Source organism: Acidovorax sp. SUPP2539 (assembly GCF_030158975.1).
Classification (GTDB): Bacteria; Pseudomonadota; Gammaproteobacteria; order Burkholderiales; family Burkholderiaceae_C; genus Paracidovorax.
Map to the genome: position 1 here is coordinate 1 of NZ_BQXJ01000010.1, position 54,610 is coordinate 54,610.

The 54,610-nt window shown below is 59.3% G+C and carries 65 protein-coding genes (1 of these 65 cut by a window edge); 43 read left to right on the forward strand and 22 right to left on the reverse strand.

What is annotated here, in order from left to right; all coding sequences use genetic code 11:
• The 10 genes from AVTE2539_RS24725 to AVTE2539_RS24770 form a co-directional block, all read left to right on the forward strand.
• Positions 1-587: hypothetical protein (locus AVTE2539_RS24725; protein WP_284414768.1), on the forward strand; the 587-nt coding region annotated here is incomplete at its 5' end.
• A complete protein-coding gene (locus tag AVTE2539_RS24730; protein WP_284414770.1) occupies positions 584-1,210 on the forward strand; it encodes a hypothetical protein in 627 nt (208 codons plus the stop codon). The genes AVTE2539_RS24725 and AVTE2539_RS24730, both read left to right, overlap by 4 nt.
• A 74-nt stretch (positions 1,211-1,284) precedes the next feature.
• Positions 1,285-2,457, forward strand: coding sequence for a PFL_4669 family integrating conjugative element protein (locus tag AVTE2539_RS24735; RefSeq protein WP_284414772.1), 1,173 nt, complete (start codon positions 1,285-1,287; stop codon positions 2,455-2,457).
• A 44-nt stretch (positions 2,458-2,501) separates the two neighbouring features.
• Positions 2,502-3,050, forward strand: coding sequence for a hypothetical protein (locus tag AVTE2539_RS24740; RefSeq protein WP_284414774.1), 549 nt, complete (start codon positions 2,502-2,504; stop codon positions 3,048-3,050).
• 81 nt (positions 3,051-3,131) lie between these two features.
• The gene (locus AVTE2539_RS24745; protein ID WP_284414776.1) at positions 3,132-3,599 is read left to right on the forward strand and encodes a single-stranded DNA-binding protein; all 468 of its coding nucleotides are present in this window, start codon (positions 3,132-3,134) and stop codon (positions 3,597-3,599) included.
• Between the two features lie 83 nt (positions 3,600-3,682).
• Entirely contained in the window at positions 3,683-4,024 is a 342-nt protein-coding gene (locus AVTE2539_RS24750) for a hypothetical protein (RefSeq protein WP_284414777.1), read from the forward strand.
• Between the two features lie 47 nt (positions 4,025-4,071).
• Positions 4,072-4,422: a hypothetical protein gene (locus AVTE2539_RS24755; protein ID WP_284414779.1), complete on the forward strand. Its 351-nt coding sequence runs from the start codon at positions 4,072-4,074 to the stop codon at positions 4,420-4,422.
• A 157-nt stretch (positions 4,423-4,579) separates the two neighbouring features.
• Positions 4,580-6,457 (forward strand): DEAD/DEAH box helicase, encoded by a 1,878-nt coding sequence (locus AVTE2539_RS24760; protein WP_284414781.1) that lies wholly within the window; start codon positions 4,580-4,582, stop codon positions 6,455-6,457.
• 41 nt (positions 6,458-6,498) lie between these two features.
• The gene (locus AVTE2539_RS24765) at positions 6,499-6,816 is read left to right on the forward strand and encodes a hypothetical protein (RefSeq protein WP_284414783.1); all 318 of its coding nucleotides are present in this window, start codon (positions 6,499-6,501) and stop codon (positions 6,814-6,816) included.
• A 148-nt stretch (positions 6,817-6,964) separates the two neighbouring features.
• The gene (locus AVTE2539_RS24770) at positions 6,965-7,306 is read left to right on the forward strand and encodes a hypothetical protein (protein WP_284414785.1); all 342 of its coding nucleotides are present in this window, start codon (positions 6,965-6,967) and stop codon (positions 7,304-7,306) included.
• On the opposite strand, the gene AVTE2539_RS24775 is transcribed toward AVTE2539_RS24770, so the two are convergent.
• Entirely contained in the window at positions 7,252-8,229 is a 978-nt protein-coding gene (locus tag AVTE2539_RS24775) for a hypothetical protein (RefSeq protein ID WP_284414787.1), read from the reverse strand. The genes AVTE2539_RS24770 and AVTE2539_RS24775 overlap by 55 nt on opposite strands.
• Before the next feature lie 484 nt (positions 8,230-8,713).
• On the opposite strand from AVTE2539_RS24775, the gene AVTE2539_RS24780 reads away from it, so the two are divergent.
• Both AVTE2539_RS24780 and AVTE2539_RS24785 read left to right on the forward strand, forming a co-directional pair.
• A complete protein-coding gene (locus AVTE2539_RS24780; protein WP_284414789.1) occupies positions 8,714-9,649 on the forward strand; it encodes a hypothetical protein in 936 nt (311 codons plus the stop codon).
• A 27-nt stretch (positions 9,650-9,676) separates the two neighbouring features.
• Complete coding sequence (locus AVTE2539_RS24785) at positions 9,677-10,189, forward strand: hypothetical protein (RefSeq protein WP_284414791.1); 513 nt, start codon at positions 9,677-9,679, stop codon at positions 10,187-10,189.
• A 45-nt stretch (positions 10,190-10,234) separates the two neighbouring features.
• Here AVTE2539_RS24785 and AVTE2539_RS24790 read toward each other — a convergent pair whose 3' ends face one another.
• Positions 10,235-10,702, reverse strand: a complete 468-nt coding sequence (locus tag AVTE2539_RS24790) for a hypothetical protein (protein WP_284414794.1) — start codon at positions 10,700-10,702, stop codon at positions 10,235-10,237.
• Between the two features lie 84 nt (positions 10,703-10,786).
• Between AVTE2539_RS24790 and AVTE2539_RS24795 the strand changes: the two genes are divergently transcribed.
• The 19 genes from AVTE2539_RS24795 to AVTE2539_RS24885 all read left to right on the forward strand — a co-directional run bounded on the left by AVTE2539_RS24795 (position 10,787) and on the right by AVTE2539_RS24885 (position 23,813).
• Positions 10,787-11,578, forward strand: coding sequence for a DUF3577 domain-containing protein (locus AVTE2539_RS24795; protein ID WP_284414796.1), 792 nt, complete (start codon positions 10,787-10,789; stop codon positions 11,576-11,578).
• A gap of 130 nt (positions 11,579-11,708) precedes the next feature.
• Positions 11,709-11,945 (forward strand): hypothetical protein, encoded by a 237-nt coding sequence (locus AVTE2539_RS24800; RefSeq protein ID WP_284414798.1) that lies wholly within the window; start codon positions 11,709-11,711, stop codon positions 11,943-11,945.
• Positions 11,946-11,962: 17 nt separating this feature from the next.
• Positions 11,963-12,229 carry a hypothetical protein gene (locus AVTE2539_RS24805; protein WP_175537852.1) on the forward strand — a complete coding sequence of 89 codons (267 nt, stop codon included), beginning with the start codon at positions 11,963-11,965 and terminating at the stop codon, positions 12,227-12,229.
• Positions 12,230-12,594: 365 nt separating this feature from the next.
• Entirely contained in the window at positions 12,595-13,209 is a 615-nt protein-coding gene (locus tag AVTE2539_RS24810; RefSeq protein WP_284414802.1) for a DUF3275 family protein, read from the forward strand.
• Between the two features lie 507 nt (positions 13,210-13,716).
• Positions 13,717-14,154, forward strand: a complete 438-nt coding sequence (locus tag AVTE2539_RS24815; RefSeq protein ID WP_284414804.1) for a hypothetical protein — start codon at positions 13,717-13,719, stop codon at positions 14,152-14,154.
• A 114-nt stretch (positions 14,155-14,268) separates the two neighbouring features.
• Positions 14,269-14,580 carry a hypothetical protein gene (locus tag AVTE2539_RS24820; RefSeq protein ID WP_284414806.1) on the forward strand — a complete coding sequence of 104 codons (312 nt, stop codon included), beginning with the start codon at positions 14,269-14,271 and terminating at the stop codon, positions 14,578-14,580.
• 225 nt (positions 14,581-14,805) lie between these two features.
• Complete coding sequence (locus AVTE2539_RS24825) at positions 14,806-15,132, forward strand: hypothetical protein (protein WP_284414808.1); 327 nt, start codon at positions 14,806-14,808, stop codon at positions 15,130-15,132.
• A 78-nt stretch (positions 15,133-15,210) separates the two neighbouring features.
• The gene (locus AVTE2539_RS24830) at positions 15,211-15,495 is read left to right on the forward strand and encodes a hypothetical protein (protein ID WP_284414810.1); all 285 of its coding nucleotides are present in this window, start codon (positions 15,211-15,213) and stop codon (positions 15,493-15,495) included.
• A gap of 15 nt (positions 15,496-15,510) precedes the next feature.
• Positions 15,511-15,999, forward strand: a complete 489-nt coding sequence (locus AVTE2539_RS24835) for a DUF7673 family protein (protein ID WP_272552844.1) — start codon at positions 15,511-15,513, stop codon at positions 15,997-15,999.
• A gap of 128 nt (positions 16,000-16,127) precedes the next feature.
• A complete protein-coding gene (locus AVTE2539_RS24840; RefSeq protein WP_284414812.1) occupies positions 16,128-17,252 on the forward strand; it encodes a DUF6094 domain-containing protein in 1,125 nt (374 codons plus the stop codon).
• A 223-nt stretch (positions 17,253-17,475) separates the two neighbouring features.
• Positions 17,476-17,913 carry a hypothetical protein gene (locus tag AVTE2539_RS24845; protein WP_284414815.1) on the forward strand — a complete coding sequence of 146 codons (438 nt, stop codon included), beginning with the start codon at positions 17,476-17,478 and terminating at the stop codon, positions 17,911-17,913.
• 260 nt (positions 17,914-18,173) lie between these two features.
• Positions 18,174-18,587, forward strand: coding sequence for a hypothetical protein (locus AVTE2539_RS24850; RefSeq protein ID WP_284414817.1), 414 nt, complete (start codon positions 18,174-18,176; stop codon positions 18,585-18,587).
• 124 nt (positions 18,588-18,711) lie between these two features.
• Positions 18,712-19,023 (forward strand): hypothetical protein, encoded by a 312-nt coding sequence (locus tag AVTE2539_RS24855; RefSeq protein ID WP_502868980.1) that lies wholly within the window; start codon positions 18,712-18,714, stop codon positions 19,021-19,023.
• Between the two features lie 13 nt (positions 19,024-19,036).
• Positions 19,037-19,267 (forward strand): hypothetical protein, encoded by a 231-nt coding sequence (locus AVTE2539_RS24860; RefSeq protein ID WP_284402795.1) that lies wholly within the window; start codon positions 19,037-19,039, stop codon positions 19,265-19,267.
• 108 nt (positions 19,268-19,375) lie between these two features.
• Positions 19,376-19,816, forward strand: a complete 441-nt coding sequence (locus AVTE2539_RS24865; RefSeq protein ID WP_284414819.1) for a hypothetical protein — start codon at positions 19,376-19,378, stop codon at positions 19,814-19,816.
• Positions 19,817-19,934: 118 nt separating this feature from the next.
• Positions 19,935-20,225 (forward strand): hypothetical protein, encoded by a 291-nt coding sequence (locus tag AVTE2539_RS24870; RefSeq protein WP_284414820.1) that lies wholly within the window; start codon positions 19,935-19,937, stop codon positions 20,223-20,225.
• Positions 20,218-20,859, forward strand: coding sequence for a hypothetical protein (locus AVTE2539_RS24875; RefSeq protein ID WP_284414823.1), 642 nt, complete (start codon positions 20,218-20,220; stop codon positions 20,857-20,859). Before AVTE2539_RS24870 ends, AVTE2539_RS24875 begins: the two co-directional genes overlap by 8 nt.
• 92 nt (positions 20,860-20,951) lie before the next feature.
• A complete protein-coding gene (locus AVTE2539_RS24880) occupies positions 20,952-23,288 on the forward strand; it encodes a DEAD/DEAH box helicase family protein (protein ID WP_502868981.1) in 2,337 nt (778 codons plus the stop codon).
• 243 nt (positions 23,289-23,531) lie between these two features.
• Positions 23,532-23,813, forward strand: coding sequence for a hypothetical protein (locus AVTE2539_RS24885; protein ID WP_284414825.1), 282 nt, complete (start codon positions 23,532-23,534; stop codon positions 23,811-23,813).
• Positions 23,814-24,404: 591 nt separating this feature from the next.
• On the opposite strand, the gene AVTE2539_RS24890 is transcribed toward AVTE2539_RS24885, so the two are convergent.
• The 7 genes from AVTE2539_RS24890 to imuA form a co-directional block, all read right to left on the reverse strand.
• Positions 24,405-26,000 (reverse strand): AAA family ATPase, encoded by a 1,596-nt coding sequence (locus AVTE2539_RS24890; RefSeq protein ID WP_284414827.1) that lies wholly within the window; start codon positions 25,998-26,000, stop codon positions 24,405-24,407.
• A complete protein-coding gene (locus AVTE2539_RS24895) occupies positions 25,997-26,974 on the reverse strand; it encodes a reverse transcriptase domain-containing protein (RefSeq protein ID WP_284414829.1) in 978 nt (325 codons plus the stop codon). The genes AVTE2539_RS24890 and AVTE2539_RS24895 overlap by 4 nt, the downstream gene beginning before the upstream one ends.
• Positions 26,975-27,664: 690 nt before the next feature.
• Positions 27,665-28,345 (reverse strand): DNA/RNA non-specific endonuclease, encoded by a 681-nt coding sequence (locus AVTE2539_RS24900; RefSeq protein ID WP_284414978.1) that lies wholly within the window; start codon positions 28,343-28,345, stop codon positions 27,665-27,667.
• 357 nt (positions 28,346-28,702) lie between these two features.
• Positions 28,703-29,185, reverse strand: a complete 483-nt coding sequence (locus AVTE2539_RS24905) for an alpha-ketoglutarate-dependent dioxygenase AlkB family protein (protein ID WP_284414831.1) — start codon at positions 29,183-29,185, stop codon at positions 28,703-28,705.
• A gap of 10 nt (positions 29,186-29,195) precedes the next feature.
• A complete protein-coding gene (locus AVTE2539_RS24910) occupies positions 29,196-32,318 on the reverse strand; it encodes an error-prone DNA polymerase (RefSeq protein WP_284414833.1) in 3,123 nt (1,040 codons plus the stop codon).
• A 10-nt stretch (positions 32,319-32,328) separates the two neighbouring features.
• On the reverse strand, positions 32,329-33,675 hold the full coding sequence (locus tag AVTE2539_RS24915) for a Y-family DNA polymerase (RefSeq protein WP_284414835.1): 1,347 nt from the start codon (positions 33,673-33,675) through the stop codon (positions 32,329-32,331).
• Complete coding sequence (gene imuA / locus AVTE2539_RS24920; RefSeq protein WP_284414837.1) at positions 33,614-34,408, reverse strand: translesion DNA synthesis-associated protein ImuA; 795 nt, start codon at positions 34,406-34,408, stop codon at positions 33,614-33,616. Before imuA ends, AVTE2539_RS24915 begins: the two co-directional genes overlap by 62 nt.
• Here imuA and AVTE2539_RS24925 point away from each other — a divergent pair.
• The 5 genes from AVTE2539_RS24925 (at position 34,407) to AVTE2539_RS24945 (ending at position 38,487) form a co-directional block, all read left to right on the forward strand.
• The gene (locus AVTE2539_RS24925; protein WP_284414839.1) at positions 34,407-34,838 is read left to right on the forward strand and encodes a hypothetical protein; all 432 of its coding nucleotides are present in this window, start codon (positions 34,407-34,409) and stop codon (positions 34,836-34,838) included. The genes imuA and AVTE2539_RS24925 overlap by 2 nt on opposite strands.
• An 11-nt stretch (positions 34,839-34,849) precedes the next feature.
• Positions 34,850-35,386 (forward strand): hypothetical protein, encoded by a 537-nt coding sequence (locus AVTE2539_RS24930; RefSeq protein ID WP_284414841.1) that lies wholly within the window; start codon positions 34,850-34,852, stop codon positions 35,384-35,386.
• 295 nt (positions 35,387-35,681) lie between these two features.
• Positions 35,682-36,368, forward strand: coding sequence for a hypothetical protein (locus AVTE2539_RS24935; RefSeq protein ID WP_284414843.1), 687 nt, complete (start codon positions 35,682-35,684; stop codon positions 36,366-36,368).
• Positions 36,369-36,691: 323 nt separating this feature from the next.
• Positions 36,692-37,312, forward strand: coding sequence for a YkgJ family cysteine cluster protein (locus AVTE2539_RS24940; RefSeq protein WP_284414845.1), 621 nt, complete (start codon positions 36,692-36,694; stop codon positions 37,310-37,312).
• A gap of 125 nt (positions 37,313-37,437) precedes the next feature.
• Positions 37,438-38,487: a TRAP transporter substrate-binding protein gene (locus AVTE2539_RS24945; RefSeq protein WP_284414847.1), complete on the forward strand. Its 1,050-nt coding sequence runs from the start codon at positions 37,438-37,440 to the stop codon at positions 38,485-38,487.
• A 21-nt stretch (positions 38,488-38,508) separates the two neighbouring features.
• Here the strand turns inward: AVTE2539_RS24945 and AVTE2539_RS24950 are convergent, their stop codons facing one another.
• Positions 38,509-39,450, reverse strand: a complete 942-nt coding sequence (locus AVTE2539_RS24950) for a LysR family transcriptional regulator (RefSeq protein WP_284414849.1) — start codon at positions 39,448-39,450, stop codon at positions 38,509-38,511.
• 167 nt (positions 39,451-39,617) lie between these two features.
• Here AVTE2539_RS24950 and AVTE2539_RS24955 point away from each other — a divergent pair, with 167 nt between their 5' ends.
• The 4 genes from AVTE2539_RS24955 to AVTE2539_RS24970 are packed head-to-tail and all read left to right on the forward strand — an operon-like array spanning position 39,618 to position 43,082.
• Positions 39,618-40,562, forward strand: coding sequence for a tripartite tricarboxylate transporter substrate binding protein (locus AVTE2539_RS24955; protein ID WP_245711535.1), 945 nt, complete (start codon positions 39,618-39,620; stop codon positions 40,560-40,562).
• A gap of 11 nt (positions 40,563-40,573) precedes the next feature.
• Complete coding sequence (locus tag AVTE2539_RS24960) at positions 40,574-41,755, forward strand: CaiB/BaiF CoA transferase family protein (protein ID WP_284414851.1); 1,182 nt, start codon at positions 40,574-40,576, stop codon at positions 41,753-41,755.
• Positions 41,756-41,763: 8 nt separating this feature from the next.
• On the forward strand, positions 41,764-41,970 hold the full coding sequence (locus AVTE2539_RS24965) for a hypothetical protein (protein ID WP_284414853.1): 207 nt from the start codon (positions 41,764-41,766) through the stop codon (positions 41,968-41,970).
• Between the two features lie 23 nt (positions 41,971-41,993).
• Positions 41,994-43,082 carry a tyrosine-type recombinase/integrase gene (locus AVTE2539_RS24970; protein WP_284414855.1) on the forward strand — a complete coding sequence of 363 codons (1,089 nt, stop codon included), beginning with the start codon at positions 41,994-41,996 and terminating at the stop codon, positions 43,080-43,082.
• A gap of 100 nt (positions 43,083-43,182) precedes the next feature.
• On the opposite strand, the gene AVTE2539_RS24975 is transcribed toward AVTE2539_RS24970, so the two are convergent.
• Genes AVTE2539_RS24975 through AVTE2539_RS24995 form a run of 5 tightly spaced genes read right to left on the reverse strand, consistent with a single transcriptional unit; the run spans position 43,183 to position 46,237 of the window.
• On the reverse strand, positions 43,183-44,109 hold the full coding sequence (locus AVTE2539_RS24975; RefSeq protein ID WP_284414857.1) for a hypothetical protein: 927 nt from the start codon (positions 44,107-44,109) through the stop codon (positions 43,183-43,185).
• A gap of 15 nt (positions 44,110-44,124) precedes the next feature.
• On the reverse strand, positions 44,125-44,784 hold the full coding sequence (locus AVTE2539_RS24980) for a hypothetical protein (protein ID WP_284414859.1): 660 nt from the start codon (positions 44,782-44,784) through the stop codon (positions 44,125-44,127).
• Complete coding sequence (locus tag AVTE2539_RS24985; protein WP_284414861.1) at positions 44,781-45,530, reverse strand: DsbC family protein; 750 nt, start codon at positions 45,528-45,530, stop codon at positions 44,781-44,783. The genes AVTE2539_RS24980 and AVTE2539_RS24985 overlap by 4 nt, the downstream gene beginning before the upstream one ends.
• Positions 45,531-45,541: 11 nt before the next feature.
• Positions 45,542-45,757, reverse strand: coding sequence for a hypothetical protein (locus tag AVTE2539_RS24990; protein WP_284414863.1), 216 nt, complete (start codon positions 45,755-45,757; stop codon positions 45,542-45,544).
• Positions 45,758-45,763: 6 nt separating this feature from the next.
• The gene (locus AVTE2539_RS24995; RefSeq protein ID WP_284414865.1) at positions 45,764-46,237 is read right to left on the reverse strand and encodes a PH domain-containing protein; all 474 of its coding nucleotides are present in this window, start codon (positions 46,235-46,237) and stop codon (positions 45,764-45,766) included.
• Positions 46,238-46,309: 72 nt separating this feature from the next.
• Here AVTE2539_RS24995 and AVTE2539_RS25000 point away from each other — a divergent pair, with 72 nt between their 5' ends.
• On the forward strand, positions 46,310-46,753 hold the full coding sequence (locus AVTE2539_RS25000; protein WP_284414867.1) for a hypothetical protein: 444 nt from the start codon (positions 46,310-46,312) through the stop codon (positions 46,751-46,753).
• 1 nt (position 46,754) lies between these two features.
• Here AVTE2539_RS25000 and AVTE2539_RS25005 read toward each other — a convergent pair whose 3' ends face one another.
• Entirely contained in the window at positions 46,755-47,528 is a 774-nt protein-coding gene (locus AVTE2539_RS25005) for a SprT-like domain-containing protein (RefSeq protein ID WP_284414869.1), read from the reverse strand.
• Positions 47,529-47,615: 87 nt separating this feature from the next.
• Here AVTE2539_RS25005 and AVTE2539_RS25010 point away from each other — a divergent pair, with 87 nt between their 5' ends.
• Positions 47,616-47,873 carry a hypothetical protein gene (locus AVTE2539_RS25010; protein WP_284414871.1) on the forward strand — a complete coding sequence of 86 codons (258 nt, stop codon included), beginning with the start codon at positions 47,616-47,618 and terminating at the stop codon, positions 47,871-47,873.
• Positions 47,874-47,995: 122 nt separating this feature from the next.
• The gene (locus AVTE2539_RS25015) at positions 47,996-48,220 is read left to right on the forward strand and encodes a hypothetical protein (RefSeq protein WP_284414873.1); all 225 of its coding nucleotides are present in this window, start codon (positions 47,996-47,998) and stop codon (positions 48,218-48,220) included.
• Here AVTE2539_RS25015 and AVTE2539_RS25020 read toward each other — a convergent pair whose 3' ends face one another.
• The 6 genes from AVTE2539_RS25020 to AVTE2539_RS25045 form a co-directional block, all read right to left on the reverse strand.
• A complete protein-coding gene (locus AVTE2539_RS25020; RefSeq protein ID WP_284414875.1) occupies positions 48,221-49,852 on the reverse strand; it encodes a conjugal transfer protein TraG N-terminal domain-containing protein in 1,632 nt (543 codons plus the stop codon).
• A 352-nt stretch (positions 49,853-50,204) separates the two neighbouring features.
• Complete coding sequence (locus tag AVTE2539_RS25025; protein ID WP_284414877.1) at positions 50,205-50,636, reverse strand: hypothetical protein; 432 nt, start codon at positions 50,634-50,636, stop codon at positions 50,205-50,207.
• Positions 50,633-52,027 (reverse strand): integrating conjugative element protein, encoded by a 1,395-nt coding sequence (locus tag AVTE2539_RS25030; RefSeq protein WP_284414879.1) that lies wholly within the window; start codon positions 52,025-52,027, stop codon positions 50,633-50,635. The genes AVTE2539_RS25025 and AVTE2539_RS25030 overlap by 4 nt, the downstream gene beginning before the upstream one ends.
• Positions 52,028-52,067: 40 nt before the next feature.
• Positions 52,068-53,450 carry a TraU family protein gene (locus tag AVTE2539_RS25035; protein WP_284414881.1) on the reverse strand — a complete coding sequence of 461 codons (1,383 nt, stop codon included), beginning with the start codon at positions 53,448-53,450 and terminating at the stop codon, positions 52,068-52,070.
• Complete coding sequence (locus AVTE2539_RS25040; protein ID WP_284414883.1) at positions 53,450-53,944, reverse strand: TIGR03757 family integrating conjugative element protein; 495 nt, start codon at positions 53,942-53,944, stop codon at positions 53,450-53,452. The genes AVTE2539_RS25035 and AVTE2539_RS25040 overlap by 1 nt, the downstream gene beginning before the upstream one ends.
• A protein-coding gene (locus AVTE2539_RS25045) for a conjugative transfer ATPase (RefSeq protein WP_284414886.1) crosses the window boundary here: on the reverse strand, positions 53,941-54,610 show its 3' end. It continues 2,219 nt past the right edge of the window; only the last 670 of its 2,889 coding nucleotides appear in the window; its start codon lies off the right edge, out of view — the gene reads right to left on this strand; it ends in the stop codon at positions 53,941-53,943. The genes AVTE2539_RS25040 and AVTE2539_RS25045 overlap by 4 nt, the downstream gene beginning before the upstream one ends.

Sequence of the window (54,610 nt, forward strand, 5' to 3'; positions counted from 1 at the left end):
CGTGGAGCGTTTTGCACCAAACGGCACGCCGTGCCACGTGGAGCGTTTTGCACCAAACGGCACGCCGTGCCACGTGGAGCGTTTTGCACCAAACGGCACGCCGTGCCACGTGGAGCGTTTTGCACCAGATTGCCTCAGTCAAATCCAAGATCGATCATTTCAACAGAAGGGAAGAAAAAACCATGGCAAAAAAGATGACCAGCGAGCGCCTGTTCGTGGAATTACTGCACCGTCTGGGCAAGTACAGCGATGCACTGATGCTTCATACCGCGCTGCGGGAACAAGCGGATGTCGCAGAGTGGAAGACTGCGATCACCCAGGTTTCGCAGTTCGCGCTGGACGGTCAGATCAACAAGTGGCAAGCGCAGCGCGCACTGGACCGCCTTACCCAGTTGGGCCTGATAGAAGTGCGTATCCACACCAAGACCGCAACCCATATCAAGGTGGACCGAGATGCCGTCATGGAACTGCTTCAGCAGCCCGTTTCCAACCTGCTACCCGGCATGCGCGGCAAAGACTTCGCGTTCCTGCAAGCCTGGAATGAGTCTGCCGCCGCGGCTGCGTCCGCCGTCGAGGATGCCGCGTGATGCTGCATATCGGTGTTTTTCGCCCCTGCCTGCGGTGGGCCGGCGCCATCCTCGCCTCGGCCGGCGCGGCATCCGCCATGGCCGCCACCGCCAGCCAAGCCGAGTTCAAGCTCTCGTCCTTCTTCTTCGAGGCCTCGTGCTCTGCCGATGGGCAGTTCCAAGCCCAAGACGCCTGGTTGATGTACTTCATGCCGCAACTGATCCTGGTTCTTGTCGCAGGCATGGTGATCCTTGAACTCGCGTACCACATCATCCAGCGCGCTCGCGAAGGCTGGCCCGCCAACGATTGCAAGCTCTCGTTCTGGCCCTGGCTACGACTGAACTTGCCGCCCGCCGTCGCCAGCGGTGCGCTGGCAAGCGCACCCGCATTTTCGATGCTGGCCTACTTTGCGCTCACCGGCCGCATCGATCCGGTCGATCCTGTCCTGGTCATCCTCGGCCAATGCACTTCCGCCACCTCGTTCACCCTCACTCCGGGCTGGAGCGCGTTCTTCATCGCGATGGTCGGGCTGTCTTTCCTGCTCGCATGGCTCATGACGTTTCGGGTATTCCCAGTCATGCAGAAAGCCATTCGGCGCCGCATTCGCAGGAGGATGGCTCCCGGCACACCGGCCCACCACTGAGCTACCGGCCAACCGTCCCGGTCCCGCTTTCTTCATCGACAACCCCTCTCACCCCTCAAATCAAGGAGGATCCCATGGCCAAAGCCACAAAGAAAAACGCTTCGTCGAACGCCATCGCCTCGGCCACCGTGCCCGCACCCGTCCAGAACAGCACGATCCTGGCGCCACCCCGGTCACGCCTGACTTTCTCCACCGAGCCCAATTCACCCTTCCAGGACGGCTACTCCATCTCGGGCGAGGAGTCCGTGCTGGCCGAATTCCTCGCGGGCGACATGCCTGAATCCGACCCGCTGTATGACCGCTACGTCGAACTGGAAGACCGCAAGGATCGCTTCGAGCGCATGCAAGCGGACTTCAAGACCCGCCGCGGTGCCGACCCGCTCGTCATGCCCAAGGAGTTCTTTTCCATGCTGGAGGTGGGCAATCTGGTCGATACCGATGTCGACCAGATGTCGGTCCACACCAAGGAAGCCATCCGCATGTTCATGGGGCGCACTCGCGAGCCCGGCAAGGAAGCGGCTCCCATCATCGGCGGCAAGCGGATCGCGGCAGCGCTGCGCAACCTGTGGATGCTCACGGCCAATGACAACCCCTACGCAGACTGGGCGCTCCTGCGCCACGAAGACTCCATGCAGCAGGTACAGCGGCGTCTGGCCCGCGAATCCAAGGAAGCCTTGGGCGTGCTGGAGGAGCAAAAGCGCAAAGGCCTGACCTATTCGCTGCTGCAATCCTCCCAGCCGCAAGTGCTTAACCTGGGCTTTCGCTCGCCTTATGGCTACGCAGTGTCCAGTCTCATCGTGGACTTCGACCATTACGTCCGTGTGCAAAAGACGCTCGCTCGCAAGAACCTGCGCTCCGACGATCAGACGCGCCAAGCCATCTCGGAGATCACTCGATTCATCCGCCGCGTTTTCAACGAAACCGCGCGGTTTGATCGCTGGCTCACGCGCGAGGAAGTCCGAGGTCTGTGCCGGGCGGACTTCGTACCGGAGGCGGGTGGCGATGCCAGCGTGCAAGCGGCCAAACGCCTGGAGTTCGCCACCGAGGTGTTCGGCGCGGTGCCGGCTGACGTCTTCACCACCAAGCTGCAGCCACGCCACTCGCGCCGCCGCATCCAGATCACCGCCGTGGAGCGCCAGTTGCTGCAGACGGTCGGCGCCAGATTGGCTCAGGCCGAGCAGGCCGATGGTTCTACCGTGACCGAGGGCGCTTCCGATGCTGCACAGACAGCGGAAGTGGCTCGCTGATGCCGTGGGCCGGACGCTGGGGCACGCCCGTGAATCGCGTTGCCGTGACCGCCGTCGATGATGAAAGGGCTGCGGTGATGAAAGGGCGTGTGGATGAAAGGGCTGAATGCTCCACGATGCAAGTGGAACGTGTTGTCAATTCAGTCGAGTGGGCACGCGAATCGCTGAAGGACGAGACGTGTCAGGAACGAGCTGACACAAAGGCCTTTACGGGTAAGGGCACCCGCCAGGAGCTGCGCCAACTGATTGCCGAGATCGACCGGCTGGAGCAAGCCATGCGTGAACTGGCGAGCGTTGTCCGCCAAGTCCCTGGCGCATCCATCTACCTGATGCTGCACCACAAGCGTTCCAACGGCTACACGTTCCTGCGCTGGCGCGAGCTGGGGGCCGGCAAGCGGCACCTGTCCTGGACCGATGTCCAAGCCTTGCTGCAATCGCGGGAGGCAAGTGTTCGTGCCTGGTACGGCCAAGCCTCCGAGCAGGCCCTGTCGCTCAATGCGCAGCATCTGACCGCGCGCAAGCGCATCCGTGCCCTGCGGTACATCCTCACCCGGGCGCAGCAGCCGGTGTACGCCCGCCGCATTCCCGGGTGACTTGATTCCTGGATGAATTCCAACCGCCCCAGGTCTGGTGCAGCCAGGGATCGGTCATTGAAACGCACTGTGGAGAAATTGATGCAGAACCTTTTTATCGGCAAGGGCAACTTGGCCAAGCCGCCCACGCTGGAGCGCAACATTTCGCGCAAGACCGGCGAGGAGTTCATCGTGGCCAAGATGCGGGTCATGTTCAGCCGCTATGGGCAAAACAACCATGGCGACTTCGAGCAGGTTGGCGGTTTTTGGCGCGAGGTGGAGATCTACGGCAACAAGGCCGAGGCCTGCGCGAAGTTCCTCAAGACGGGCGCGCGTGTCTTGGTGGTCGGCGAGGAGCGCGATTTCATGGCCAAAAACGAGGCCGGCGACGAGGTACAGGTCATCAAGATCGTGGCCGAGGACGTCGCGCTGCAGCTGTCGCGCATCGAGTCGATCCAGTTCACCCCATCCCGTGGGCAGCAGCAAACGCAAAACCAAGGTGGCGATCAAGGCGGTTACCAGGGCGATTACCAGAGCCAGCCGCAGGAATTCGACGACATCCCCATGTGACCCTCAGCACTCATTAACTCACCTTTCCGGGTAAACGTCGCCAATATTAGAAATTAATTCAACCGGAAATATAGGAGTCGAGTATGAGTGAAACGGTGGATGGAATTCAGAGTGTGGATTCCCTGGGTGTATTCAATGAAAAGTCCTGGCGCGAAGTATGCGAAAAAATGGCAGACCAGGCCTTCAGGGGATGTGGGCTCTCGCATCATTATTACGTCAAGCGATTCAGTGCGGAAATCGACAATGCACTGAAAACTATTCCTGCGGAGTTTCATGCACAGGCAAAAGAAACAGCGCAATATTTCGACTATGCGTCGATCGATGAAATACAGGAAACCGAGCAATCGAATGCCGATAACGGATTTTGTGCCCATGGCATAGATGACGACTGCTGTCCTTTCGGTTGTGGAGATCGCGGTGGCTGAGTTCAACAGCCAGACCATTGGCCTTGCACAACCGACCGGAGTCGACCATGAATACTGAATCAGCACGAGAACTTCAAGCCATCGATGCGCAGGGGCGTTTCGACGAGGGCGCATGGCGCAATATCTGCGCGCGCATCGCCATTGCTGCCTCCAAGGACTGCCGTCAATTCTTCGATCAATACGTCAAGGTTTTCAGCGCCGGGGTCGATGCGCTGCTTAAGACCATTCCTTCCGAGTTTCACCCAGCGGCCTTGAAAATCGCCGCACAGTGGGACTATGCCCAAACGCCCAGTGATATAGCCAGGGGTATTCGCGAACACAATCGAGCGGTTCTGGAGCGGATTCGGGCCCATGGTCTATCAGACTCATCTGATTCGAATCAGAATGCTGAGCGTTGATTAAATGATTACCGACCCAAGAACCGGGAATGGACTGACGCCCGAGGTCGAAAGCGCTCTGGCATTAGCGCCAATTTCCCTGCGCGCTCCAGACTTGCTGATCCAGGCCATCTCGGATGGCAGGCGCATTGGCCTGCAGTTGCATTACATGGCTGGAATGGGGCGCACCCTGCAGCAAGCCGGCGCCTGGTGGGTCGCAAGCCGGCGCATGTGGGCGCTGGAGCAGGCCGATCCCGAGCAGCTGGTGCATTGGCTGCGCGCGGTGTATCGCGGCCAGCATGTGGACCTAGACGATGCGTTGCCGCTCCTACGCGCTGCCGTGGCCTCTCCTGAGCCGGACTACTTCGCGCAGTTGCTCGATGTGCAGATCTTTCCGCTTGCCAAGGGCGATATGGCCCGTGGCCGGCACGCGGTGAGCTTCGCCTATGACGCGCCCTGCGTGCGGGTCGTCAAGGCGCTGCAGGGGCATTTCCATCGCCATGCAGCGGCTTGGCAGGTGCAGGGCACTGCCTTGGAGATCCTGGATGCGCTGAGCCAGTTCGCAGGTGTTGCGTCCGAGTTTGTCTTCGTCCATGAGCAGCCGGTCGTCCTGGAGGACCTGGTGGGCTCCACCTCGCAGGCCTCGCCCATCCAGGTGCCCGCTGCCCGTCCGGAATTCGGTGACAGTGGCCCGGGCGAAGCCAAGGGCGTGGCGTTCATGTCGGCCGAGCTGGATGACGGCGTGGACGTGGATATCGACGAGACCGAGCTGGCTCGCATGGCTGTGCATGCCGGGCTACGCGACTACCAGGTCGCCGGTGTCCGGCACCTGGCCTCGCAGACGGGCGCATGCCTGGGCGATGACATGGGCCTGGGCAAGAGCCGCCAGGCCGTCGTGGCCACGCGCATGGCTGCGGGGGAGGGCAGGGTGCTCATCCTGTGTCCTGCGTCGCTGCGCATCAACTGGGAGCGGGAGATCCGGGCGGTGTACCCGGATGCGATCGTGGGCATGGTCGGCGAGGACCGCATGGCCACCTTGCACGGTTGCGAGTGGATCATCGCCAACTATGAGCGCCTGGGAGGCCTGGTGCGCGAGACGGATCTGTCGTTCGCGGTGATGGCGGTGGACGAGGCCCACTACCTGAAAGAGCATCACGCTGGCCGCACGCGCAATGCCTTCATCATGGCCACGCGCATCCCGCGCCGGTATGTCATCTCGGGCACGCCGCTCTTGAACCGCGAGATCGAACTGCACACACTGCTGCGGCTCACGGGCCATCGGCTGGGGCAGATGCCGCTGAAGGACTTCCGTGGTCAGTTCACGGGCTCGCGCGAGAAGAGGGCGCTGCTCGCAGGGGCCCTCAAAGGGTGGATGCTGCGCCGGCGCAAGGACGTTCTCAAGGACCTGGGAACCAAGAGCCGCCAGGTGCGGTACATCTCGCCAGCCGAAGGTCTGAGAGCCTACAAGGCGATCCACGACGACATGACCCTGCAGGCCATGCCCAAGATCACCAAGCTGCGGCAAGCCCTGGAGGCGCTCAAGACGCCCTTCCTGATCGAGACGGTGGAAGGGCTGTCCGAGGGCGACAAGATCATCGTGTTCTGCGAGTACATGGCGACGGTGGAGGCCATGAAGGGCGCCTTCGCCGCGGCCGGCATCCAGTGCGTGACGCTGGTGGGCAGCGACTCGGCAACCAAGCGCCAAAAGGCTATCGATGCCTTCCAGAACGATCCAGCGGTCACCGTGTTCATCGGCACCACGTCCGCGGCCGGCGTGGGCATCACGCTGACAGCGGCGAACTACGTGGCTTTCGCATCGCCTCCCTGGACGCCGGCGCTCATGCGCCAGGCCGAAGACCGGGCCTACCGCCTGGGGCAGCGCCGCAACGTCATGGTCGTCGTGCCGCTGATCGCAGGCACCCTGGACGAAGGTGTCTGGAAACTGCTCGATCGCAAGCAGGAAACCGAGCGTGACGTGGTGGAGCCGGAGATGGCTGGACCAGGTGGTGCGACGGCTATGGCCGCCGGGTCACCCTGGCTGGCCGCTGCCGCGTAGGACCGCAAATACCACTTCAACGCTGAAACAGGAAAGTTCTCATGTGGTCACCGGATCACCGATGCGAGGAGTTCGAACTGGCGGCAGAAGCCTGGGAATGGCTGCATACCGAAGGGTTCGTGGCGACCTGGGACCACCTTGCATTCGAGCATCCGGATGGCCGCAAAGCCCGCCTGTTCCTGCCGCGGGGAGAGAGGGCGGATGAGACGGCATCGATCACGATTTTTGCAAGCCGGGCCAAGCGATTTGGCTTCGGTGCGGGGATTACCGCCTCAACCCGTTTGAACTACGGAGCAATCAATGAATATGAAAAATCCCTCAAAAACTTCGCCCATCAAAAATGTGGGCATGGTCAATGAAATTATTATGGGTGTCGTGCAAAGCGCGAGGATTGTCACGCCTGGATTTGTGCATTTCATCAGGTGTCTCTTCCTGATCGCGGTGGTCGCTTATACAGCTTGGCTGATCTCCAGATTTATATTCAAGTAAATTGAAAGAGATTCTGGAATGAATAATGCCGATGCAGAGGAAATCATCTACAGCAAGGTCTATCACGTCAAAGGATGCCCGCACTGTGGCGCCCAGCCAGTATTGACTGCGATCGACAACGGCTTCGCGCTCGATTGCCTGCAGCACCGCGATTTCACGGTGCGCTCAACCGAATACATCGTCCGTTGGGTTGGTTCTGACGTTCCTGATACCCCAGTGCGAGAGAGCCGAACCCCAAAAAATACCCTTGATGAATTGATCGAAAGGTGGAACGATAATGAACACTATGTCGGGCTTGGAGAGGATCAAATCATGCTGGGGTCGAGAATCTCCTTCGAAATTACCCTAAGCACCAAGTGATTGAGATCATCGACAACCAAGTTCCAGCTGTCATGCTGCGAGGAGAATTCAAAACGGCCGAGACAAAAAACTTTTAAGTATTTTCTCCCTTCGGATTTCAGCACCTCATCAACAGAGGACTTGAGAAATCTATGATGTTTGTATGCTCGCAAGAGTTTCGAAGGCACATACAGATGTACTGGCCTGCGTTGATATTTATCAAAAAAAATTAGATCAAAACCGTAACCATAGGACTCTGGCTTGGAAATTCCACCGTATGTAACCCCGCTTCCATCCGAACGACCGACCCAGTGAAAGTAATCGCGATAGGAAACATTGCCACGCCCAATAATTTTTAGTCTCAACGCCTCAAATTCAGCATGGGTAAGGGTTTGCGTCGCCTCAAGGTAGCTGTCGACAAGGCGGTCGAGATCACTGGTGCGGTTCTCGCCGGCGATATCACCATTTTTCGTATTTCCCCTTATGCTGCCCTCACCGGCAGCGCTTTCGCCATGACCTGCAATAGTCCCTGGCTGTGTCGTTATCACCGCTGCTGTGGCTCTGCTGCGCGGATCGAAGACAGTGATTAGATCGTTCACCTTCCTGCGAGCCATGCGCTGCAGTGCTTCCTCTGGCTTCTCGTCCGAGGTCGGCTTCTTCTCGTCCAATTGCACCAGCCACTGGCAATCAGGGTGATGCTCGTCCTTGCTACGGAAATATGGTGCGACGTATTTCTTATTCTCTTGGGCTGGAAATCTGTAGTTTGCGCCCACAATGGACACCAGTTCTGGCAGCTTACGGCAGGCCGGGTCGTTGCAGTAGAAGGTGAATCTCTCCGGGGGCGATTCGAGGCTGAGATATTCGCGCCTCGCTTGCGTGATGGTGATTTCCTCTCCAACCTCGACGCACCAAGCCTTAAGAATTTTCGTGATTTTCGTCGTCAATGGGAGGGTGCTCCTAAGTTGTGGTTTATGGGTGATGCGGGTTAGCTCGTGCAAGAGCCATGATCCCGCATCAATCTACCATGGGGCACTCTCCCACCCTTTGAGGTCTCCACCACACAGGTATTCCTGTTTGATCCAATGGGTAATCACGAATGACCTACCTGCGTGCTTAAAAGCCGCTTGAAAGCTGCGGATGAACGATGACATAGCGCGCACACCATCGTCGTGATGACGACTGAGTTGCGTGACCTGCGAGGCCACAGCGACAGCTGACCAATTCCCGGCGTGATCAGCTATAAGAGCAGCTGCGCTTGGTGGGGATGACGGCCGCGTTCTTCGGCGGCTACGGCGCCATTCCGCACAAAACATGTAGGCCATCCAGGTCGATGAGCGATCAAACACCTTGTTGCATCCTGGCGTCCATGCAGATTCTGGAAGCGGTTAGCATCCGCCCCCAACAAAAATGAAATCCTGGGGGGATTGAATGAGCGCAGAACTTGCGGCCACGTTCTTCAACGTCGGCTACGGACAAACCTTGGCCCAGTCCATGGACAAGAACCAGGTGGACGTCCTGGTTCTGACACAGGGGCAGTACATGAGCATCCTGCAGGACAGGGCCAGGGGCAATGCCGCCCTGGAATTCAGTCTGCGCAAGATGCTGTCCCAATCGACCTTCGGTCAGTACTGGCAGAAAGAGTTCAGTCCTAATGCCAGCGAACCTTGGGTGGGGCCGGTGGCGCAGGGCGCCAACGATGCGCTTGCCATTGCAAAAACACTGAACGCTATTGGCATGGCCGGAATCGGCACCTTCATCAAGACCACGGCGACGGGCACCTACATCATCATCAAGGGCTACTCGGCCAAGCGCAGCAGCGCCCTGCAGGGCACGCGGTATCTGGCGACAAATCCTAAGATGCTGCAACTGGGACTTGGCATGAAAAGCCTGCAGGGGATTGCCAAGGGTGGCTTCATGCTCGGTGTGGTGGTGTCCACAGGGATCGAGTTGATGGACTTCATGTTCAATGATGAGAAGACCATGTACGACTTGGTGGGCGGTATTGGTGTGGAGGCGGTCAAAGGAGGCTTGGGGGGACTGATTGCCTACTCGGCCGCTGCTGGCGTCTCTATGGTCACAACGGTGGCTGTGGCTCCATTGTTTGCGATGGCAATCACGGCTGTCTTCGCCGGCTATGTGCTCAACTCGTTGGACAACCACTACGGCATCAAAGGCAAGGTGATCGCCGCCCTAAAGATGCTTCCGGAGCATACCGCGCAAGGCATCTACTACATCGACACCAAGACCCAGTCTTGGCAGGACGATCTGCTCAATGCCGTGGCGCAGAAGAAAGTCGAACTAGGCAGGGCCATCGATCAGAGCGTGAAGGACTGGCTCTGCCGCATTGCCTGCGTGCGATATTAGACGCCACCACTTGAATACCATCAGAGCATGCACGACGCCAAAACAGTACGGAAAGCCATGTGGTGGATTACGCCGCTTTTTCTTGGAATTGCGACAAGCGGCATTCTGGCGACTCAATATGGCCTGATACCAACCTTCCGGGAAATTGCGTCGTTGGCCCCGGTCGTTCGAATTGCACCGGTTTCCCAGATGGCACCATTCATGGCATTGACATTTCTTGTGGCGCTCGTGTTGGGAGCGATGCGCGCCATACCTTGTAGCGACAAGAGCATCAAGAAGTTCGAGCGTTTTTTCATCTTCGCCCTCTTGCTGAATGTGTTTGTCATGTTGTTGATTCCGGTCACGTCTGTGGCCCAGCGCTTCTATATGCCGTTCATCGGCTACTCGATCTGCACGGACTTGAAGGACAACCCTGCAATGTGGTTCACAGACTGGGTGCGTAATCCTGATTGGTGCGTCAAGGGCAAAAGCCGGGATTGGGTAAACGAGCAGGCGAGCAAGACCACCCAGCGCATCGCTCCTCAGCCGTTGACTCACTGACCATTGCGATGCCCGCAGATCTCATGGCAGCTTTGCTACCGATGCTTACGTCTTTGAACGGGGATGCGATGCCAGGGCTTCAAGGCGGCCGCGCAGCGTAGCGGCCTCTTCCCGTGCTTGGTCGCGCTCCCCCTGCGTCGCCGTCAGTCGTTCGGCCTGGCGCAACGCCTCTGCAGCGATGGTCTTGCGCTGCTCTTGGTGGGCCTGCTCCGCGGCTTCGGCAACGGCTTGTACCTTGACCAGTTCGGTCCGCACCTGATCCCGTTCGGCCGCGGCCGCGCGAGCGGTATTCTGAGCCTCGGCCAGCGAGGTTCTGGCTTGATCGGCCACAAGGTTGGCCCGCTCCAGATCCGCACGCAGTTCATCGGCACGGCGCTCGATCTCCGTCGCCCGGCTCGTCACTCCAGCCATCTTGACAAACGAGGTCGGTTTGAATAACGTTCGCCCCGTGAACTGCCGAAAGGCAACACAGAAGCGCCTCAACTCCTGAGAGGCGCTCGAATCGACTCCCAAGGTCGATTCCGGAGTACCTTCATCCTCGTAACCCGGACAGGGAAATCATGTTTCCCTGTCCTCAGCCGCAAGGCTGTGGGTTGGGTGCGTGATTTCCTCAAGTTCATCTTTTTGGAAATCACCATGACTGCAACCACCCAAGGCAACGACTATTTCAATCTGCATACCAACGGCATCGGTTACCTCAACCGCGTCCGCTGGGTTGAAACCAAGAATGGCGGCCGCCGTGCCGACACCTTTCTGGCATGCAGCATTTCCGCCTTGCGTGGAAATGCAGACAAACCTGACTACACCTACTTCGATCTTCGGGTCAGTGGGGACGAAGCCATCGACATGGTCGAAAGACTGGGGGTCGATGTTCGGGAACAGCGCAAGGTCGTCGTGTCCTTTCGGATCGGCGACATCTACCCTCACCTGTACGAACGCGATGTGCTGGATCAGAACCGTCGCAAGACGGGTCAAAAGGAGATGGCTACCCTCATCAAGGGGCGCCTGCTTCTGATCAACAGCATCACCATCGACGGCGAGAACGTGTACCGCCGTGAGGCGGATGCACCTCAAGACGACCTGCAACCCGGTTACGACGAACCGTCGCAAGGGGAGGGGGTCGATCAAGAATGGCACGAGCCAGAGCAAGAGCAAAGGCTGGAGCAACCGGCGCCAGCGCCGGCGGCACGGCCTGCAGAGCGCTCCGCGCAGCACGCTGCCCAGCAGCCACGCCAACAACGTGGCCCAGTGAACCGCCCACCGGCTCCACCACGGCACCCACAGGTTGCCCGCCCACCCGCTGCACCTCCTCAAGGAAATGCAGCGTACAACGCGGGCTATGCAACGGGAAGGGCTGTCCGCAGGACCGTCGATTCCGCCCCTGCCTGATTCGCCATAAGCCCTCAAACCCCTGAACCTGCGTTGCAGGCAAGGGGGTTTTCTTTTTTCTTCCATCCCCTGGGGACCACCGATCCCCAGTGGGGGCAGGTGTCCCTTTTTTTCACGAAAGGCATACACCATGAATCAAACTACTACGCTCTCCAACACTGCACCCACTCGCCATGGACATTTGGCCAAAGAGTGGTGCGGCAAACGCCTGCCCCTGCAGGTTCTGCAATCACAGCGTGGCTACTACGTCGGCACCGCCGATGACGAAGGCCCTGTCTCACGTGAGTCCGAGGAATACTTTCGGACCGACGAACTCGCCCGGCAGGCCCTGCAGGACGGCAACTGGACCCAAAAGCAGGAACCCTGATGATGCAAATGCTTGACATGAACTTCACCCCCGACGAGTTGCGAGAGATCAATGACGCATTGAGCACCGCTGTACAGCGCATGCTCGACGAAGGTCAGACGCCTCAAGAGATCGAGTACCAGGCTTTGGCCATCGCGTGGTTCGCACAGCGAAAGTGCGTCGAAAAACTGCTGCCTGGTGCCGAGCCAGATTGGCTGATCGAACGCGATGAACAGGTGAAAGCTGCCGTTGCGTCTCCCAAATGTCGGAGCGAGCCTCAAACCGACGAAACGTCTATGCACTGATGCACGGAAAGTGCGAGGGCGAGTTTGACTCGCCTTCAAAAGCGCGTATGCTTTGCACCGTTTTGCGAGTGTTTACCGGTACCACTGGAATAACCGGAGCTGGTTCGCCAGCACATGAGGCACGTCAACCCCTGAAGCGTGCACGCTCTTCGGAGCTGGGGTTCCTGTCGGCATGGACCGCTGAATCGCACACCTCAAAAGTCCGCTAGTGCCCAGCCTGCCAGGTCGCAAGCCTGTCAGACATTCAAAGCCCACTGCATCCCACCTGCCTCGGCAGGTGCGGTGCTTTCTTTTCTATACCCGCCGGGACCCGTCTCCCCGCGGGTGGACGGTGGCCCGCGCACATCGCGAAAGACCACCAGCAAATGATCAGAGTTGACGACGCGACTTTGCGGATCAAGAAAATCCGCCAGAGCCGCAACGGCGCCTTTTGCATCGCGGACCTCACCACGAATTTTGGCGAATTCAAGGTAAAAGACCCGCTCCTCGACCAGTTCGAGGAAGGGGAATACAGAGCCACCGTGTGGGTCAGCGAGATCTACCTGTCGCAGTACATCTCTTTCGGCAAGGGAGTCACGGAAATCCGTGCCCGTTTGCATGACCTGCAAGTCGTCTCCCAGGACCGACTTCCCGCCGACCGCACACCCACTGAACTTGATCCACTGGACGAGCCGAAACCCGTCCAGGTCCAGGCCAAGCCCTCCGAGCCACCCAAGGAACAGGGCAGGGGAGCCGCTAAGAACGTCGACAAGCGTTGGGACGATTTCATGAAACCCCGACCTGCGCCGGCTCCAGAGTCAGTCGAAGCCGTGGACGAAGGATTGTTCGATGCGGACCTTCTCGAAGCCATTGAGCGCGCAGATCCGCTGAAGCTCGATCCCACGGTGGACCGGGCTTTGCTGCGGTCCCAGGCCGCATGGCTGCGCAAGCAAGGGTACGACTTCGATCCCAAGCTGCAGACCTGGTTCGCCAAGCGCTGATCTCCGCGACGTTTCAACAGCCCGCCCTTCAGGAGGGCTGTCCCGTGGCCGCTCTAGGAGCCCAAGGGACAGCCCTTCGCTGCTTGCAGCACGGGCTCTGCTCTCAACTGGGTGGCGGCAACCTGATGTGCCGCGGCTTTGCGGAAGAACCCATGCGTTCACCGCGCCATTACTCGGCCACCTGGACCTTCACTCGCGGTGGCCCGCCTGCGCAACACGATAGGCCCTAACGGGCCCGTCCATACCGCAGCGAGGAGGTATCCGTTCAAGACTCATTCCAAGCCAGTGGAATCCGAAAGAGGGGTTCCCCCAGCAGCCGGTACATGGCTGATGAGGGAAACCATTTCCATCCAACCGAAACGATGGTTTCAAGCAGGCGCGTTCAACTCTGAAAACGTGCCAGGGCGCGCAAGCAGTCCGAGTGCAGTCCTTTCTATCAACCCACTGCGGGCGCCAATGCCCTGCGAGGGGGTTCGCGCTCTCGGTCTTTTTACAAGGAGCAAAAGAATGGCTACCCAGTCACCTTTCATGACCCATCGTGCCAAAGTGCTTGGGCATTACAGCACCGCCTATTGGCTGCGTGATGTTGTCATGGCGTTACACAGCGGTGGCACCCATCCCGTTGGCTTATCGCGGTTGACGACCACGGATGAGGCGCACTTCACGGCGTTCAAACAAATGGTGGATCACTACCGCCGCGTCGGCGAAAACGATCCTGCATTGCATGCGCTCGTTAGCGATATCGAGGCTCGATTTGAAGAAGAACGATCGGCACAGGAGCGCAGCGACCGTCTCTATGCATGGAACGCGGAAGCACGCGGGCATCTGCGCACTTTGGGGCGTCCTTCCGATGTTGTGGATGACCGCTACGACTGGTTCGAAGAGCGTTTTGACTTGGGGCGAACACCCGTCGAAGCGGTGACGGAGTTCGCGGCACTCGAATGATCCAGTAGTCGCCCGGGCCGCGAAAGCGGGACGAGTGCAGTTCTCTTTATCAACCCATCGGGGACATCGATCCCTGCAGGGTTTCGGTCGTCCCCATCTTTTATCGGAGACGACATGTACGACACGAATCGTGGCGGAATTAACGAGCTGGCACGCCTTCACAGGGAAGCGCCTCAGTTCCCTGTTCCATTGACCAAACAAGCGCGCACGCAAGTGGCGGCGCTCCTGATGCGCCACGGCGAAGCGGTGGTGGGAAGCACACTATTGGCTGTCGCCAAAGACCGATGTTTCTCCACACCGCAGAACTGCACCGGCGTTTACATACTCGGCCTGTCGGACGATGTGTGCGCAGCGGCCAGCACAGCGGATCAGGCAGGCATTGAGGAAGCGATTCGATGGGCTGAAGCCGAACCTGTCTGGTCGTGATCGATCCCTACGGAACCCAGATGGGTTCCCCCAACAGCCGCAGTTCGGCTGATGAGGGAAACCATTTGAGTCAAACCAAAAATGGTTTCGAGCAGGCACGTTCAACTCTGAAAACGTGCCAGGGCCGCGTGAGCGATCCGAGTTCATTTCTTCATCCATCCACCCCTGCGGGACCACGGCCCGCAAGGGAACGTGCTCGCAGTTTTCTTGCAAAGGAGTAAACTTTTGAGCATGCCATCCACCATCGAACTGGGCTTGTACGAAGCGCTCACCGGCGCCGGGATTCCCCCGGACACGGCGCGCAAGGTCGAGCGGCAGTTCGAGTCAGCCATTCACGCCGGCACGGATGAGATTCGCGCAGAGATGCGCGACAAGCTCTTCACCAAAGCAGATGGTTCCGAGCTGGAAACACGTCTGCTGCGCGCCAGTGCCGAAATGGAGGTCCGCCTCCAGAGAAGCGTGGTCGATCAAACCCGCTGGATCATCACCAGCTTCTTCGGCTTTTCCGGCCTCACCATCGTGATCACGACGGCAGTCATCAAACTGCTGTAGGTCACTTCTTCTTTAAACCCGCTGGGGACTACCGTCCCCGCAGGGTTTCGGTCGTCCCCATTTTTCTTGGAGACGATCATGATTTCCCATTTTTCCCCCGTGCTTCCCCGATTGGCACAAGAGCAGCGCCAGCTATTTCACGCTGTACTGCGACAGTGGCTGACTGCAGCACCTGCACCGGAGTGCGACAAGCTGATCCTGGCGCGTGAACGCCATGCGCCAGGCCAGAGATGCTCCATGCTCACGCTGGTGCGCAGCTGCTTCATGCAACCGGCCTTGCGGGCCGACTTGCCAGAGTCACTGGTCCACCTGCTCGTGCAACGTCAATGGCTGGCTCCTGCGCAACAGCGCAGAGCCGCCTGAGCGGGAGGGCGTGCCATGTCGAACAAGCACACCGTCGTGATGGTGCATGTACCCACGGGTTCGGAAGAGGCCTTCTTCAAGGTCTATGAAGAATTCGTGAATGCGCTGCGCATCAAGAGCGAGAAACCGCCACGCAAGCTCATGGAGATGTACTTTTCCCCGCCTTCGGACGAGGACAGGTATCAGCTGGAGCAGCGTGGAGTCGAGTCCTTAAAGGTCCTGCTGCGGATCGCGCAAGGTGAGGCCAGGCACGCCCGGTACATCGCCTGCTTTCTCGCGGGTCTGTACAACGGCGACCTGTTTGCCTTCAACCTCAACGATCTGCGGTGGCTCGATGAGTCGCTATACGCGCACGTGATCGCGGTACTCCATATGGACTGCCGACTGCGCAAGCAGGATGTCCCGCACTACTTCGACAACGGCGAAGTTCTGTGGGCCACCATGATCGCTCGTTGGGGCATCAAGGACGTGCTCACGCATCGTTCACCACCTCGTAAAGGCTGAAACCCGTGGCGCCCCGGCTTGCATTCGTGCGAGCTTGGGCCCATGGCCCTTGTGCCATTTATCAACCACCCGGACGGGGCCATGCCCCACCGGGGCATCTCCGTCCCTCATTTGAAGGAGATGTGCCCATGGCATTGATGTTCTCGCGCCTGGCGCGCAATTTCGTGAAGAACGGGTACTTCCCGACCGACGATGAAACCCTCGCTCGCATTCAGCGTTTCATCACCCCTTGCGATCGGCCCATGCGACTGCTCGACCCGTGTTGCGGTGAAGGCGCCGCGCTAGCAGACCTACGCCACGGCATGCAGTTTGACAGTGGCACAGGTCCGACCATTGAGACCTTGGGTGTGGAGTTCGACCGCGAGCGTGCGTGGCACGCAAAGACCATCTTGGACCGCGTGCTGCACGCTGACATCCACGATGCGGTGATCAAACCCAGGTCCATCGGACTGCTGTACTTGAACCCACCTTATGGGTATGGCGTCAAGGACTCTGCCAACCGCAGCGATGCGGATAGCGATCGTGAAAAGGCTGAGCGCTTGGAGCGCACGTTTCTCAAGAAGACTGCCCCGTTGCTCATGCTCGGCGGCATCCTCGTGTACATCGTTCCGTTCTACGCACTCGACAACGAGATTCGCACCTACCTGGCACGCAACTTCCAGGATCTGCGGTTCTTCATGGCGCCGGAGCAAGAGTTCAAACAGTGTGTGATCTTCGGCACGAAATGCCGGCCGGGCCATCCCCGCAAGGATGTGCTGGACATGCTCGCGCAAGCCCAGGCCGGGGAACTGGCCCATCAAACATTGCCAGAGGAATGGCTCGACACGCCATACCAGGTGCCGCCGATCCAGGAGGGCAGTGAGATGGTCTTCCATGCAGTGCGCATGGATGCCGAGCAACTGGCTGACGAACTGCAAAAGCATCGCAACGGCCTGCTGTGGCCGAACTTCGAGGCTTGCTTCAATCAAGCGCGTGGCTCCCACCGCAGACCGCTGCGCGACATGACCCAATGGCATCTGGCGCTTGCGCTGGCAGCTGGCCAGGTCACGGGCTGCATCCGCTCCGCTACCGGGCGCACGTTCCTCATCAAGGGCGACACCTTCAAGAAGAAGGAGCGCATGGTCACGACCGAAGTGGACGACAAGGGCAAGGTCAGCGAGACGATCGTCATGCTGGACAAGTTCGTTCCGATCATCAACGCCATCGAGTTCACGCCGGACCACCGGCTGGGACAGGTCGTGCGGATCAGCTGACGCACGCATCTCAAAGAACCCACCAGATGGGTTCCCGCAGCGGCCGCAAAGACGGCCGTTGCGGGAAACCATTTGCACCATTCATCAATGGTTTCAGGCACGTTCAACTCTGAAAACGTGCCCGTCTGCGATCAGCAGATGGAGTTCTTGTCAAAACCAATTCATCAACCCTGTGGGGCCTACCCACAGGGGATGGCTTCATGTTTCTCCGCAAAGGAAAGAAATGTTCATCAACACCGAGTACCGCCGCATGAACGGCCACTGCGTGGCTACCAGCGAAGGACTGACCGACCAACGGGTCGCGTTGTGGCTGGAGACGCGGCTGGACTATGACGGTCGCCTCATCACCTGGCTTTGCCGGGACGATGCGGCCTACGAGCAAAGCACCTGGACCTGCCTGGCCAACACCAGGATACCGCCGTCGATGACGGAAAGCATTGCGGTCGCCTGGCAGCACGAGCGTGCCATGGCCGAGTTGCAGCGCATGGAAAACCTCCAGCCAGTGCATCCCGCACTGGCCATTGCCCGAAACGTGTATCGACAGATCGGGCTCGGGATCTATGTGCTGGTCAACCCGACCGTGCGTATGTTTTTGCGGCGTATGCGGCGCGTGCTTTTCCGGCGCGTGAGGCAAATGCACCGCGAGGCCTACAGGCCCTGATACCCGGCGCGCAGCGCCTCTTTCCTTGTCCTGGACAAGGCCAGAACCCATGCAAATGGGTTCCCACAGCGGCCGGACCCATGGCCTTTGTGGGAAACCATTTGAACCAATCACCAATGGTTTCAGGCACGTTCAACTCTGAAAACGTGCCCGCTTGGGCGATCAGCCAAGTGGAGTTCTTGTCAAAACCTTTTCATCAACCCTGTGGGGCCTCGCCCTGCAGGGGGTGGCTTCACGCCTTTTTGCAGGAGAGAACCACCATGGAAACGAAGATCTACAAGGACCGCGATGGCTGGAATGCCAAGACGGTCGTCCCCCTGGATGAACGGCGCGAGCTGATCATCCGCACATCCCGTCGCCAGATCGGTGGCGGGCTGCTGACCAGCGCTTCGTGCTGGAGCGTCAATGCTGCCGGCTACCAGACCCATGCCATGGGTTTGGGCACTGGGTGCGGAGATTTCTCCACCCGCATCGTGACCACGCAGCCGCCGCGCATCACCGAAAAAGTGGTGGCGCAGCAGCACGAGATGGCCCTGCGCCAGATCGATGCCATCCGCCAGGCAGCGCAGTTGCACTACGCGGCCCAGGTGCAAGCCGAGACGGAGGCTCCGCAGCTTGACGTCGCAGAGCCCACGCAGCCGGTTGTTCACGCACCGAGCGCCATCGCTCGCTGAACGGCCTTGTGCTGACCGGCTTCGGCCGGCGCATTCAAACCGCGGCTGCTGCCGCAGCCCTTTCATCAACCCTTGGGGAACACCGCTTCCTCAAGGGGCGGTTTCCCCATTTTTGGAGAAGTCCATGAACGCTGTGTACGAAGCGCCTCAAGCGGCGCAATGCTTGCCCCGATTCCCATTGGGATCGACCGTGATGACGCAAGGTGTGAACGCCCTGGTCGCCGGCGGTCGGCTGAACCCCTATGTGCTTTTGCGCCGGCATCTGCTGGGCGACTGGGGTGATCTCTGTGAAGACGATCGCCGACTGAACGACCAGGCTGTGCGCCTTGGCAACCGCATCCTTTCGGCCTACCAGCTCGAAGGGAACACCACCGTCTGGATCATCACCGAGTGCGACCGCAGCGTAACCACGCTGCTGTTGCCTTCGGAGTATTGAGGGCGGCGTTGCCATGCCAGAAAAGCCGCTGACCAACGTGGAACTGGTCGTCGAGATGATGGAGTACAGCCGTTACGGCGCGGTGGTGCAACTGCTCATCGTGGAGGCGATCAGAAAGTATGCCGAAGCGGTCAGCCAAGCCGATCCCGCAACCTTCGACAGCCCATTCATCAATGGAGAGGTATGGGTCGCAGTTGCTGGGGAAGTACGGCAAAAGATGCAAGCCAACTATGGCTGGGACTGATCTCCAGCTTGATGCAGCCGACTGAGGTCGGCTGAACATTTCCACCACCCGTGCGGGGCCAGGCCCTGCACGGGACTGCCTCGCGCCTTTTTCCTGAAGGAGTCAAACATGACTAACGCAGTGCCCGTATCGGGCGCCAATTTCTGCCATTTTTGCGAGTGTGAACTGGAAGCCGGGCAACTCGGTTCCTGCCCCCTATGTGCCAAGACCAGCAAGACCGGCAAGGCTCGGCTGTTCAAAGCCATCTGGGCGGCCGACGAGGTGTCGGTGGACTACTGCGAACTGGAGCAAATCAACCTGGAAGGGGGTGATCGCACGCCCTCATTCATGGTGACGGCCAGCGCACGGCGGATCGCAGTGATCGACCAGGAGATCGAGTTGACCTTCGGTGAGGACAGCAGCTTCGGCTTCTTCCTGGACATGGGTGGTGATCGCCATTTCCTCGTCGTGAACCTGATCAAGCGCGAACCGTTGACGCCTGCAGATATTGAGCGGATGGAGCACGAGTGTGGCATCGCGGCGAATGCGCAACTGACGCCAACACTTTGAAACGAAGCCACTTCGGTGGCAACTTTCTTTCAACAACCCTTGCGGGTCCAGTCCTGAAAAGGCTTGGACCCGCTTCTTTTTCAAGGAGTGAATCCATGGACAACACAGGACTCTCGCCATGCTGAGGATCGAGGAACTGGCGCAGGCCACCATCGCCAGCTGGTGCACATCCGGCCTGGCCGAATGCGTCACGGAGCTCGGCCTTCATCTGCATGAGCTACGCGGCGACAGGATCGCCTTCTCGCAAGAAATCGAGCGTGCAAGAGCGATCTATGCACGGCCATCGGACAACGACATTGAAATCGATGATGAGCCTTTCGTGGCACCAGCATCGGGTGGCGTGTGGATTGCCGCATGGCTTTGGGTGCCCGAGGCTGCATCAGCGCAGGGAGGTGACGCGCATGGCTGATTCCAACGGGCTCTACCGCATCGAGGAGTTCCCAGAGATCTTCGTGGACGCGTGCCTGAGAGACAGCGAAGGCCAATTCATGTTCCTGTCAATCTACGGCCGGGACGGCTCCATCATGCAGTTCATCGCAGCGATGGAGCTGGGTGACCAGGAGCGGGGCGTGCAGCGCTTTCACCTGGTGAACGCCGCCGGCGAGCGACATCCGGTGGACGTGGGCGGCACCGACCGCCTCACCAAGCATGCCGGCAGGTTGCCCAGGCAGAACCTGTTCGGTCCGTTGAGCCAGATGTGGGTGTTCGACAAGCGTCTGCAGCAGCCTGACCGCGCCAATCGGATCGCCTGGGTGTTGCACCAGGAGGGCGGCGCAAAAGCGTCTTTCGACGGCGGTCCTCTGACCAACGTGACGCTGCAGGATCGTGTGTGGAAGACCATCGTCGGGCTATCTCCCGTCGCATTGCTGGACCACTGGCGGCAACCCTTGCTGACCTGGTGTGAAAACAAGCGCGCCACGCAGGCCTTGGGTGACGCGATCTATCCCGCCATTGGCCCTGTACAGGCTGTTCGCGTGAGCCTGACGGATCACTTCGTCGGCTTCATCAAGGATGGCGTGAAGAACCGCACCTTGACTCTCTGATCCCGTGGCCATCCGGCCACTCACTTTGCAACCCGCGCGGGGAACTGGCCCCCCGCTGGTTCTCCGCGTTTTTTCGTTCAAGGAGAACCTCTATGCAAACCGTCAATGCCTCTCTTGCAGAAATCCCTGCAGTTCCTTCCACTCCTGCAGCTGATGCTGCCCAACCCTTGACCCAGGACGGCTTCGACAACATGGCCCTGGCCAACTTCATCGAAGAGTTTGGCGACGGGCTGCTGGCCCAGGTGCGCTCACAGAACCCGCCGATCTACGATCCGGCACGAGATGAAGGGCAGGGTGCCTGGCAAGCCCGGCAAAGCATTCTTGACTCGCTCAAGCGCAAGCCCTTCAAGGCCCAGGCCGACGCGGTTCATGCCGCCGTCAAGCTCTTAGTCGATCACGATCAACCCGCTGCCGTCATCAATGCGGAAATGGGCACAGGAAAGACCATGATGGCCATCTGCGCGGCCGCGCTGCTGCAGCGCACACATCCGCGCACGCTGGTGATCTCGCCGCCGCACCTTGTGTACAAGTGGCGGCGCGAGATCCGCGAGACGGTGCCTGACGCCAAGGTGTGGGTGCTCAATGGTCCGGACACGCTGCGAAAGCTGCTGATGCTCCGCAAATCCCTGGGCCTCAAGACCAGCCAGCCTGAGTTCTTTGTGTTGGGCCGGGTGAGGATGCGCATGGGCTTCCATTGGAAACCTGCGTTCGTCACACGGCATCAGAAGGTGCATGACCAGGTACTCGTTGTAGCAGCGTGCCCCGATTGCCTCACGCCAATCACGCGCGATGACGACGAAGGTCACCCGATGCCAATCTCCGCGGAATTGGCGATGGCCAGCCTGGGAGACCGGCGAGGCAAGTGCGATCACTGCGGAAGTTCACTGTGGACGCTGATGCGATCGGGTCGGCCGATCCAGTCGATGCACGACCTGGTGCTGGGCGCGCTCAAGCAGATGCCGACCATTGGAGAGAAAACCGCCCGCAAATTGCTGGACATCTTTGGAGAAGACGCATTGGGCGCCATGTTGGGCGACAACGTGTACGAGTTCCTGAACCTCATGGACGCCAATGGCGAGCTGGTGTTCAGTGATCGGCAGGCCACGCGCATGGAGCGCTCGCTGGCCAACTTCGAGTTCAGCATCGGCGAGGGCGGGTATCAGGCCACCGAGTTCGTAAAGCGCTATCTGCCCCGCGGCTACTTTGGCTTGCTGGTCGTGGATGAGGGCCATGAGTACAAGAACGAGGGCTCTGCACAGGGCCAGGCCATGGGAGTCCTGGCCAGCCAGTGTCGAAAGACGCTGCTGCTGACCGGCACGCTGATGGGCGGCTACGCCGACGACCTGTTCCACCTGCTGTGGCGCCTGAACCCGGCAAGCCTGATCGAGGACGGATTCAAGCCGTCCAAGAGCGGCTCGATGGGGCCCGCCGCCATGGGCTTCATGCGCGAGCACGGCATTCTGAAGGACGTGTACAAGGAGTCCAGTGGCACCTCGCACCGGACGGCCAAGGCCAAACAGATGACGGTACGCACCAGCAAGGCGCCGGGCTTTGGCCCGGTCGGCATCATGCGGTACGTGCTGCCTGTCACTGTGTTCCTCAAGTTGCGGGACATCGGCCAGAAGGTGCTGCCGCCCTACCAGGAGCAGTTCATCGAGGTGCCGATGGGCGAAGCGCAGAAGGATGCCTATGAGCGTTTGACCAGGGTCTTGGTCAGTGACCTCAAGCAGGCGCTGGCCATGAAGGACAGCACCTTGCTGGGCGTCGTGATGAACGTGCTGCTGGCCTGGCCAGACTGCTGTTTTAGGACGGAGACGGTCAAGCACCCGAGAACGCGCGCGATGCTGGCTGTTCAACCGGCGGTTTTTACCGACAGCGAACCTGCTCCAAAAGAGTTGGAGTTGCTGAGGATCTGCCAGCAAGAGAAGGCTCAGGGGCGCAGGGTGTTGGTCTATTCGGTGTATTCGGGCACCCGCGACACGACGGCGCGCTTGAAGGCGCTCCTGGAACTGCATGGCTTCAAGGTGGGCGTTCTGCGCGCCAGCGTGGATGCTGCCCGCCGTGAGGACTGGGTGGCCGACCAGGTAGAGAGGGGCATCGACGTGCTCATCTGCAATCCCGAGTTGGTGAAAACTGGCTTGGACCTGCTGGAGTTCCCGACCATCGTGTTCATGCAAAGCGGCTACAACGTCTATACCGTCCAGCAGGCGGCCCGGCGCTCCTGGCGGATTGGGCAGAAGTTGGCGGTGATGGTGATCTTTCTAGGCTACGCTGGCAGCACCCAGATGGACTGCTTGAAGCTGATGGCCAAGAAGATCGCGGTATCGCAATCGACATCGGGTGACATGCCCGACTCAGGCCTGGACGTGCTCAACGATGCGGGAGACAGCATCGAAGTCGCCCTTGCGAAGAAACTGCTGGCCGATTGACGGCCGGTTCCTGAACGCCCTGTCCCGCTTTGCGCGGCAGGGCGTTTTCATTTGTGCGCTGGGCGAGCAGCGCGTCTAACTTTCCTTGATGGCGAGGAACGGCGCCGGATATGATCGAAAAAGAGCCCACGCAGCTCCCTCTCTGCATTTATTCGCCACTACCAAATTACAGAGCCTTGCAGCCGAATCCGAGGTGTGGAGGTGGGTTCAGCTGCAATCCGATTGAATCTAAGGAAAGCAACCATGAGCTTATTTGCTGTCTTCAGCGCCTCTACAAATGGGCTTCTATGGCTTGGCCAAGCTGCAACAGTCGAGGAGGCAGTTCGCAGCTTGAATCGTGAGATGCCTATTGCAGAGACTGAGCCTTCGGAGGATGAAGACTTTATTTCCGTTGTGCCTGTGAACTCTGCTGAAGCTGCAAAGATAGAAGCACTTGAATGGGGCGCTCCTGCACCAGAGCTTGCGAACGAATTTACGGAAGTCAGTTATTCAACTGCGTTGCAGCTTGTTTCCGACCAACATTGAACTACATAGGACAGAACCAGTGTTTTGGTGAAATGTGAAATGTGAAATTAGTTGCTGTTGTCAGCATTGAGGACTCAAAAACGGATGACGCAGGATATGCGTACCCCAGATTTAGCTAGCGTTGACGAGACTTCGGGCTCTTCTCGGCCTTAGCGAACGGCGATCTTGGTCGATGCAGCTGGCCAGTAGACGACGGAATAGCCGCTTAATTATAGGCAGACATTCAAGCTATCCGTTGTCGTAATGAAGGCGCTACGTGGTGGGTGCCCAAGCACTTTTCCTAAGCTGACCGCTCACTTGATTCAACGGATTGTGCAGAAAGCATCGTGCGCTCTCCTCCTTGGGCCCTCTGCGCGGGACTTGATCTCAATAAAGCAGCTCGAAGGCGCCGCTAATCGGGCTTAATTACTATCGGAACGCCTGCCGTTGCTCCCGTGTAAGCCCTTCCGGCGGCATGCGGGACCAGAACTCAGGCGCGATCATATTATTCACAAAGCTTTTGTCTGCCTCGTCGTTTGCGATGGCAGTGAGCATGTGGCGCTCAATCACTTTCCAACGCGCTGCCAGCTTGAACGGCAAAGCCAGGTGAAGTTATCCCAGTTTCGGAGATTTATCTTCGATGACCGAGGCTATCGATGATGCGTCACCAGCTTCTTGGGGATTCATCGTCAAGAATTGCTGAAGCTCGCGGCTGAATTCAATAATTGCCGGCTCATTTGCTTTGCAAAGATGCTGAATGATATCTTGCCGGCTCATTATTCTCTTACTAACGATCACCCTAAGCAACCTCTTTCCAGCGTCCGAAAATTGACTCTCTGTCGCGATATCTGGACTCTGAGAGTTATTCTTCTTGTGCCTCCATAAATAAAACCTTCTCAAAAAATCGGAAATTTTTATCTTGAAGGAGATTGGCATCGTTGGTATCGACGTAGAGTGGTTGCCAGGATTCCGAAATTGAGGCAAGTATCTTATGAGTCTCTCGACGTTACCAAACTCCAATTTTTTATAGTCGAATTTTGCGCTGAGCCCACCTTCTAAACAATGCGCCAAGAGCTCTTTTTCAAGACTCTCGAATGGTATGCAATAGACAGATTGATCCTTTGCAATTCTCTTCTTTTTTTGATCGCCATCGAGTACGCAAATTACATTTTCTGTAGTTGAAAAAAACTCTTCCTTCCTATTTCTCCGCATCAAATCAATCGTATTCTCGCCGCCACCTACATAAATTATCTTATATGAAAAATATAGATTATTGCAGTAGGCCTGCAGCAAATATTCCACCACATCCTTCAAAACGTCGTCTTCAGTGAGGATGTATTTATCCCACCCTTTGAATCCGAACAATACACTTCTAATGTAGTTGTAGGAAATATTCTCAACCCTACCTAATCCTGTCTCGGAATTGAAATTCAAGTAGAATAATTCATGAGGCGCCACCGTTTGCATCATTGCCAAAGAGTGCGTCGTCAGAAGAAATCTGACGTTGTTTTGCGATCCGAATTCACGAAGCTTATTTATAAGCCTTACTTGAGCTGCCGCGTCAAGGGAGATATCAATCTCGTCAATTACGATGAGCTTGTACCCCTTTGCAACACGTCTGTATAAATTGATTAGAAAATATTCGCCTGAACTAAAATAGTCTTCGCGAAGATAGCGCCCACCCTCTTTGAGTCGACAATAATAAGCCGCGCCTTTTACATCAATTGCCACCAGATTTTCAAAATCTGAATTTTGATATATTTGCTGAAGGAATTTTATTAGTTCTTTTGGTTTTTCATACATTCCGACAGCAACTGCTCGCCGAATATCCTTGTCCAAGCCACTAATCCGTTGAAAAAACGTGAATCGCTCTCCATATGGGATGGGCAATTCTACGAATATCTTTTCCCGATACTCGAGAGGGACGGGTGTGCGACAGTTTATTGTCGATATCGAGTCTTCATAAACATACTTCAAGCTCTGATCATCTAATAGGTATTCAATTGAGCTTTGTTTATTGAAGGCATCCTCAGATGAGGTTCGAGCAAATGTATCTGCATTGGTCAAGTTTCTGATCGCTTTCACCAACGTCGTTTTTCCTACTCCATTTTTTCCGGTGATGCAAACTATTGCCCCCTGCTCAAGCGTTGCATCGAAAATCAACTCGACAATTTGCTGAACGTGCGAGATCCTTACATTCAGTCTCATTGTGTTTTTTCCTTGGGCAACGGACGATGAAGAAGCGTGTCAACTACTGTTGCACCAAATTTTCTCCGCAGTTTTTCTAGGTACTCTTTATCTACGGAATTAATATAGTTCAGACACCCGGTTATTCGAGCGATACCATGATCCTCGTCTCTCGGAAGTGCTGCTAGAAACGCGTCACGCCCCAATGAATGACTATAAAGCAGTGCTTCGATCTCGCGTTTTAATTTTGATTCGACCGTCACCTTTCCGTTCGGAAGTATCATGAGGCCTAAGATCTTTATCCTGCCGCCTACCTGAAAATATTTACTCTTGCTGCGATTTAGGTGCAAGTCAGGTGCTCCGTATACATGCAGCATCTCCTGAACTGTATCTTCGATCTGACTGAGCGCTTCCTTTTGATTGCAAGAAATGACAATGTCGTCGGAGTATCGCGTGTAGATCAGCCCTTGCGACCTGCAATGTTTTTCGAGAATGTTATCGAAACGGTAAAGAGCAGCGTTGCTCATCGGAGCGGAGCAAGGAAACCCGACCGGTAGTGCGTCGTCAATGCAGATCAGCTCCAATATACGAGGCAAATTTTGTACAACGTCAGCGACGGGACAGTTCGCCGCGCCATCTTTAATTGCCTTATGCACAAGCTCTCTTTTTAAGCTCGAGAAAAATGAAGATACGTCAGTCTGGAAGAAGTACTTGGATTTCGAGTGCTTGGACACGGCGTCATAAACGCCGAATCCTTTTCTATAGGAAAATACTACGTTTTCGTTTAATGGAAGAAACTCAATAATTACAAGATTCAGGAACGAATGGAATATTTTTAACTTCTTGTCTGGAATCAGCACTTCGCGCCGATAGCTTGCCGGGCCAATCTCCGCTCTGCAGTACAACTTCTGAAGAGGTTCAGACATGAACTCATGAAAGTTGTGCTTTCCGTGATACATCGCTTCGAACAGTTGCGAAAGAGTTTTCTTCGTCATTTGTACGTCTTGCTCTCGCATGAGTGGGGTGGTGACGCCGATACGCAGGGGACTTGCAGATCAAGGCGTGATGCGCTATCCTAGCTTCATGTCAGTGACTAGGAGCACCTCCAGTCGCAATGCTGACCTCTAGGCCGTCAGATCTACTCCGTCATGGAATTTGTGTGATCGTGCACTTCGTAGCGCGATCACACAAATTGTAGATATCTTGCCCCCTCCACCTTTTGTAACGCAAGCCGTTCTGCTACGCAGCAGGTCAGGAGCATGTGCCATGCCTTGCACGAGGCTAACTATCGGCTGTCAGAGAGTGGTTGTGAGCAGCGCCGTATATCGAAAAGAACACGCCTTGCACCCTCTGAACCTAGCGCAGAGTTATAGGCGCGGAATGTACCTGTCGGAAAGCGAAGCAGGCGCGGATCTTCGTCGATTGCGGCTTACAGGAGTTCCTTTCTCTGTCAAGGGGCGGCAGATGCATTCCCCGAGCAGGGTGTTACTTTCTGTAGTGGGCCGCCACTTTGCGCCCCGCGAAGTCGTAAGGCAGCGGCTGTTGAACTCAGCAGCGATTACTGCATAGGGTTTGCCCAAAGATTAGCCAGTAAGCCAGTGCCCAATTCTTGGCGATCAGCGGACAGCCAGCGAGATGACTTCGAACGGCAGCATCGCTGCAAAGCAGCCCATAGGCTCTACCGATCAGTGCTGTACGGCCATCTTCGGCAGAAACTCCACTCCGGTCCGCTTGACCAGTTCTTTATAGCTGATGGGCGGACCTACTGTCTCGCCTGCCCGGTTCTCTTGCCAATGCGCCCAAGCGCGATGAGTGGTCGCGTCGTAGACCAACTTGTATAGGTAAGTTGGTACCTTCACCCCACTTGTGCCAATCGTTGGACCACTGTCCGTGAACACCGGCCCCGTGACAACAAACACGTCCCCTTTGGCTCGCAGCACGTAGCGGCGCGTGTCCTGCTCGATCTTGTTCCACGGTCCCCCGTTGTGTTGTGAATTCTGGGGAACCATGTTCGCGAGACTGAAGCTCTGCGCCATAGCGGTTGGCGTCGGCATATTACCTGCAGGCGCCATGTGTCCACGGCTGTACCCGGAGTTCTTGTAATCCTCCAGTTCTGCCCGTTCTCCCCGGGTCAAACGGGCATCCGCAAAAAACCGCTTTGCGCGTTTTTCATCGGCGTCCTCGATGCTCTGGCGATTGAGGCGTTGGGCCACATACACGGGTGTGCGCGTTGCGCCGCTGTGTAGCACCGCAAACGCCTCGTAGCAAAGCTCACGCAGCTCCCGCCGTGGCTTGATCGCAGGTGGCTTACCGCCCGCGAAGAACTGCGGACACTGCGCGAAGCTGGTGGGCTGCGGCGTGAGCAGCGCCGTGCTATCGAATTGCGGCGTGCGGGCGAATGAAACACTGGAGAACGCGCCAGCGAATGAAAGGACCAGAGCACAAGAAAAGCGCACTCGGTGCGACCAACAAAATTTCAGAATCACTTCGATCAGCTGCAAAAAATGGGACTGCCGATTGGAGCATTCGGCGGCTTGATTGATGGCGTCGGAAGGCTGAATGCGCGGGGTTTTACACGTGCTTTCAGACAGTGGCGCGGTGACGGGAATGCATGGCTCACACGCCATTGCGGCTTCGATTCATCCGCGTGCGAAACGTGATCGACCACCGGAGCTCTTTCGTCGGTGCTACGCTTTGCTGCCAACCCCAGCGTGCCTCACCCGCTATCTTGTAGATTGAGCGCGGCCCAGCTGCACGACCTTGCGTGTCGCAGGATCGTGGGGATATGGCCTGAACCGCAGCAGCGCGTGCCGACCAAGCGACACTCCGACGATGGTTTCGAAGTCCGGTACATCGCGGTGCCAGCCCAGCGGCGTGCCGGGTGCATATTCGGCGACCAGCGCGTGCACCAGATCCTTTGGTGCGACGCCGGCCCACTGCGCTACTTGGTCCCGCAACGGGTGGAGCCGAGGATCGAGGTCCACCCCCGTCAGCAGTCGGTTGGCATCGAAGTCATACGACCCACCAAAACTCGTCACCCGGCGCCGTGCCAGGTACTGCTTGTATTGCGCCGCATGCAGCGGCAGTGACCGGATGGTGGCGATCAGTGCCGGCTCTTGCTCCTCGTTGAGGAACTGCGCCTGGTAGACCAGCCCTTGGATGGAGGAGTCGATCGGAGCCTCGCCTAACAGATGTGCCTGCGTCATCGCTTCTTCCTCATTTGAAATCCCGGCTCTCGGTGGCCAGCCGTCCGAGCAGCGGCGACAGATCCGCGAGGCGGTCTGCCACCAGATTGCATACCTCGCCCTCGCGTTGCCAGCGCCCCTTCACTGCCAGCAATCTGGAGCCCAGCAGCACCTCGCGCTGCGCGTCTCGCACGCCGCGCCAGACGATGACCTGTGTGGCGCCGTGCTCGTCTTCCAGGGACACGAAGATGGTCCCCTTGGCGGTCTCAGGTTGCTGGCGCAGCGTCACGATCCCAGCCGTGCGGACCACACGACCGTTAGGGATGCGCCTGAGTTCGGCGGAAGTCTTCAGCCGGTACTTGTCCAGCTTCGTTCTCAAGAGCGCCATCGGATGGCTGCGTAAGGTCAGGCCCACCGACGCATAGTCCCAGACCACGTCTTCTCCTTCCGGCGCAGCGGGCAACTCTAAGTAATCCTCGTCCACGGGTGCGTCCTGCAGCAAGTCGGGCGGAGCGTGCAGCGCAGCGGCATCCCAGACCTGCTGGCGCCGGTGACCAGACAGCGTGGCCAGCGCTCCGGCAGCGGCCAAGAGCTTCATCTCGTGCTGTTCGAGCTTGGCGCGCCGGGCCAGCTCCTCCGCGCTGTCGAACGGGCCCTCGCACCTCGCAGCCATGATGCGCTGCGCACTCGCCGCCTGCAGGCCACGAATCATGTGCAGGCCCAGCCGCACGGCAGGGACGTCCGGCAGGTCCTCCAGCGAGGTTTCTACATCGCTGAACATCACGTCCACCGGCCGCACCTCGACACCATGGCGGCGGGCATCCTGGACCAGCTGGCTCGGGGAGTAAAAGCCCATGGGCTGGCTATTGAGCAGCGCAGCGAGGAACGCGGCCGGTTCATGCCGCTTGATCCAGCATGACGCATAGACCAGCAAGGCGAAGCTGGCCGCATGGCTTTCGGGGAATCCGTACTCCGAGAACCCTTTGATCTGCTCGAAGATCTGCTCGGCAAACGCTCGTTCGTATCCTCGCGACGTCATGCCGTCCACGATCTTGTCGTAGTACTTGCCCAGACCCCCTTTGCGCTTCCAGGCCGCCATCGCGCGGCGCAGTCCATCGGCTTCGCCGGGCGTGAAGCCCGCGGCCAGGATGGAGATCTGCATCACTTGCTCCTGGAACACCGGCACCCCCAGCGTGCGGCCGAGCGCCGTCTTGAGCGCCTCGCTGGGATAGGTCACCGGCTCCTTGCTCTGGCGCCGGTTCAAGTACGGATGCACCATACCGCCCTGGATCGGTCCGGGCCGCACGATGGCCACCTCGACCACCAGATCGTAAAAGCAGCGCGGGCGCAGGCGCGGCAGCATGCTCATCTGCGCGCGGCTCTCGATCTGGAACACGCCGATCGTGTCGGCCTTGCAGACCATGTCGTAGGTCTCGCTGTCTTCGGCCGGGATGTCCTGCATCCCCATCACGCAGCCGCGGCGCTGGCCGATCATGTCCAGGGCCCGCCGGATCGCCGACAGCATGCCCAGCGCCAGCACGTCGACCTTCAAAAGGCCTGCGGCATCCAGGTCATCCTTGTCCCATTCGATCACCGTGCGATCGGCCATCGAGGCGTTCTCCACCGGCACCATGCGGCACAGCAGATCCCGCGTCAGCACGAAACCACCCGTGTGCTGCGACAGATGCCGCGGGAACCCCATCAGCTGGGTGGTCAGCGTGATGAGCTGGCGAACAGCCAGATCGGTCACCGACATGTCCAGTTCCTCGAACCGCTCCAGCCGGATGTCCTCTCCGTCGAACCACTTCTGGCCATCGGCAAGGGCCTCGACCGTCTCCAGGCTGAAACCCAGTGCCTTGCCCACGTCCCGGATCGCCGACTTGGGCCGGTAGCTGATCACGGTGGCAGTGAGCGCTGCTCGGTCGCGGCCGTACTTGCCATACAGGTACTGGATCACCTCTTCGCGCCGCTGGTGCTCGAAATCGATGTCGATGTCCGGCGGCTCGTTGCGCTCCCGGCTAATGAAGCGCTCGAACAGCACCGACATGCGCGCAGGGTCCACCTCGGTCACTCCGAGGCAGTAGCAGACCACGCTGTTGGCGGCCGAGCCACGGCCCTGGCAGAGGATGTGGCGTGAGCGCGCGAAGGCCACGATGTCGTACACCGTCAGAAAATAGTGCTCGTAGCGCAACTCGCAGATCAGGGCCAGCTCATGCTCGATCTGCGATTGCACGGTGACCGGGATGCCCGAGGGCCAGCGCCGGCCGGCGCCCTCATAGGTCATCTGTCTCAAATAGTCCGCCGCGGTCAGGCCGTGCGGCACCACCTCATCGGGGTATTGGTACTTGAGCTCATCCAGGCTGAAACTGCACCGAGACGCCACCTGCAGCGTCTCGGCCAGCAAGTCCGCGGGATAGGTCTGCGCCAGGCGCAGCCGGGTGCGCAGGTGCCGCTCGGCACTGCGCTGCAGGGCGTGTCCGCATTCCGTGAGCGGTTTGCCCACGCGTGTGGCCGTGAGAACGTCCTGCAGCGGCTTCCTGGAGCGCACGTGCATGTGCACATCGCCCACCGCCACCAACGGCAAGGCTGTCAACTCCGAGAGCCAACGCATGCGGTGCAGCCAAAGCTCATCGTCCAACTGCCGCACCTGGTCCACCCCGATCCAGCAGCGGCCCCGAAACTGCTTCAAGGTCCACAACGCCAGCGCTTCCAGTTGCGCATCGCTGGCCTTGCGTTCCGGGCACAGCAGCACCAGGCAATCGATGAGTTCCGCTCCGGTGATCTGGTCCAGCGTGAGTTGATACGTGCCTTTGCTGGAGGCGCGGCGCAGCTTGGTGATGAACGCGCAGAGGTTGCCGTAGCCGTTGAGGTTCTGCGCGAGCACCACCAACGTGGTCGGCGACTCGGCGGCGCAGCGCGGCTGGATGTAAAACTGCGAACCCAGGATCAGGGGTAGGCCTGCGGCCTTGGCCGCGACATGGGCGCGCACGACCCCCGCCATGCTGCACTCGTCGGTGATGGCCAGGGCCCGGTATCCAAGGTCCCTGGCGCGCTCCACGAGTTCACCGGGCCAGCTCGCCCCGCGCAGGAAGCTGAAATTCGACAGGCAGCGCAACTCCACATAGTCCGGGATCGCGCGGGTGGGCCGGCTCATCGCTTGCCTCTCACCCGAAGTGCCCGTGGAGAAACCACGCCGTCTGGTCCCCCGCCAGGCGCTGCTGGAACACCCACAGCACGCCTGCGTGCGGGCTCAGTGCCAGCCAGTAGTCACGCTGCACGTTCAGCGGCTTCGCGTCTTTGCCACCGCCACCTCCACCCCCTTCACATGCCTCGCTGCGGTGCCACCAGCCACCTTCGACCCGGTCGGGCCCAAGCAGGAGCTGCAGGGGACCTTGGTAGATGGGGCGGTTGTCGCGTTCGATCAGGCGCAGTGGCTCCTCCAGCACCCAGGTAGGCAACGGCAGCTCGTAAGCAGGCTCTGCCGCTTTGCGGCGCTTGAATGCATTACTCTCCCAGCATTGCATCCACTCCAGCCGGTGGTCTTCGCACAGGATCGGTCGGCGGACGCAGCCCTCTCCCAAACGAGCCTGGATGCGCTCGAGCGCGAGATCGGTGCTGCTGCCCTTGCGCAACGTCTCCGGTATCAGCGATCGGCTCTCTTCGACGATGGGTGCCACCTCCGAGACCAGCAACTCGATGTCGCCGGCAGGCGCCAGCAGCTGGACCTTGGCCAAATGCTCGGCCAGCAGGCGTGCGAAGTGCTCCACGTGCTGGGTGGGGTGCGCCGTGCGGACGGTGAGTTCGCCGCCCGTGCCCGCATCCTTGGCGCGCATCACGTCGTGGCACCAGCGCAGCGTGAAAGCCGTGGCGCCCAATCGCCTTGCCGCAAGCCATCCGGCCATCTGCAAGAGCAGGCGCCGCGCGCCGAACAGCAAGGCCGGTGCGGTCTCCACGCGCGACATCAACTCCAGCCTGGCGTGAAAGGTCTCGGGCAGTGTGATCCAGTCGTACACCTCGGGCCGCAGCCCGTACGCCTGGTCCATCGCCTGCAGCAGGGCTTTGTCAAAGCGGCGGCTCAGGCCGCCCCGAGGCAAGGCCCGAACATCCCCGAGCGTGCGGCAACCGATCCGTGCCAGGGTGGCGTGGTGCGCCGCCACTGCCGTGATCGCCGCCAGCGGCAGCGGGTCCAGCCAGTGGGCCAGCGGCGCTCGAAACCCGTCGCAGTCTTCCCGGTTGGCGGCGTGGTGCACCAGCGCCAACGCGGCGGTGCCCGTGGGCGCCCAGGCGATGCGGGCGCCGAGCTCCATCGCGCCCGTCTCCAAGAGATCGTGCAATGGCTGCATCCCGCCAAAGAGCCGCGCACTGGCCGACATCTCTGCGACAACAGAATCCTCCAGCAACGCCACCCGGGGGGTGAACTGCAAGGCCCAGATTCCGAGGGCTGTCACATCAATGGGGGATGGGCTGGCCGGTAAAGGGATGGGGAGCAACGCGGCCCAATGCCCGAGCATCGGAGGCCTCCTTGTGGGAGCGTCCTGCAGGCAGGGCCTGCAGGACTTTCAATCGCGGCGGGATCACCGCTTCCAAGCTGGCGGGCATTGCCTCCAGATACAGTGCTTCATCCAGCGCCCCGCCGCGCCGCTTGGGGATGCGCACTTCCAGCTGCCAGCCAGGGGCGAGCGACACCGCGACCCGCAGCGGAGCGGGCGAGGCATCGTTCAACGCGGTGACTGGGCGGAGCAAAAACACGGGGGCATCGCAAGACTGGGCGTGGATCTGCAGGCGCCGGATCTGCTCAGGTCTCGCCTGGGGCAGCCACGCCAGCACGGCGCCGGCAGGGTCGGATTTAACGAGCTGCTCGGTGATCCAGAGGCGGTCCACCGGGGCGCTTGCATGAATCCATACCACCTGGTCCGGCGCCAGTCCGAGTTGGATCAGGCCGCCTACGTGCGGCTGCTTCGGGGGCGCGATCAGGTAAACACGCCCGCCAGAATCGAGGAACGCTGGGACCGATGGACCTAGCAGACGCCACTCGCACAGGGCCGCCTGGGGCATGAGCAACTCGGTCAGGGTATGGGTAGGCCAGCCACCGCCAGGAAGCAAGGAGTCAAGGGCCGCAAATCCTGTAGAAACTGTGCGAGATGACGAACTACCGACTTCCGCACCGCGCCACACCGCCTCGGCCACGTGCCGGGGGAGTGCATCTAAGCCAAAGGCACCAGATGGATGAGCAGGAACTGGCATGGTCAAATGGCCGGATAAGAATCATAAATACTGTATGAAAGCACAGTATATAGATTCGGCTCGTATGCCGATGGTCCAAGCTCACCTCGTCACCCACGGGGGCGTGGAATTCGCTCAAAATGGTCAACACAGTGACAGCACAACAAGGGGTCTGATGAGCGGAAAATTCATGGGGCGCGATGCGGTGATCAGCACGATCAAAAGTGCTGAGCGAACCAACGCGATGCAAAAGCGCAGCGGTACGAATCACCCTGTACGCGCAGTGGTTTGCGGATGCTCCGATCCGCATTGCGGGGCGTTTCATCGGATCGTGAACGATCGGACACTCCCTACGCACGAAGAAGCCGATGCGACGCTGAAAGCGGTCAAGTTGGAGAGGCGAACTGCTCGTGGTCAGAACGGCGTAGCGCTGATCGATCAGATCAAGTAGCCGAGTAACCCATGGCGCAGCGCAAGCAGATCGAAATCACGGCGTACCACGAGGCCGGTCATGCCGTGATGGCTATGTCGGCCGGGTTTCTAGTCACCGAAGTTTCTTGTCAGGCATCGAACAGCGGATTCGGGCATACAGCTTGGCAAATGCCGTTGCCCATGTCGGATGCATCAAGAGTTGGAGCCGTCTTGACCCTGGCATCCGGGATGGCCGCCGACTGCTTGCATTGGTCAAGTTTGGCGGACAAGGACGAGCAAGAACAATTAATGGGACATAACGGCGACAGATTGGATGCCCGTATTCATCTCGCCGCACTGAGTCAGGGTGAGGTTTTTGACGACTACCTCTCGTATTCGATTGGGCACCTGAAGAAGGTGGATGTATGGGGGCATGTGGTGGCCCTCGCTGAGCTTCTGAAGACAATTCAATTGATCAACGGTCTCGATCTACTGAACAGATTCAGGCAGTGTGTACCTTCAATATCTGCACATGAGTTGGGACTGCTCAAGCGGGCGGTTGATCTCAAATATGGCGACCAAACCTGAACTCCCAATAGCTTTAAGGAAACAAAATGGATGAAGGGTTTCTACGATTGATGGAAGGGATCGAGCGGCGCGTGGGAGATGCTGAAGCGCGAAATCCGAAGTTGCGTATGTTGAAGGACGAGATTACACGTGCCGGCTGTGCGTATAAGCACGCTTCTACGGACGAGGAAAGACGTACAGCCAAAATGAGGCGTGCGAAGCGCTTATGAAAGAGGCAATGATTCGCCACCGGTAATAGCTTGGTTCCAAAAAGGGAGAATTAAAATGAGCTGGCTGATTTTCGAGGAAAGCAACTATGGCTGACACACAAGCTCTCAGGATCACGTTTGAGGAATATGCCAGCCGGATCATTGATCGGCTGGTTGCTGAGTTGGACACCTTCGATAAAGTCCTGTCCGACTGGGAATTGATCAGAAATGCAGAATCGGACCCGGCTTGGCATGGAGGCGGCCAGCTTGGCAATTTGTCGTTCTCTATGACCTGTGCAGCCATCTCGGCCTTCGATGCCTTTGCACGGGCCATCTATGAGGATGGGGAGCAGGTCCAAAAGGTTGGGAATAAGGTCAGGATGAAGTCTCTTCTTGATGACAGTCGGTTTTTTGACGCTCGCCTCTATGGGAATTCAGAGGTGTTCTACACGCTTGTTCGGTGCGGTGTGATGCATCAGGTTCATCCAGTCAACATAGGGCTGGCGTCAGACAAATCCAGCAGCAGGCCTCTGACCAAAAACGGTGAGCATTTCACGCTAAATGCATACGCCCTCTACCTAGACATCCTGCGTGGATTGAAAGAAGTCCATAAATTCGCAAAGAGCGATGAAAACTGGTGTCTGATTTTGAATAATAATTGCTGCAGCCTTCTCGAGCGTGATGCAAAGTCAATGGGCACGGCTGAAGTTATGAAAGGCTTAAATTCCCTCCCCAGTATTTCAAATACCCCAGTAGCGACTCAACCACCATTAGGTATAGGCGTCCGCCATTGAGTGAAAAATCTTAATCAGTCGGCTTAAAAATATATAGAAAAAATGCGGAAAAACCGCAGGCAATGCTCACGGTAAAACGGCGAAATAGGCCGATGCTTGCTTTTATCGTGGCCTACAACGAACTTAGCGACCGCACTGGACCGGTGCTGGCGTACGAGGACGTACCTGATGGTTTTTCAAACGCAGACCTTACCGCTGCAGCCAAATGACTGGTGCCAAAAGTATCGGCGCACGACGTAATTCTTTCAATCTGAGTTGAAATACAGGATAAAAAAATGATTCCGTCAGCTGGTCGTTTCTATTATTAATACAATAACACCAATATGGATGCAAAACATGTCAGAACCATGAGCGCAACAAACTTTTTTGATGGAGAGCACTTTGAAAAGTCCACATTGACGATGAAACGTCGTGTGGATGCTCATGTTAATGCTCTTCCTGCTAATTTCGCGGTTCAGGCAAGTCAGAAGACACGGCTTATCAGTCGGATGAATGCCGCTCCTAGAGTCAAGCTCAGCAAAATCTTTGCGCTGGTGGATGAGTACGCAGAGTTGCGAAAGCCATTTGTCGCATGCGCCGAAGAATGTGATTCATGCTGCCACATGAATGTGCAAATCACAAATGTGGAAGCAGAGCGAATTGAAAAGAGTACCGGCAAGAAAGCTAAATTCCTTCGAGCTGACACATGCCACCCTGTGACAAAGTTTGCGGGCGTTCCTTGTCCATTTTTAGTTAATCGCCGCTGCAGTATTTACGAGGATAGGCCATTGCTGTGCAGGTCGCATGCATCGTTCGATGTTGATAGTTACTGGTGCGCTCCAGAGCGAATGAACGCTGCCGAATTGCCGATGATTTCGATCACAGATGCACAAGTAGCTGTCAGCGAAATTGCTCATGAGTCTGCTGCAAGGCGCTTTGCAGACATCCGAGATTTTTTCGGTTGAAAACATTCGAGGAAAGAGGATCGGTTTGATGAGCAACTACTCTTACTCGAATCCGCCCCCCAGCCCACTGCAGGTCTAATCTTCGGCTGTAAAGCGGGGGTACTTAAAATACAAGAAAGATCGCGATGAAACTCCCTGTTCGACTAGTGGTCTCGACCAAGATGATGCTTCGGTTGGCGGTGAGATTGCTGGCGACCGTAGCGGCATGTGCAAGCCTTCAGCCCGTGGCCGCTCAGGTTGCGCAGAGCACTTGGACGCTGGCCTCGGGCTACCCAAAGGAGCTTTTTCATGGCGTGAACTTGCGCCAATTCGCGCAGAACGTGAATGACCGGACCAAGGGCGGCTTGGTCATCGAGGTGCGCACCGACGGGATTGCCGCCAGTCCCTCCGAGATCGTGGGCAAAGTACGCTCCGGAGATCTGGCTGCGGGAGAGGTCCTTCTCAGCTCCATGGCCAGCGACACCCTGATCGCCGGCGCAGATGCCATTCCTTTCATCGTCCACGGCTACGACGATGCTTTACGGCTGTGGAATGCTCAGCGCCCAATCCTGCAGGAGACCCTGGACAAGCAGGGCTTGGTGATCCTTTACGCCGTGCCCTGGCCAGCCCAGGGATTGTTCACCACGCGCCCTGTGCGCAGCGTTGCAGATCTGCGCGGATCGAAAATGCGCACCTACAACCCCAGTACGGTGCGTCTTGCCCAACTCATGGGCGCCACCCCCGTCGACGTGCCCACGCAGGCCATCGGCTCGGCCTTCAAGGACCAGCGGCTGGACACCATGTTCACATCGCCCGCGACCGGGGTGGACTCGAAGTTGTGGGAGGGGCCGGCGAAGTATTTCTACAACGCGCGGGGTTGGTATCCGAAGAACATCGTGATCGCCAACAAGGCCAAGTGGGCCGCACTTCCCGAGTCCACTCGCCAGACCGTCATGACGGCAGCTGGCGAGGCGCAAAAACGTGGCTGGATGGCAAGTGAAGCGGCATCCACAGTCTCGCTGGCGGAGTTGACAAGCAAGGGCATCAAGGTGGATACGCCCGAACCTGAGTTGCGAAACGAACTGCGGCGCATCGGGGAGAAATTTTCGGTCGAGTACCTTCGAGAGACCGGCGCCGAGGGCAATCGGATGCTGATCCCGTATTTCGCAAACGGAAGCACGACAACTCCCAAATAGGCGAGAGGTCGGGCAAGGAATTCACCCGGATGCCGCAAGCATTTGGGGTGGGATCGCTGAGAGTAGGCGACCAGCATCGTAATGCCGGCAAAGGTTGTCCACCAATGCTTGTGCATACACGGGCAGAGTTGCCCTGTCACGCATCAGCAGGTGGCGTTCACGCACGCTCCACTCGTCTCGCAATTCCACCATCGCCAGTGGCATAGCCAACTGATTGCGGATGACAGCCGACTCGGGCAGCACCCCAATGCCCACATTGCTGCTGATCATGCGGCACATCGCCTCGAAACTCCGCAACCGAATTCGAGGTTTCTGACGATGCCCCAATTGCTGGGTGATCTGATCCAGAAATGCCTGCAGCGTGCTGCCCTCCGGCATCCCCACCACGTCCTCCTCTAGCGTTTCAGCGAAGTTTACTGAGCGTCGCCGTGCGAACCGGTGGCTGGGCGAGGTGACCAGAACCAGCCGGTCGGTGCTGAAATGGATAGAGACAAGTCCCAAGGTATCAATAGAACCAGCAATGATGCCCAGATCCGCACGGCCTTCCAGGACACCTCGCGGGATCATCGCATTGGGCCGCTCTTCCAATTCAACGTTGACATGTGGGTGATCCGAGAGGAAATCTGCCAGGATTTCCGGTAAGAAATCTGTGACAGCAGTGGTGTTGGCCAGCAGCCGTAAATGCCCGCGCAATCCGCCGCCATATTCCCCCATTTCTGCGTGCAGAAGGTCTGCCTGTTGCAGCATCAAGCGCGCATGATGAACAAAAGCCTCGCCAGCCGGTAGCAGTCGGACTCCCCTTGCTTCGCGTGCCAACAACAAGACGCCAGCCTGCATTTCCAGCGCCTTGATGCGCGTGCTTGCCGCAGCGAGGGACATATTGTGTTTGGCCGCGGCCCGGGTCAAGTTGCACATCTCTGCCACGCACACATACAGACGCAAATCAGTCAGGTCGAACTGCATGTAAGAAAACGTATTTCGAGCATTAATGAAAAACGAAGCCTCGCTTCTGAAATCGCAAATTGTGTAGCGCGCGAATCTCTGCAGAATTCACCCCCAGCCCGAATCGTAAGCCGGGTAATAAAGGGAGTAGAACTATGAGATTGAAATTTTTTGCAGCAACGCTGCTGATGGGAACTTTGGGACTCGGCGCCACGCTCGCGCAGGCCCAGGCGGCGTATCCCACGCGCCCGCTCACGCTGGTAGTGCCGCAAACGGTAGGCGGCACCAACGACATCGTTGGCCGGGTGGTCGCCCACAAACTGGGGGAGGTGCTGGGCACCGGAGCCATTGTCGACAACCGGCCTGGCGCCGGCGGCAACATCGGGACCCAATACGTGGCGCGAGGTCCGAAGGACGGGTACACGCTGCTTGTCACGATCAGCAGTAGCCAGGCGATCAACCCTGCGCTTTATCGAAATCCAGGATTCGATCCCGTGAAGGATTTCGTGCCTGTCGCCATGATTGGCAACGTGCCCAACGTTCTGCTGGTCAATCCATCATTCGCTGCCAAGACCTTCGGCGACTTCCTGTCCCTTGCTCGGCGCAAGGACGCCCAGTACCAGTACGCCTCGGCTGGCAACGGCACGCTCAATCACCTGCTGGGCGAGATGCTGAATGAGATGGCAGGTGTTTCGCTGCAGCATGTCCCCTACAAAGGCATTGCACCAGCGCTGAACGACGTATTGGGAGGACAGCTGCCCATCGTGTTCGCCAGCTTGCCATCATCGCTGGCACACATCAAGGCAGGCCGGCTGCGCGCCTTGGCTGTGAGCGGCGCCAAGCGCACGCCTGTACTGCCCGACGTGCCGGCGATTGCCGAAGCGGTGCCAGGCTACGAAGGTACGCTGTGGATCGGCTTGTTTGCCCCGGCTGGGGTAGCACCAGCGGTGGTGCGCACGCTACAGGATGGCATGCGAAAAACCATGGCAGCGCAGGATCTGCGCGAGAAGCTGGACCAGCAGGGTGTGGAGATCGCCGCACCAACATCCCCCGATCAGTTTGCGGCCCAGCTGCGCAGCGACCTGGCCAAGTGGGAAAAGATCGTCAAAGCTTCGCGCGCAGAAGTGGACTGAGGAGGCGCGCGATGACCCGACCTCTCGAAGGCATTACCGTTGTCTCTCTGGAGCATGCGATCGCAGCGCCTTTTTGTACCCGTCAGCTGGCGGATTTGGGCGCGCGCATCATCAAAGTAGAGCGCCCAGAGTCAGGGGATTTCGCGCGCGAGTACGACCAGCGGGTGAGGGGCATGTCATCGCACTTCGTGTGGACAAACCGATCGAAGAAGAGCCTGACGCTGGATCTGAAGCAGCCACGGGCGCTGGACGTGCTCAGGCGACTGATCGAGAAGGCGGACGTGTTCGTGCAGAACCTTGCGCCCAGCGCCACGGCCCGCATGGGCTTGGATTACGCCAGCCTTTCCCACACCAATCCCCGCCTGGTGGTCTGCGACATCTCCGGATACGGTGACGACGGGCCATACCGGGACAAGAAGGCCTATGACTTGCTGATTCAGAGCGAAGCGGGCCTGCTTTCGATAACGGGTACAGAGGAGTCGCCTTGCAAGACCGGCAACTCGATTGCCGACATCGCTGCGGGCATGTATGCATATACCAACATCCTTGCGGCGCTGCTACGGCGCGAGAAGACAGGGGAGGGTGCCCACATCGATGTCTCCATGCTTGAGTCTCTGGTGGAGTGGATGGGCTTTCCGATGTACTACGCCTTCGAGGGGGCACCGCCTCCGGAGCGCAGCGCCGCTTCCCACGCAACGATCTACCCCTATGGACCATTTGCCGCGGGCGATGGTGGCAAGGTCATGCTGGGCGTGCAAAACGAGCGGGAATGGGAAAGTTTCTGCACCGTTGTCTTGCGTGAGCCCGCGCTCGCTCAGGCGCCACGTTTCGCCAACAGCACGCAACGCAATGCGCACCGGGATGAGCTTCGGCAGCTGATTCTGAACGTCTTCGACAAGTTGACCACTGACGAAGTGGTGGCGCGACTCGAAAAAGCGCAAATTGCCAATGCCTGCATGAATGACATGGCACAGCTGTGGGCCCACCCCCAACTGAAAGCACGCGAGCGCTGGCGCAAAGTGGACTCGCCAGTCGGTCCGCTGCCTGCTTTGCTGCCTCCAGGGCGAAGCAACCGCTGGCAAGCCAGCATGGAGCCGATCCCCGCGGTAGGCCAGCACACCGACGCATTACTGCGTGAAGCCGGTCTGACAGACCAAGCCATCAAAGACCTGCGCGCCCACGGCGCGATTTAGGGACCCCCATGGATTTCAAGATTCAGGCCGGATTCGCCGGCGGATGGATCGCGCGCGCTCGCAGCCTTCCTCCCATGCGTGGAAACTCGCAGGAACATCTTCCGAGCGCCCTTTGCAAGAAAGTCGTCGCAGCCTCGATGGGGCCTGCGGATGCTGCCGCATTGATTGGAATTGCCGACGCTCAGGAATCGTGCTTATGGGGTGGCCTGTCATGAGCGGGGCACGACCGAAGCTGTTCGTGGAAGAGCGCTTCCAGGACTTTTTGAAGCACGAATGTGGTTATGCGCGAGGCACCCTGCAGGTAGTCAACTATGCACTGGGGGAGTGGCAGCGTTGGCTGCGAAACCGATTCGGCATCACGCGGCTGGACGTCTCCGCTTCGCACCTGCGGCTTTGGCTGGACGAGCAGTTGCGCAGGCACGCCCAGTCCACGGTGGACAAGAAGACCTGGGTGCTGCGCAGGTTCTACGCCTGGCTGGCAGGTGAGAGCATGGTGGAGTACGACCCCTGGCAATTCATCTCGCCACCGCGGCGCCGACTCCACCAGCAAGGCCTGGGGTACGTCCCCTGCGAACGCACGGTGCGCAGGCTTCTGGATCAGCCCGACACCCGGTTCGCCCTGGGCCTGCGCGACCGTGCGATCCTGGAACTGTTGTACTCATCCGGCCTGCGTGCCGCGGAACTGCTGAGTCTGCGGCCGCATCAACTGTGCCTGCGCACCCGTGCAGCCCAGGTGATGGGCAAAGGTGGCAAAGAGCGGCTCGTTATATTCGGGGAGCACTCCGCGCACTGGCTAGAGCGCTACATGTGCGAAGCGCGCCCCGCTCTGCTTCAAGCTGGCCAGCACCCAGTCCAGGCCCTGTTCGTTCATGCGAGCGCCTCTGGCTCTCTGGACTACTGTGTGCTGCAGCGCATGGTTCGCCGGCACGCCGATGCCGCAGGCCTGCCGATGGTGACGGCGCACACGCTGCGGCACGCCTTCGCCACTCACCTGTACCAGGCCGGAGCCAATCTGCGCGTGATCCAGATGCTGCTGGGACATGCCTGCCTGCAGACCACTACCATCTATGCTAGGACGTCCATGGGCTACTTGCGAGGAGTCATCGAGCGGCACCATCCCCGCGGAATCCTCTACGAACGGCAACCGCTTGGCAGAGCCGCATCACCGCTGTCGGGTCAAGATGCCGAGCGCCAACGCCGTGATCGAGCAGCCGATCAGCCAGTAAAACCATGTGAACAGCTGCTCCGCCCCCATGAGCACAGCGCACGCAAGTCCAGCGGCCGACACCAAGGCCCCAACGAACGACAACTTCTGAGCGAACCATAGAAGTGAGCCAAGGACCGTGCCTGCGGAGCCTGCGACACCTTGCACGGCGCTGTCGATGATTTCGTCGGTCACTTTTTTCTCCATCGCATGATCTCCTGAATCAAAAAATCGTCATCACGGCAAAGACGATCATCACGATGACGCAGCCTTTTTGCATGTATTCCATCATCGTGCCCTTGTCGATGACGCCGCGGGCGTACTGCTGCCATACGCCCACCAGGGCGCTGGAGACGACCAGCAGCGTGATGGCCACCAGCAGCATCTGGATGATGGAGCGCATGCGTGCCATGGACACGCCCGAGCCTTGCTCGAAGCCGATGCGCAGCGCCTCGGTGACGGGCACGCACTGGCCGTCGGACCCGCGGATGCAGCCGTCGTTGAATGCGATGCCGCTCCCGCCAGAAATCGGCGTGGAAGGCGCGGTGGTGCCAGGCGTGGTGGGGGAGGGTGCATTACCCGCGATGCGATCGGCCATGCCGCAGATGGTCGTCCCGTTGGAGTCGGCGAAGCCCGAGCAGCGCCCGGAGGCGATCATGCGCTGGCAGTTGCCGATGCCCAGTTGAACGCAGGCAAGGATCATGTTTGCGTCCACGCGGCGGCCATCGAACGTGCCCAGAGCCGCCAGGGCCTGTGCGGGGTTGGCCTGTAGAGCCTCCGACATGACGCTCGACCATGCGTCCACTTGACGTTGCAGGCTCCAGGTTCTGAACTCATCGGGTGAAACCTGAGCGTACCGACGAATGTTGTCGTTGTTCATCTGCAGGACGCCATAACAGCATGAACCGTTGTAGACCGAGAGGAAGCCACCGCTCTCGACGTTGATGGCCAGGTTACCCACGGCGTTCGCATTCGCGCGCAGCCATTGGCTGGCGTTAGGTGACCTTGCGATCGCTTGAGACACCTGATCGGCGGTGACGCGGTCATTGGTCACCAAGCGTTGCTGAGCCGAAGCAGGAAGATGCGTGGCGAGCAGCGCCAGCCAGCCCAGAAGCAGCGCCGAGCAAAGCGCAAAGAGGGTGCGTTGCATGTTTACTGGCACCTGTCATCCGAGGTGCAACGCACGATCACACTCGGGTGCCGGCTTTCCATACTGCACCACCCGAAAGTAGGCGCTGCCGGTCTTGTCGTCAAACGCGAACTCCGTGTGGTTCTGTGCCAGCGGTGTGTTTTTGTCGTCTATGAACAGGTGGCAGTAGTTCGGAAAATCCTTTTGCTTCCTGCGGCCGGTGGATTTTTCTTCCACGATCACGCGCATGGGGCAAATGCTGTACATCGGGGGAACATAGCCTTTTTGCACGAATGGGCCATTGGGCGGGTCTTCGCATTTGGACTTGGCCGCGTTGAACATCGTGAAGATGTACTTGTTTTCTCTATCCTCATGCGTTTGATACAGGATGAAGCTGCCCAGCCTGCTGCCGTCGTTTCGATTGAAATTGAGCGGCGTCGATTCGATGTTTTCTTTCCAGATCGGCTCTAGCAGCTTTTTCTGCTCTGGCGTGCCATCGTGATACTCCGGATAGTTGAAAGTCACCAGCGGCATTAACTTCCATTTCAACTCAGGCGGAAACTTGATATTCCCTCGCTCTTGCGCACCCGCGACGCCGGCGGCGATGCAAACCGCGGTGGCCACCAAGCCCGATGCGATCGCTCTCTTCATGTTCGATGCTTTCATGCCGTCGTTCTCCCTTTGGATCTGATTCATTTGCTCTCGGCCCCGCTGGCATCCAGCTCGGCGATGAACTGCTCGGGCGGCGTGGCGCCCACCAAGCGCTTGCCGTTGCCGAGAATCACTGTGGGCGTGTTCTGGATGCGGTGCTTCTCGCCGAACTTCAGGATCTCGACCAAGCCGCTGGTCTCGCAGTCCTCGCGGCCCTGCAGGCGCCGGCCCGCCATCACCTGCTGCCAGGCGTCGGCCCGGCTGGGCGAGCACCACGCTGCCCGCGCAAGCTGCGCGGACTCCGGGCTGATGACGGGGAACATAAACCGATACACGGTCACATCATCGAGCTGGTCCACGAACTTGGTGAAGACACGGCAGATCGGGCATTGCGGATCTTCGAACACCGCCACCTTGCGGCGGCCATTGCCATGTACCTCCTTGATCGCATGCTTGAGCGGGAGGCTGGCGAAGGGAACGCTGTTGAGCTTTTCGAGCTGCGGCGCCGTGAGGTCCTGCTGCGTCTTCATGTCCACCATGGCACCGCCGACGAAGCCGAAACGGCCCGAGGCGTCGGTGTAGAAGATCTCACCTTCCGACACGACCTGGTAGATGCCGGGGATGGGGGAGACGGTGATCTGCTCGACCCGGACCTTGCCGGCGGTGTTCTGCTCGATCGTGGCTTTGAGGCTGGGTGGAACCGGCTGCGCGCCCACGGACAGGGACAGGCTGGCCAGCACAGTTGCGCGCAGGAGCATGGCGCGCAGCCGCGGCCGATGGATCTGGGACATCGATGATTTCCTCATTTCGTTTTGGGATGGGTCAGTAGGAGTGCCACGCTGCCGGCCAAGGTGCCCAGGCCGCCGACGCGAACCAGGCCATGGAACGACGATGCGTCGTCCCAAAGCAGGCCGATGCCGGCGCCAAGAGCGATGGCAGTCGTGATCAGCAAGAGCCGCAGGCCTGCGGCCCTGCGTTCGGCCGCAAGCCTCTCGCGGGCGAGTTGGTATTCGGCCATTGCGGATCAGTAGTCGAAAGCACGCACGCCACGGGCTGCGCGGCAGCGCTCCACGGCATCGCGGATGAGTTGGGAGACCGCTGCCGCATTGGGCACGGCATCGATCACCAGGGTGGGATTGGTGCTGTCAGTGGAGAGCAGGACAATACGGCCCCGCCCGAAAACCGTCTGTAACAGATTCCCGGAAACCGAGAGGTCCTTCACCCGGTACAGTTCGAGCGCCTCGATGCGCTTGACCACGATGCCCGAATGCTCCAGCAACCTCTGGTCGGTCAAGACGTAGCGATGGTTCGCCGTGCGCAGATAGCGGTATAGGGCCCAGGCAACGGGCACCACCAGCCAGCAAAAGAGCAGGGCGATGGTGAAGGCGCCGGCATTGGTGATCTGGCCTTCGCTGGAGGACCAGAGGATGGTGGACTCGGCAGCGTGCGATACGCGCGTGGAATCCATCGCGGGGGCAGGAGCATCGTGAATTGGCATGGACGGCACTGTAGGGAGCGCGTCGCATGCCGTCAGCCGAAAACCCGTCGCCACGTGGCAGACGGTTTAGGCTTGACGATGGAAGCTTTTCATGGCAAGCAAACATTTCAATCAAGAAAGGGATTTTTGATGAGCGGAAATAATTCGAATGAAGGAGCATTGATCCTGATACTGGGAATCGCCGCGTTCTTAATTTTCAGCGCGGCTGCGAAAAGCGTAGGCCTTGACCTAGCCACATTCTTCAAAGTAGCGATTGCACTTTTGGTTATATTGGCTTCGGCTGGCTTTGCTTGGTATCAAGGGTGCTTGAATGTGGTATGGCCTGCCTTGCTGGGATTGACTTGGCTGGCGATTGGTCCAGCCCTTGATTATTACTCCCACAAGGATCTTCCGCATTTTTTAGACCCGGAGTTGCATAGGGCTTGGTGGGCACAGTGGTACACAAAACTCCTGGGCTTCTTGCTTCTTTGCGGTGGAGGCTACGGATTCGTTTATTGGCAAAGAGAGAGATATTGATTCACGTCTGCGGCCAGAATCTGGATTGACAGCTCCCACAAATCAGCAGCAATCCAGGCTTGCCCCACACCTGTTTCTCGCACGAGCAAACGTATTTGGCGCGGTTCGATTTGTTCACCGCGGGCTTAGGGTTCCCCTCACCGTCGTCGCTTGGCATGGCCGCTGGATTGACCAAGCTGGCCATCACGGCGATGGACTGCGCCGGCACGCTGCCACCGCCCACTGACGCAGCCAAGTGCATGCCCATGCTGCCTTGGCCCGCGCGCACATGCTCTGGCGCAGGGAAGCGGTCATACCAGCTGATCCGGAATGAGCGGGTGAGCAACTCGGCGCATGCCTTGAGGAACGGACCGCCTTCGATGGCGTAGTCCGCCATCATGTCTCCCGTGCGCTTGCCCCCGGGCTTGCCGGTGGAGGAGGGCATCAGGCCGATGGCCTCCATCTTCGATGCCCATTCTTCGTTGTGGTAGCGGCCACGCCCGGGCTTTCCAAAATGCGATTGCCACAGGTGGCACATCTCATGGGCCAGCGTCTGCATCGTTTCCACCACAGGCACCACGGCGAAGTAGGCAGGATTCATGGCGATTTCGTCCGTCATGCCGCCCTCCAGGTTGGCGAACCGCTGGGCCGAGAAGTACCCGCATGTGCGCTTTTCGCGCTGCAGCGTGATAAGGCAACCGGGCAGTGATCCAGCGAAGAGCGCTTGGTTGAAGTGGCTGTAGGCCTGCTGTAGTTCGTTGTAGGTTTGCTGGGTGGGCGTGCTGACTTCGGTCATCTATCGTTTTTGTAGGCCATTATTGATTTGTATTGCGCAATACAAGATGCTGTGCTTTACCATCGAGAGAGCAGGGAGAAGAAGTACATGGTTCACCTGTATGAGACCATCATCAGTGCGATCTACCGCCACACACGGCCCGGACAATCACCACCTGTGCGGCTCGTCTTGAACCCGATTCAGATGCAACAATTGCTCGCTGAACATGCCGCCGGGTGTAGGGCGATGGAAATCAAGGTCCGGGAGATCGACGCAATCCTGGGAGGGAAACTGGCCGTCGAAGCGAAAGCAGCTGGATTCTTGGTGACCGCATCGGGGATCGATGTCCCGCTGATCTCACATTAGCCAGGACCGAAACGAATGTGGCTTTCGGCAGAAAGTTACAAGCCGTTCGCTTACAAAGCATTGACACGCCAACAGCGCGTATCGATGATCTCGGGCATCAATAACAAGGGAGCCTTGAGGGCATGCAAACAAAAATGAATCAATATTTTTGGCGACTGCTTTTTCATGGCAGCAAACTCTTGCTGCGCGTTTTCATGATTTTTTTGCCTGTAATCGCGGGAGCATTCTGGAATTTGATACGCCAAGGCCCAGGAATAGCTTCTGCCTCTGAGGCTCGAAGCGCTTTTTCTATGGGAAGAATATCGGCATCAGAATTAAACTACTACGAAAATATTTACGGCGATTAATTATTTTCTTCCGACGACATTGCCAGTCCTTTTTCCGGCTGCCGATGCTGTTTTTTCGGCGCCTTTCATCATTTCTCCGAGTTCTCCACCAACTTTCAAGCCGACCCAACCCATCATTGCAGTCCAAACCAACGGCAACCCAATAAAGAGCGCCATTAGCAGGATGTTCAAAATCATGCGTTTGTATCCTGCGGGCACTGATCCGTTTGCGATCTGGGTAATTTCCTGAGTAATGACCCAACCCTGTCCCCCGGGGTACATGGCATTTATGAGCCTGGCATCAATCCACTGCGCGATGAACCACATTGCGCCCCAGAGCTTTACCGTGAATATCGCCACGCCTCCGTAGAAAAGCACGCGCAGGTCGTAACCGCTCAGGAATGTGATCAGCGGCAGGAACATGTAGATCGCCATCAGCACCAGTGCCTGGATCATTGGGAGACCCGTCATCAAAGGCAGCATCGACATGCTCGCCAACCCAGCCTCCCAGCCCACACCCAATGTGCTGGCAGCGCCTGTCAATGACCGTCCTACGGTCGTCATCACGTCATAGTCGCTCCCCATGATGCGATCCGAATCCACGAAGTGCGGATTGGCCTTCGTCTGAGCGAGCTTTGCAAAGGCGTCCCTGGCCTGATCCGGGCTGCTCCAGCTCATCGCGCTGCCAGCCACTTCCACGAGTTTGCCGAAGCTGCCGGCGTGGCCCACCATCTGCTCACGCACACCCTGTGCGCTGTCCTCCCACCACTGCTTGCACGTGGGCCGGCCCCACTCGGGATTCACCACGCCGGAGTGGGGCGGTGCGATGCCGCTGGCCGGGTTGTAGTAGTCGATGTCCCGGGAGAAGTCCACCTGGAACCCCGGCACCGGGTTGTAGGAGCGCATGTCGGCGTAGTAGCCCGGCTCCGTGCGAAACAGTTGGCTGCCGATCCAGTCCACGTCCGTGGGCCCGTATTCCTTGTTATCCATCGCCACCACACCCTGGCCCGTCGCGGACAGGGCGCCAGGCGCCGCCGCCAGATAGCGACTTCGTGCCGGTATGAAGCACTCGCTGTAGAAGCGCTGAATGCTGTTCAGCACGCGCGGGTCCTGAATGGTGGCGGTGCGGGCCATGTCCTCGACCATGCGGATCTGCGAGTCGCCGCTGCGGATGCCGGCGCGCACGGCGCTGTTGATACCGGATGAGATGGCCATGGTCGAGAACCACCAGGCAGGCACATAGGAAAGGTTGCCCGCCGGGCTCATGGTGCCGTCCGTCGAATCCTTCATAGCGGTGTCATAGCCCGAGCCCGTGCCACTGTTGCGTGAGGCGGGGGTGGGATTGGGCTCCAAGGGCGTTGCGGGAGGCGTGTAGCTCAGGTTGACGGAGTTGAGCGACGTGATGGGCGTCGTGGCGAAGCACAGCGACATCACGAACAGGGCAACCATGATATTCATGCCCACGCGCTCCAGGAGCGGCAGCACGCCGGCGCTCTCCAGGCCCTGCTCCTTGGCCTCGCGCCAGGCGTTGAAGAGGATGACCGCGAAGGGCACGATCACCAGGCCGGTGCCGGTGATCACCTCGCCGATGATGTTGGCGAAGGCCCACCCGTACATGGTGGTGAAGATTTCGAGGTAGCTGTCGAGCTGCATGGTGGTGGCGGAAGGTGAGTTCGGATCAGTGCAATCTGCGAGGAGTGCCTGGCAACTGGACAGACTCGGCGGGCAAACATTCAGCCGCCGGCTCCTCCAACGTGGCCAGGAGGGCGGCAGGCAGGGCTGGGCGACCTGGCTCCTGCAGCGCGTGCACGAGTTGCGTGAGCAGGCGGTGGACGTGGCGCACTCTTAGGGCAGAGGGGCAAGCGCAGGGCAGGGGCGTGGCCCCGCTCAACGAGATCAAGGCCGGTTTGAGGTGGATCTTCGACATCGATTTCTTCTGGATTGGTTTCATCGAATCTCACTGCGCCAAATGGAGCAGTGAGATCTAGCGGCGCCTGGACGCCTGTCATGCCTGCAGCCAGCGCAGCAAGGTGGTGGGTCCGATCGGAATGAGCAACAGGTAGGCGATGCAGAACGCCATCACCTTCGGCCGCAGCGCAATCACCTGTGCATGCTCCTGCGGCCGCACGATGCCGCGGCGCGCCCCCCAGGCCACGATGGCGTGCCACCAGATGCCGATGCCGGCCACCGCGATGCACTGCACCAGCGCACCGTAGTGCCGAATGTCGGTCGCCCAAATCTGGAGCGTGGCCAGGGTCTTTGGCCGCACCTGCAGGTGCGACAGCAGCGCGACCAGTACGAACCCCATCGCGCTGGCGCCGGCCAACCAGGCCAGTCCGATGACCGCCAAGCGAAGCAGCCGGCGCCGCGGCGTGCCCGGGCGTGGCGCTTTCGCTTCATCTGCAGGTTCTTGCGGATCGAGAGGCTGCGTGCTCATGGCGTCACCTTCACGCGACCGTTTTCCATCGGCTGCGGATCGGCTGCCCGCCCATCGGGCACGCGCATCGAGCGCGAGTCGGCCTGGAACTGGCTGCCCATGATGGCCAGGGCCGTGTCGGAGGTCAGTTCCTTCCGAATCCGGGCCTCGAACATCAGGTCGTTGATGAATTGCGTCAGCCGGTCGATCTGCGACTGCGTGTCCCGCATGGCGTCGCCCGCGGCCGTCACCTCGGGTAGGCTCAGGCCCGTGAGCAGCACGGCGCGCGCCACCAGCGCCTTGTCGATCACCCGGTGCATCGCCAACTCCTGCCCGAGCCGGGTCACAGCGATGCCGCGCGTGTCGGGAGGCAACTTGCGCAGCGCGTCCAGCAGCTGCGGGCTGATGGCCATGCCGGGCGCGGCGATCGTGTTCAGATCGGCGTAGGGACTGCCCGAGGGAGCGCCTGCCATCGCCTGCAGCTTCGGCAGCACCTGGTCCACCTCGGCTTCGTACTTCGGGCCCAGGCCCGACGCCGTGGTCACCGCCGTCGCGGTGGGGCAATCCGCGCTTTGCGAGCAGGTATAGACGCGCTTGTCGCCCAGCACCTCGGTGGTGAACTTGGCCAGGTCGTCCGGCGATGCGAAGGCCTGCACCAAGCGCGTGGACTTGTCGGTCGAGCCGGCATAGCTGGTGCTGGAGGAGGCGGTGACGGACTTGTTCAGCGTGGCGTTGTAGCCAGCCACCGAGAGATCCCGGATGGGACGAAGGGGGAGCGAGTTGATGCCGCCCGCCTTCTGGCCGAACACCCAGTTGACGCCCGTGCGCTGCGCTTCCTCGTTCTTGTTGATGTCGATCTTGGCCTGCACGATGTCGCCGGACGTATTGGCCTTGACCTTCCAGGCATCGCCCTTGGCCATCTTGATCCAGTCCTCATAGGGATTCTGGCCGGCCCTGATCATGGCCTCGGTTTCCTCACAGGTCTTGAGAGAAGAGGCGACCAGCAGATCCGCCTTCTGGCTGTAGTTCTGGAAGAGCTGGTACAGGCCCGGCTGGGCACGCTGCAGGACGTACAGCGGCAGCGAGGCGATGCCCGCCTGCACGGCATTGGTCACCTGCTGACCCAGCCGCGAGATGTTGTTCATGATGTTGCCCCAGGACATGCCCACATCGAACTTGCCGCAGGAGTAGTTCAGGCGCAGGTTGGCCTGCAGGCCCAGGGCCTGGGAGGTCTGCCCGCGGTTGTTGGCGCCGCCGCCCGGCGTGCCGCCGCCCATGCGGTAGTAGAGCGTGGAGTTGGAGACGGGCTGTGCATGGACAGCGGGCGTGCTGACCAAGGCGAATACGCAGACGATTGCCGCCGCGATGGCGGTGCGCCGAGGGGTGGGATGGGTGGAAGGTTTGGCGGTCATTGGAGAGCAGGGACGGGTGCTTGAGGCAGGTTTCGGGCGGTCATGGGACCGAGAACAGGTAGATGCCGCGGTTTTGGCAGCAGTCGTATTTGTTCCAAAGGTTCCAGACGTAGCCGTTGGCACTGGTGCGGCCATCGCCGAAGGAAAGCAGTGATAGCGAGTCGTTTTCCCCGAACCGCACGCAACTGGTATCGGTTCGGGGATACACCATCGACCAGCGGGTGTCGGAGTCCTCAATGGATGAGAAATACTTGTAGCCGCCACTGGTCTCCAGGCGCTTGTAGATGTGGGGTTGCGCGCGCTTCTTGATGATGCTGGCCACGCGTTCCGCAAGCACGGCCGAGGCCTTGACCGGATGCTGCTGGACCACCTCTCCCGTGCGCGGGTAGATGCTGCCCCAGGTACTGGCTATTGCCGAATGGCTCACCTCCTTGCGTGTGGGCACCCAGGCAGATGGGTACAGCATCTCCACCGGCAGGATGCCGCGCCAAAAGAGCGCATCCAGTTCGGATTGGTAATGCAAGCCGAATGCGGAAGCGCCGCCCGGACAGAACAGACTGCCCACACCGAGGTCGGTGCTGCCGCCAGCCAGCGAGGCGATGGAGACGACCTGCTGCAGGGGCCCCAGGTCGATGCCCGCGAGAGCCGCGCCATTCATGCCCAGGGTCGCCAGCCCGCTGGTGGAGCCCAGGAAGCTGCCGACGTTGCCGGCCGCCGACTGCAGCTGCGACAGGCGCCCGGGAAGGCTGGAGATTTTCCCGATGATGTCCATCGGCGCCTTGGCCAGGCTGGCGGCTCCCTGCAGGACCGAGTTGGCGGCATCCATGGGAACGGACATCCATTCGCGCTGAATGTTGGGCAACTCTTCGGAGGGGAAGTCCATCAACTCCGTGAGGCCGGGTATGCCGAACACCGAGGGGACGTTCGGCAGAGTGCCGCTGGACAGGACGCTCGCCACCATGCCCACGGGATTGCCGATGGCGTCCGCTCCCTTGAAGGTGGTGATCTCGGTGTCATCGCGCGCCGTATCGGCCGCAGAATCCAGCGGCATGCCGGCCATAGCAGAACCGACAACGGCCATGGTGGCGGCGATCGGCTTGCCCACCTCCAGCCAGGGATGCATCAGCGGGTCGTTGTAGGTACTCACGATCGCATCGGGCACGTAATGGCTCACGCGGATCGAGGAGAGGATGGCGCAGCCCTTGATCGTGCAGCGCAGGAAGAAGCACATCCCCTTGACCTGGTAGGACAGGCAACTGGGGAAAGATTGCAAGGTGGCGGTCAGGATCGCCACCGTGTTGGTGGTCTGCGCAAGCAAGGCACCTGGCGCCATGGCAAATGTGCCAGCCACGGCCAGAGCGATGGAGCCGGATCGCAGCGCTGCCAGGGTGCTCGTTACGCGGCCGAAAGACGAAGGGCTCATCATTGCAAGCCCCTCGGCCCAGAGGCTGGTCGAGCGCGCTGGAAGGCCGCCAGCGCGGCATTCACGTCGGTCATCCCGAACACCACGGTCTGCCGGTTGACGACGATGGCCGGCAGCCGGTCGATGCGGTAGTGCATCGCCAGGGTGATGCCATTGGCGGCATTCGCCACCACGGGCTGCACCTGTCGGCGGATGCGTGCCTCGTTCGCCGCGAGCCAGGCGCGGGCATCGGCCTCGTTTTGCGGCAGCGCTTGGTTGATGGACTGCTCCACCCGGGACATGGCGTCCAGCCGGTAGATGTCGAGCTTGTATCGATCCGAGCGCTGGGGCGTGACGAGCATGGCCGAGTTGGCGAAGACCTCCACTTGCGTGATGCCCCGGTACAGGTCATCGCCCAGGATGACCTGAGCTTGGGCAAGGAAGGCCATCATGAACGCCGGCAATGCCAGTGCCCACGGCCGGAATTTCGAGCAGATCCGATGCACGGCGCTCATCCGCGTGCCTTCACGAGTTCCTCGGCCACAAGCATGGCCGCCTCCAGTTCGGTGCAGCCGTGTTGGTCCATGAGCCGGCGCCGGTGCGCCTTCTCATGGCCTTCGGTCATGGCCAGGGCGATCGGCAGCGCAGGCGGCACGTTGCGAAACAGCATCTGGCCGAGCGCAGAGATGATGACGCCCTCGGTGTACTTGGGCGGCTCCTTGCGGGCGGACTCCATCAGATGGCGCTGCTCGGGCGTGAGGCTGCGAAACCGCGCGACCTCGGCGATCTCCGAGCGATCCATGGTGAGCAGCATCCAGTATTCGCACATGGAGAGCACCCGCTCCATAGAGTCCGGGAAATCCTGCAAATTCTGCGTCGCCAGCCAGAACCAGATGTTCAGCTTGCGCCACATCTTGGTGCCCTTGGCGATCTTCGGGCCCAGCAGCTCGTTGGTGGTGATCAAGTGGCCTTCGTCGGTCAGGAAGACGATGGGGCGGCCCTCGGCTTGCGTGCGCTCGCCGCGCGACTGCACCGAGTCGATGAGACTGGTGTAGGCCACCGCCAGGGCGTCGCCATAGCCGTCTTGCGTCAGCGTGCCCATCTCGATGAGGGTCACGTCCGCGTCTGGCCAGTCCTGGCCCTCGCGATTGAAGAGCTTGCCGCGCAGCGCCTGCGTGAAG

Coding starts and splice junctions, on each gene's coding strand:
- AVTE2539_RS24785 (WP_284414791.1), top strand. CDS start 9,677: ATGCACGACGCCAAAACAGTACGGAAAGCCATGTGGTGGATTACGCCG.
- AVTE2539_RS24915 (WP_284414835.1), bottom strand. CDS start 33,675: ATGCTCGGGCATTGGGCCGCGTTGCTCCCCATCCCTTTACCGGCCAGC.
- AVTE2539_RS24985 (WP_284414861.1), bottom strand. CDS start 45,530: ATGTCCCAGATCCATCGGCCGCGGCTGCGCGCCATGCTCCTGCGCGCA.
- AVTE2539_RS24895 (WP_284414829.1), bottom strand. CDS start 26,974: ATGACGAAGAAAACTCTTTCGCAACTGTTCGAAGCGATGTATCACGGA.
- AVTE2539_RS24955 (WP_245711535.1), top strand. CDS start 39,618: ATGGGAACTTTGGGACTCGGCGCCACGCTCGCGCAGGCCCAGGCGGCG.
- AVTE2539_RS25020 (WP_284414875.1), bottom strand. CDS start 49,852: ATGCAGCTCGACAGCTACCTCGAAATCTTCACCACCATGTACGGGTGG.
- AVTE2539_RS25025 (WP_284414877.1), bottom strand. CDS start 50,636: ATGAGCACGCAGCCTCTCGATCCGCAAGAACCTGCAGATGAAGCGAAA.
- imuA (WP_284414837.1), bottom strand. CDS start 34,408: ATGCCAGTTCCTGCTCATCCATCTGGTGCCTTTGGCTTAGATGCACTC.
- AVTE2539_RS24935 (WP_284414843.1), top strand. CDS start 35,682: ATGGCTGACACACAAGCTCTCAGGATCACGTTTGAGGAATATGCCAGC.
- AVTE2539_RS24800 (WP_284414798.1), top strand. CDS start 11,709: ATGAATCAAACTACTACGCTCTCCAACACTGCACCCACTCGCCATGGA.
- AVTE2539_RS24990 (WP_284414863.1), bottom strand. CDS start 45,757: ATGGCCGAATACCAACTCGCCCGCGAGAGGCTTGCGGCCGAACGCAGG.
- AVTE2539_RS24860 (WP_284402795.1), top strand. CDS start 19,037: ATGCCAGAAAAGCCGCTGACCAACGTGGAACTGGTCGTCGAGATGATG.
- AVTE2539_RS24940 (WP_284414845.1), top strand. CDS start 36,692: ATGGATGCAAAACATGTCAGAACCATGAGCGCAACAAACTTTTTTGAT.
- AVTE2539_RS24875 (WP_284414823.1), top strand. CDS start 20,218: ATGGCTGATTCCAACGGGCTCTACCGCATCGAGGAGTTCCCAGAGATC.
- AVTE2539_RS24845 (WP_284414815.1), top strand. CDS start 17,476: ATGTTCATCAACACCGAGTACCGCCGCATGAACGGCCACTGCGTGGCT.
- AVTE2539_RS25030 (WP_284414879.1), bottom strand. CDS start 52,027: ATGACCGCCAAACCTTCCACCCATCCCACCCCTCGGCGCACCGCCATC.
- AVTE2539_RS24965 (WP_284414853.1), top strand. CDS start 41,764: ATGGATTTCAAGATTCAGGCCGGATTCGCCGGCGGATGGATCGCGCGC.
- AVTE2539_RS24830 (WP_284414810.1), top strand. CDS start 15,211: ATGATTTCCCATTTTTCCCCCGTGCTTCCCCGATTGGCACAAGAGCAG.
- AVTE2539_RS24780 (WP_284414789.1), top strand. CDS start 8,714: ATGAGCGCAGAACTTGCGGCCACGTTCTTCAACGTCGGCTACGGACAA.
- AVTE2539_RS24805 (WP_175537852.1), top strand. CDS start 11,963: ATGAACTTCACCCCCGACGAGTTGCGAGAGATCAATGACGCATTGAGC.
- AVTE2539_RS24975 (WP_284414857.1), bottom strand. CDS start 44,109: ATGCAACGCACCCTCTTTGCGCTTTGCTCGGCGCTGCTTCTGGGCTGG.
- AVTE2539_RS24960 (WP_284414851.1), top strand. CDS start 40,574: ATGACCCGACCTCTCGAAGGCATTACCGTTGTCTCTCTGGAGCATGCG.
- AVTE2539_RS24765 (WP_284414783.1), top strand. CDS start 6,499: ATGTGGTCACCGGATCACCGATGCGAGGAGTTCGAACTGGCGGCAGAA.
- AVTE2539_RS24995 (WP_284414865.1), bottom strand. CDS start 46,237: ATGCCAATTCACGATGCTCCTGCCCCCGCGATGGATTCCACGCGCGTA.
- AVTE2539_RS24770 (WP_284414785.1), top strand. CDS start 6,965: ATGAATAATGCCGATGCAGAGGAAATCATCTACAGCAAGGTCTATCAC.
- AVTE2539_RS24750 (WP_284414777.1), top strand. CDS start 3,683: ATGAGTGAAACGGTGGATGGAATTCAGAGTGTGGATTCCCTGGGTGTA.
- AVTE2539_RS24835 (WP_272552844.1), top strand. CDS start 15,511: ATGTCGAACAAGCACACCGTCGTGATGGTGCATGTACCCACGGGTTCG.
- AVTE2539_RS24850 (WP_284414817.1), top strand. CDS start 18,174: ATGGAAACGAAGATCTACAAGGACCGCGATGGCTGGAATGCCAAGACG.
- AVTE2539_RS25035 (WP_284414881.1), bottom strand. CDS start 53,450: ATGAGCCCTTCGTCTTTCGGCCGCGTAACGAGCACCCTGGCAGCGCTG.
- AVTE2539_RS24755 (WP_284414779.1), top strand. CDS start 4,072: ATGAATACTGAATCAGCACGAGAACTTCAAGCCATCGATGCGCAGGGG.
- AVTE2539_RS24760 (WP_284414781.1), top strand. CDS start 4,580: ATGGGGCGCACCCTGCAGCAAGCCGGCGCCTGGTGGGTCGCAAGCCGG.
- AVTE2539_RS24820 (WP_284414806.1), top strand. CDS start 14,269: ATGTACGACACGAATCGTGGCGGAATTAACGAGCTGGCACGCCTTCAC.
- AVTE2539_RS25040 (WP_284414883.1), bottom strand. CDS start 53,944: ATGAGCGCCGTGCATCGGATCTGCTCGAAATTCCGGCCGTGGGCACTG.
- AVTE2539_RS24870 (WP_284414820.1), top strand. CDS start 19,935: ATGCTGAGGATCGAGGAACTGGCGCAGGCCACCATCGCCAGCTGGTGC.
- AVTE2539_RS24885 (WP_284414825.1), top strand. CDS start 23,532: ATGAGCTTATTTGCTGTCTTCAGCGCCTCTACAAATGGGCTTCTATGG.
- AVTE2539_RS24890 (WP_284414827.1), bottom strand. CDS start 26,000: ATGAGACTGAATGTAAGGATCTCGCACGTTCAGCAAATTGTCGAGTTG.
- AVTE2539_RS24910 (WP_284414833.1), bottom strand. CDS start 32,318: ATGAGCCGGCCCACCCGCGCGATCCCGGACTATGTGGAGTTGCGCTGC.
- AVTE2539_RS25005 (WP_284414869.1), bottom strand. CDS start 47,528: ATGACCGAAGTCAGCACGCCCACCCAGCAAACCTACAACGAACTACAG.
- AVTE2539_RS24810 (WP_284414802.1), top strand. CDS start 12,595: ATGATCAGAGTTGACGACGCGACTTTGCGGATCAAGAAAATCCGCCAG.
- AVTE2539_RS24745 (WP_284414776.1), top strand. CDS start 3,132: ATGCAGAACCTTTTTATCGGCAAGGGCAACTTGGCCAAGCCGCCCACG.
- AVTE2539_RS24925 (WP_284414839.1), top strand. CDS start 34,407: ATGGTCAAATGGCCGGATAAGAATCATAAATACTGTATGAAAGCACAG.
- AVTE2539_RS25015 (WP_284414873.1), top strand. CDS start 47,996: ATGCAAACAAAAATGAATCAATATTTTTGGCGACTGCTTTTTCATGGC.
- AVTE2539_RS24905 (WP_284414831.1), bottom strand. CDS start 29,185: ATGACGCAGGCACATCTGTTAGGCGAGGCTCCGATCGACTCCTCCATC.
- AVTE2539_RS24880 (WP_502868981.1), top strand. CDS start 20,952: ATGCAAACCGTCAATGCCTCTCTTGCAGAAATCCCTGCAGTTCCTTCC.
- AVTE2539_RS24735 (WP_284414772.1), top strand. CDS start 1,285: ATGGCCAAAGCCACAAAGAAAAACGCTTCGTCGAACGCCATCGCCTCG.
- AVTE2539_RS24865 (WP_284414819.1), top strand. CDS start 19,376: ATGACTAACGCAGTGCCCGTATCGGGCGCCAATTTCTGCCATTTTTGC.
- AVTE2539_RS24840 (WP_284414812.1), top strand. CDS start 16,128: ATGGCATTGATGTTCTCGCGCCTGGCGCGCAATTTCGTGAAGAACGGG.
- AVTE2539_RS24855 (WP_502868980.1), top strand. CDS start 18,712: ATGAACGCTGTGTACGAAGCGCCTCAAGCGGCGCAATGCTTGCCCCGA.
- AVTE2539_RS24980 (WP_284414859.1), bottom strand. CDS start 44,784: ATGAATCAGATCCAAAGGGAGAACGACGGCATGAAAGCATCGAACATG.
- AVTE2539_RS25010 (WP_284414871.1), top strand. CDS start 47,616: ATGGTTCACCTGTATGAGACCATCATCAGTGCGATCTACCGCCACACA.
- AVTE2539_RS24945 (WP_284414847.1), top strand. CDS start 37,438: ATGAAACTCCCTGTTCGACTAGTGGTCTCGACCAAGATGATGCTTCGG.
- AVTE2539_RS24815 (WP_284414804.1), top strand. CDS start 13,717: ATGGCTACCCAGTCACCTTTCATGACCCATCGTGCCAAAGTGCTTGGG.
- AVTE2539_RS24930 (WP_284414841.1), top strand. CDS start 34,850: ATGGCGCAGCGCAAGCAGATCGAAATCACGGCGTACCACGAGGCCGGT.
- AVTE2539_RS24950 (WP_284414849.1), bottom strand. CDS start 39,450: ATGCAGTTCGACCTGACTGATTTGCGTCTGTATGTGTGCGTGGCAGAG.